Origin of the sequence: Pseudoalteromonas sp. OF5H-5 (genome assembly GCF_021530695.1) — a bacterium.
Taxonomy (GTDB): Bacteria; Pseudomonadota; Gammaproteobacteria; order Enterobacterales; family Alteromonadaceae; genus Pseudoalteromonas.
In genome coordinates this window covers 230,686-288,356 of the sequence record NZ_JAKGBF010000004.1, presented here as the reverse complement: position 1 = coordinate 288,356, position 57,671 = coordinate 230,686, and the positions used below count along the sequence as shown (strand labels likewise).

At 41.9% G+C, this 57,671-nt stretch carries 57 protein-coding genes and 1 pseudogene (2 of these 58 only partly in view); 43 read left to right on the top strand and 15 right to left on the bottom strand.

Annotated features, from left to right (window positions below):
• From L1271_RS08055 to L1271_RS08020, 8 genes are all read left to right on the top strand, one after another.
• Positions 1-38 carry the end of a M23/M56 family metallopeptidase gene (locus L1271_RS08055; RefSeq protein ID WP_211868743.1) on the top strand. The gene continues 1,291 nt to the left of window position 1, outside the view, so the window shows 38 of its 1,329 coding nt (coding positions 1,292-1,329); the start codon falls outside the window, past its left edge; it ends in the stop codon at positions 36-38.
• 1 nt (position 39) lies between these two features.
• On the top strand, positions 40-1,389 hold the full coding sequence (locus L1271_RS08050) for a M23 family metallopeptidase (protein WP_235367530.1): 1,350 nt from the start codon (positions 40-42) through the stop codon (positions 1,387-1,389).
• Positions 1,382-2,605 carry a DUF418 domain-containing protein gene (locus L1271_RS08045; protein WP_235367529.1) on the top strand — a complete coding sequence of 408 codons (1,224 nt, stop codon included), beginning with the start codon at positions 1,382-1,384 and terminating at the stop codon, positions 2,603-2,605. Before L1271_RS08050 ends, L1271_RS08045 begins: the two co-directional genes overlap by 8 nt.
• Before the next feature lie 88 nt (positions 2,606-2,693).
• Positions 2,694-3,278 carry a GNAT family N-acetyltransferase gene (locus L1271_RS08040; RefSeq protein WP_235367528.1) on the top strand — a complete coding sequence of 195 codons (585 nt, stop codon included), beginning with the start codon at positions 2,694-2,696 and terminating at the stop codon, positions 3,276-3,278.
• 116 nt (positions 3,279-3,394) lie between these two features.
• Positions 3,395-4,327, top strand: coding sequence for a class I SAM-dependent methyltransferase (locus tag L1271_RS08035; RefSeq protein ID WP_235367527.1), 933 nt, complete (start codon positions 3,395-3,397; stop codon positions 4,325-4,327).
• A gap of 150 nt (positions 4,328-4,477) precedes the next feature.
• Positions 4,478-5,500 carry a sensor histidine kinase gene (locus L1271_RS08030; protein WP_235367526.1) on the top strand — a complete coding sequence of 341 codons (1,023 nt, stop codon included), beginning with the start codon at positions 4,478-4,480 and terminating at the stop codon, positions 5,498-5,500.
• A complete protein-coding gene (locus L1271_RS08025) occupies positions 5,494-6,204 on the top strand; it encodes a LytR/AlgR family response regulator transcription factor (protein ID WP_010604559.1) in 711 nt (236 codons plus the stop codon). Before L1271_RS08030 ends, L1271_RS08025 begins: the two co-directional genes overlap by 7 nt.
• A gap of 18 nt (positions 6,205-6,222) precedes the next feature.
• Complete coding sequence (locus L1271_RS08020; RefSeq protein WP_235367525.1) at positions 6,223-7,074, top strand: acyl-CoA thioester hydrolase/BAAT C-terminal domain-containing protein; 852 nt, start codon at positions 6,223-6,225, stop codon at positions 7,072-7,074.
• A gap of 47 nt (positions 7,075-7,121) precedes the next feature.
• Here the strand turns inward: L1271_RS08020 and L1271_RS08015 are convergent, their stop codons facing one another.
• Positions 7,122-7,889: an AraC family transcriptional regulator gene (locus tag L1271_RS08015; RefSeq protein ID WP_235367524.1), complete on the bottom strand. Its 768-nt coding sequence runs from the start codon at positions 7,887-7,889 to the stop codon at positions 7,122-7,124.
• Positions 7,867-8,328, bottom strand: coding sequence for a carboxymuconolactone decarboxylase family protein (locus L1271_RS08010; RefSeq protein ID WP_102056662.1), 462 nt, complete (start codon positions 8,326-8,328; stop codon positions 7,867-7,869). The genes L1271_RS08015 and L1271_RS08010 overlap by 23 nt, the downstream gene beginning before the upstream one ends.
• 133 nt (positions 8,329-8,461) lie before the next feature.
• Between L1271_RS08010 and L1271_RS08005 the strand changes: the two genes are divergently transcribed.
• From L1271_RS08005 to L1271_RS07995, 3 genes are all read left to right on the top strand, one after another.
• A complete protein-coding gene (locus L1271_RS08005) occupies positions 8,462-9,469 on the top strand; it encodes a phytanoyl-CoA dioxygenase family protein (protein ID WP_102056663.1) in 1,008 nt (335 codons plus the stop codon).
• Between the two features lie 115 nt (positions 9,470-9,584).
• Positions 9,585-10,055 (top strand): DUF3291 domain-containing protein, encoded by a 471-nt coding sequence (locus tag L1271_RS08000; protein ID WP_010604564.1) that lies wholly within the window; start codon positions 9,585-9,587, stop codon positions 10,053-10,055.
• A 119-nt stretch (positions 10,056-10,174) separates the two neighbouring features.
• The gene (locus L1271_RS07995; RefSeq protein ID WP_095727837.1) at positions 10,175-10,393 is read left to right on the top strand and encodes a DUF6500 family protein; all 219 of its coding nucleotides are present in this window, start codon (positions 10,175-10,177) and stop codon (positions 10,391-10,393) included.
• Between the two features lie 51 nt (positions 10,394-10,444).
• Here L1271_RS07995 and L1271_RS07990 read toward each other — a convergent pair whose 3' ends face one another.
• On the bottom strand, positions 10,445-10,630 hold the full coding sequence (locus L1271_RS07990; protein ID WP_235367523.1) for a hypothetical protein: 186 nt from the start codon (positions 10,628-10,630) through the stop codon (positions 10,445-10,447).
• A 146-nt stretch (positions 10,631-10,776) separates the two neighbouring features.
• On the opposite strand from L1271_RS07990, the gene L1271_RS07985 reads away from it, so the two are divergent.
• The 8 genes from L1271_RS07985 to L1271_RS07950 all read left to right on the top strand — a co-directional run bounded on the left by L1271_RS07985 (position 10,777) and on the right by L1271_RS07950 (position 15,833).
• Entirely contained in the window at positions 10,777-11,574 is a 798-nt protein-coding gene (locus L1271_RS07985; RefSeq protein WP_010604567.1) for a PhzF family phenazine biosynthesis protein, read from the top strand.
• Entirely contained in the window at positions 11,561-12,007 is a 447-nt protein-coding gene (locus tag L1271_RS07980; RefSeq protein WP_235367522.1) for a GNAT family N-acetyltransferase, read from the top strand. The genes L1271_RS07985 and L1271_RS07980 overlap by 14 nt, the downstream gene beginning before the upstream one ends.
• 35 nt (positions 12,008-12,042) lie before the next feature.
• Positions 12,043-12,501, top strand: coding sequence for a YaiI/YqxD family protein (locus L1271_RS07975; RefSeq protein ID WP_010371749.1), 459 nt, complete (start codon positions 12,043-12,045; stop codon positions 12,499-12,501).
• Positions 12,502-12,503: 2 nt separating this feature from the next.
• Positions 12,504-12,941: a GFA family protein gene (locus L1271_RS07970; protein WP_235367521.1), complete on the top strand. Its 438-nt coding sequence runs from the start codon at positions 12,504-12,506 to the stop codon at positions 12,939-12,941.
• Positions 12,938-13,333 (top strand): ACT domain-containing protein, encoded by a 396-nt coding sequence (locus L1271_RS07965; RefSeq protein WP_102056668.1) that lies wholly within the window; start codon positions 12,938-12,940, stop codon positions 13,331-13,333. The genes L1271_RS07970 and L1271_RS07965 overlap by 4 nt, the downstream gene beginning before the upstream one ends.
• A 31-nt stretch (positions 13,334-13,364) precedes the next feature.
• Entirely contained in the window at positions 13,365-13,913 is a 549-nt protein-coding gene (locus L1271_RS07960; protein WP_039495654.1) for an HPP family protein, read from the top strand.
• Positions 13,914-13,944: 31 nt separating this feature from the next.
• Positions 13,945-14,478, top strand: coding sequence for a GrpB family protein (locus L1271_RS07955; RefSeq protein ID WP_102056669.1), 534 nt, complete (start codon positions 13,945-13,947; stop codon positions 14,476-14,478).
• Positions 14,479-14,858: 380 nt separating this feature from the next.
• Positions 14,859-15,833 (top strand): transposase, encoded by a 975-nt coding sequence (locus L1271_RS07950; RefSeq protein WP_235367520.1) that lies wholly within the window; start codon positions 14,859-14,861, stop codon positions 15,831-15,833.
• A 166-nt stretch (positions 15,834-15,999) separates the two neighbouring features.
• Here the strand turns inward: L1271_RS07950 and L1271_RS07945 are convergent, their stop codons facing one another.
• Positions 16,000-18,414 carry a hypothetical protein gene (locus L1271_RS07945; RefSeq protein WP_235367519.1) on the bottom strand — a complete coding sequence of 805 codons (2,415 nt, stop codon included), beginning with the start codon at positions 18,412-18,414 and terminating at the stop codon, positions 16,000-16,002.
• 74 nt (positions 18,415-18,488) lie between these two features.
• Between L1271_RS07945 and L1271_RS07940 the strand changes: the two genes are divergently transcribed.
• Both L1271_RS07940 and L1271_RS07935 read left to right on the top strand, forming a co-directional pair.
• The gene (locus tag L1271_RS07940; RefSeq protein ID WP_442960420.1) at positions 18,489-20,234 is read left to right on the top strand and encodes an MFS transporter; all 1,746 of its coding nucleotides are present in this window, start codon (positions 18,489-18,491) and stop codon (positions 20,232-20,234) included.
• A 90-nt stretch (positions 20,235-20,324) separates the two neighbouring features.
• Positions 20,325-21,590: a Xaa-Pro dipeptidase gene (locus L1271_RS07935; RefSeq protein WP_235367517.1), complete on the top strand. Its 1,266-nt coding sequence runs from the start codon at positions 20,325-20,327 to the stop codon at positions 21,588-21,590.
• Positions 21,591-21,779: 189 nt separating this feature from the next.
• Here L1271_RS07935 and L1271_RS07930 read toward each other — a convergent pair whose 3' ends face one another.
• Entirely contained in the window at positions 21,780-22,043 is a 264-nt protein-coding gene (locus L1271_RS07930; RefSeq protein WP_174168991.1) for a RebB family R body protein, read from the bottom strand.
• Positions 22,044-22,443: 400 nt separating this feature from the next.
• On the opposite strand from L1271_RS07930, the gene L1271_RS07925 reads away from it, so the two are divergent.
• Both L1271_RS07925 and L1271_RS24920 read left to right on the top strand, forming a co-directional pair.
• Positions 22,444-23,748 (top strand): NAD(P)/FAD-dependent oxidoreductase, encoded by a 1,305-nt coding sequence (locus L1271_RS07925; RefSeq protein WP_235367516.1) that lies wholly within the window; start codon positions 22,444-22,446, stop codon positions 23,746-23,748.
• A 335-nt stretch (positions 23,749-24,083) separates the two neighbouring features.
• Positions 24,084-24,300: pseudogene (locus tag L1271_RS24920) on the top strand (IS982 family transposase); the annotation flags it as partial.
• Between the two features lie 101 nt (positions 24,301-24,401).
• Here the strand turns inward: L1271_RS24920 and L1271_RS07920 are convergent.
• The 3 genes from L1271_RS07920 to L1271_RS07910 all read right to left on the bottom strand — a co-directional run bounded on the left by L1271_RS07920 (position 24,402) and on the right by L1271_RS07910 (position 27,175).
• Complete coding sequence (locus L1271_RS07920) at positions 24,402-25,706, bottom strand: hypothetical protein (protein WP_235367515.1); 1,305 nt, start codon at positions 25,704-25,706, stop codon at positions 24,402-24,404.
• Entirely contained in the window at positions 25,703-26,923 is a 1,221-nt protein-coding gene (locus L1271_RS07915; RefSeq protein WP_235367514.1) for a radical SAM protein, read from the bottom strand. The genes L1271_RS07920 and L1271_RS07915 overlap by 4 nt, the downstream gene beginning before the upstream one ends.
• Before the next feature lie 72 nt (positions 26,924-26,995).
• Positions 26,996-27,175, bottom strand: a complete 180-nt coding sequence (locus tag L1271_RS07910; protein ID WP_235367513.1) for a hypothetical protein — start codon at positions 27,173-27,175, stop codon at positions 26,996-26,998.
• 529 nt (positions 27,176-27,704) lie between these two features.
• On the opposite strand from L1271_RS07910, the gene L1271_RS07905 reads away from it, so the two are divergent.
• The 7 genes from L1271_RS07905 (at position 27,705) to L1271_RS07875 (ending at position 33,606) form a co-directional block, all read left to right on the top strand.
• A complete protein-coding gene (locus tag L1271_RS07905) occupies positions 27,705-28,352 on the top strand; it encodes a TetR/AcrR family transcriptional regulator (RefSeq protein ID WP_211859720.1) in 648 nt (215 codons plus the stop codon).
• Positions 28,349-29,290, top strand: coding sequence for an HlyD family secretion protein (locus L1271_RS07900; RefSeq protein WP_235367512.1), 942 nt, complete (start codon positions 28,349-28,351; stop codon positions 29,288-29,290). Before L1271_RS07905 ends, L1271_RS07900 begins: the two co-directional genes overlap by 4 nt.
• 2 nt (positions 29,291-29,292) lie before the next feature.
• Positions 29,293-30,225, top strand: a complete 933-nt coding sequence (locus tag L1271_RS07895) for an ABC transporter ATP-binding protein (RefSeq protein ID WP_102056677.1) — start codon at positions 29,293-29,295, stop codon at positions 30,223-30,225.
• Positions 30,209-31,351: an ABC transporter permease gene (locus L1271_RS07890; RefSeq protein ID WP_102056678.1), complete on the top strand. Its 1,143-nt coding sequence runs from the start codon at positions 30,209-30,211 to the stop codon at positions 31,349-31,351. Before L1271_RS07895 ends, L1271_RS07890 begins: the two co-directional genes overlap by 17 nt.
• Positions 31,352-31,413: 62 nt before the next feature.
• Entirely contained in the window at positions 31,414-32,040 is a 627-nt protein-coding gene (locus tag L1271_RS07885; protein WP_235367511.1) for a LysE family translocator, read from the top strand.
• A gap of 49 nt (positions 32,041-32,089) precedes the next feature.
• Positions 32,090-32,890: an AraC family transcriptional regulator gene (locus L1271_RS24835; protein WP_235367510.1), complete on the top strand. Its 801-nt coding sequence runs from the start codon at positions 32,090-32,092 to the stop codon at positions 32,888-32,890.
• A gap of 92 nt (positions 32,891-32,982) precedes the next feature.
• Complete coding sequence (locus tag L1271_RS07875) at positions 32,983-33,606, top strand: LysE family translocator (RefSeq protein ID WP_235367509.1); 624 nt, start codon at positions 32,983-32,985, stop codon at positions 33,604-33,606.
• 56 nt (positions 33,607-33,662) lie between these two features.
• Here L1271_RS07875 and metG read toward each other — a convergent pair whose 3' ends face one another.
• On the bottom strand, positions 33,663-35,699 hold the full coding sequence (gene metG, locus L1271_RS07870) for a methionine--tRNA ligase (RefSeq protein WP_235367508.1): 2,037 nt from the start codon (positions 35,697-35,699) through the stop codon (positions 33,663-33,665).
• A gap of 202 nt (positions 35,700-35,901) precedes the next feature.
• On the opposite strand from metG, the gene apbC reads away from it, so the two are divergent.
• The 4 genes from apbC to L1271_RS07850 all read left to right on the top strand — a co-directional run bounded on the left by apbC (position 35,902) and on the right by L1271_RS07850 (position 40,517).
• Positions 35,902-37,005, top strand: coding sequence for an iron-sulfur cluster carrier protein ApbC (gene apbC, locus L1271_RS07865; RefSeq protein WP_102056680.1), 1,104 nt, complete (start codon positions 35,902-35,904; stop codon positions 37,003-37,005).
• Positions 37,006-37,007: 2 nt separating this feature from the next.
• Entirely contained in the window at positions 37,008-37,592 is a 585-nt protein-coding gene (gene dcd / locus L1271_RS07860) for a dCTP deaminase (protein ID WP_010371648.1), read from the top strand.
• Between the two features lie 460 nt (positions 37,593-38,052).
• Entirely contained in the window at positions 38,053-38,433 is a 381-nt protein-coding gene (locus L1271_RS07855) for a hypothetical protein (RefSeq protein WP_235367507.1), read from the top strand.
• Between the two features lie 68 nt (positions 38,434-38,501).
• Positions 38,502-40,517: a bifunctional diguanylate cyclase/phosphodiesterase gene (locus L1271_RS07850; protein ID WP_235367506.1), complete on the top strand. Its 2,016-nt coding sequence runs from the start codon at positions 38,502-38,504 to the stop codon at positions 40,515-40,517.
• Here L1271_RS07850 and L1271_RS07845 read toward each other — a convergent pair.
• On the bottom strand, positions 40,477-41,265 hold the full coding sequence (locus L1271_RS07845) for a CLCA_X family protein (RefSeq protein ID WP_102056682.1): 789 nt from the start codon (positions 41,263-41,265) through the stop codon (positions 40,477-40,479). The genes L1271_RS07850 and L1271_RS07845 overlap by 41 nt on opposite strands.
• A gap of 9 nt (positions 41,266-41,274) precedes the next feature.
• A complete protein-coding gene (locus tag L1271_RS07840) occupies positions 41,275-41,865 on the bottom strand; it encodes a tRNA-uridine aminocarboxypropyltransferase (protein ID WP_102056683.1) in 591 nt (196 codons plus the stop codon).
• A 119-nt stretch (positions 41,866-41,984) separates the two neighbouring features.
• Between L1271_RS07840 and L1271_RS07835 the strand changes: the two genes are divergently transcribed.
• Positions 41,985-42,329 carry an Hpt domain-containing protein gene (locus L1271_RS07835; RefSeq protein WP_102056684.1) on the top strand — a complete coding sequence of 115 codons (345 nt, stop codon included), beginning with the start codon at positions 41,985-41,987 and terminating at the stop codon, positions 42,327-42,329.
• A gap of 198 nt (positions 42,330-42,527) precedes the next feature.
• Entirely contained in the window at positions 42,528-43,742 is a 1,215-nt protein-coding gene (locus tag L1271_RS07830) for a pyridoxal phosphate-dependent aminotransferase (RefSeq protein ID WP_102056685.1), read from the top strand.
• A 58-nt stretch (positions 43,743-43,800) separates the two neighbouring features.
• Here the strand turns inward: L1271_RS07830 and L1271_RS07825 are convergent, their stop codons facing one another.
• Positions 43,801-46,971 carry an efflux RND transporter permease subunit gene (locus L1271_RS07825; protein WP_102056686.1) on the bottom strand — a complete coding sequence of 1,057 codons (3,171 nt, stop codon included), beginning with the start codon at positions 46,969-46,971 and terminating at the stop codon, positions 43,801-43,803.
• A 5-nt stretch (positions 46,972-46,976) separates the two neighbouring features.
• Positions 46,977-48,152 carry an efflux RND transporter periplasmic adaptor subunit gene (locus tag L1271_RS07820; RefSeq protein ID WP_010604595.1) on the bottom strand — a complete coding sequence of 392 codons (1,176 nt, stop codon included), beginning with the start codon at positions 48,150-48,152 and terminating at the stop codon, positions 46,977-46,979.
• 236 nt (positions 48,153-48,388) lie between these two features.
• On the opposite strand from L1271_RS07820, the gene L1271_RS07815 reads away from it, so the two are divergent.
• Positions 48,389-48,637: a YkgJ family cysteine cluster protein gene (locus L1271_RS07815; RefSeq protein WP_235367505.1), complete on the top strand. Its 249-nt coding sequence runs from the start codon at positions 48,389-48,391 to the stop codon at positions 48,635-48,637.
• A gap of 261 nt (positions 48,638-48,898) precedes the next feature.
• Here the strand turns inward: L1271_RS07815 and rsmF are convergent, their stop codons facing one another.
• Positions 48,899-50,338 (bottom strand): 16S rRNA (cytosine(1407)-C(5))-methyltransferase RsmF, encoded by a 1,440-nt coding sequence (gene rsmF / locus L1271_RS07810; RefSeq protein ID WP_235367504.1) that lies wholly within the window; start codon positions 50,336-50,338, stop codon positions 48,899-48,901.
• Positions 50,339-50,693: 355 nt separating this feature from the next.
• Here rsmF and L1271_RS07805 point away from each other — a divergent pair, with 355 nt between their 5' ends.
• From L1271_RS07805 to L1271_RS07790, 4 genes are all read left to right on the top strand, one after another.
• Positions 50,694-52,121 (top strand): sigma-54 interaction domain-containing protein, encoded by a 1,428-nt coding sequence (locus tag L1271_RS07805; protein WP_235367503.1) that lies wholly within the window; start codon positions 50,694-50,696, stop codon positions 52,119-52,121.
• Between the two features lie 141 nt (positions 52,122-52,262).
• On the top strand, positions 52,263-53,645 hold the full coding sequence (ccoG, locus tag L1271_RS07800; protein ID WP_010371615.1) for a cytochrome c oxidase accessory protein CcoG: 1,383 nt from the start codon (positions 52,263-52,265) through the stop codon (positions 53,643-53,645).
• 153 nt (positions 53,646-53,798) lie between these two features.
• The gene (locus L1271_RS07795) at positions 53,799-54,374 is read left to right on the top strand and encodes a cytochrome b (RefSeq protein WP_235367502.1); all 576 of its coding nucleotides are present in this window, start codon (positions 53,799-53,801) and stop codon (positions 54,372-54,374) included.
• Between the two features lie 3 nt (positions 54,375-54,377).
• Positions 54,378-54,950 (top strand): YceI family protein, encoded by a 573-nt coding sequence (locus tag L1271_RS07790; RefSeq protein ID WP_235367501.1) that lies wholly within the window; start codon positions 54,378-54,380, stop codon positions 54,948-54,950.
• Positions 54,951-55,044: 94 nt separating this feature from the next.
• Here the strand turns inward: L1271_RS07790 and L1271_RS07785 are convergent, their stop codons facing one another.
• Entirely contained in the window at positions 55,045-55,875 is an 831-nt protein-coding gene (locus tag L1271_RS07785) for a transporter substrate-binding domain-containing protein (protein ID WP_235367500.1), read from the bottom strand.
• A gap of 283 nt (positions 55,876-56,158) precedes the next feature.
• Here L1271_RS07785 and L1271_RS07780 point away from each other — a divergent pair, with 283 nt between their 5' ends.
• Both L1271_RS07780 and L1271_RS07775 read left to right on the top strand, forming a co-directional pair.
• On the top strand, positions 56,159-56,746 hold the full coding sequence (locus L1271_RS07780; RefSeq protein WP_102056692.1) for a dienelactone hydrolase family protein: 588 nt from the start codon (positions 56,159-56,161) through the stop codon (positions 56,744-56,746).
• 69 nt (positions 56,747-56,815) lie between these two features.
• Positions 56,816-57,671: the 5' portion of an acetoacetate decarboxylase family protein gene (locus L1271_RS07775; protein WP_235367499.1), read on the top strand. Its footprint extends 122 nt past the window's final position; 856 of the gene's 978 nt are visible here — the first part of the coding sequence; its start codon is at positions 56,816-56,818; its stop codon lies beyond the right edge, outside the window.

Below are 57,671 nucleotides of genomic sequence, written 5' to 3'. Positions count from 1 at the left end.
ACACGCGCATTGATCCGCTGACCTTATTGGAAAATTAACATGATTAAAAAGCTTTTTATTGCCATTGTAATGATGGCAACTTTTGGCTGCTCGAAACAGCCCGAGCAGACTCATTCTGTCAATAAAGCGCAAGAGAATACGCTTGTGTCGGTACAAGCAGAACAAGGTCAAGTTGTTGTACTCAATAGATCCGCTGAAGACTCAGTCACGGCCCAAATCCAAATCACAGAGGAGCTAAAGCCAGTTCAAGATATTCGTTTACTTGAACTTAAATCGGGTGAGAGTTTAGCTAATCTTTTAAGTGAGTTTGCATTCAGTGACCGCGATAGTTGGCTGGTGGAACAAGCCGTGAGTACGTGGACATCACTGACTAAGCTCAAGGCTGGACAGTTAATAGAAGCAGAGCTTGTAGACGGACAAGTACAGCTGATCCGCTTTGAATATGCATTTGCACAGGTTATTGAGATTAAAAGAGCGGATGAACAGTGGCATGCATCGCTAAGTGAGCTTGAAACCGTCACGCAAACAAAGCGTTTATCGACAAGCATAGATTCTAGTTTTTTTGTGGACGCCAGCAAAATCGGGGTGCCCAATGATATTATCAATCAAAGTATTGTGGCCTTATCTCACCTTGTTGATTTTCAAAGAGAAGTATATGCCGGCGATCAAATTTATTTTGTATTTCAAGAACAGCAGCTTGTGGTTGCCGAAGAGTTACTCAAGCAAATCTCCAAACCTTTAGCATTACAACATGTTGCGCTACTTTCAGGAAAAGAAAAATACCGCTTATACCGGTTTACTGATAATGGCGGAACGACCGCTTTTTACCACTCAGATGGTACCCTCGCGCAAAGCTTTCTAATGAAAACTCCGCTTAACGGTGCTCGATTATCGTCAAACTTCGGTAAACGTCATCACCCAGTATTGGGCTATACCCGAATGCACAAAGGGATAGATTTTGGTGCGCCTGTTGGTACGCCTATTATGGCTGCGGGTTCTGGAAAAGTACTCAAAGCTGGGTGGGGCGGCAGCTTTGGTAATCGCGTAGTGTTAGATCACGGTAAAGGCTATCAAACACTTTATGCTCACTTAAATGGCTTTGCGAACGGTCTCAAGGCAGGGACGCGAGTAAAACAAGGAGACGTGATTGGCTACCTTGGTAATACCGGCCTGTCGCAGGCGCGTCACTTACATTATGAAGTGCATAAAGACGGAAAAGCCATCAATCCACTCACCCTAAAACAACCAAAAAACACTAAGCTAAGTGACACGCAATTTGATGAATTTAGCGCGCAGGTTGCACAAATTACCACACTGCTCGATAGCGAAAACACAAAGCTAGCTCACCATGATGGACAGTCGGGCCGCATAGGTAATGCCGATGACTAGTCCTGAAAGAAATCGCATTAACAGCCTCGACTTTATTCGCGGGATAGCAATCCTATGTATTTTACTTATCAACATCGAAAGCTTTGCCTATCCCAATCCATGGGGCAGTTACCAATATGGCTTTATGACGGATATAGACAGTGAGGTAAGATACTGGGTTTATGTATTTGCTCAGGGCAAGTTTTACGGACTGTTGGCGATGTTATTTGGCGCAGGTCTCACCATTATTCTTCAAAAACAGCCATTTGAATTTGCTATTAAATTAAGTGCGGCAAGGCTAGTGGCTTTATTTATACTCGGCCTTGTTCATGCTTATTGTATTTGGAGTGGCGACATTCTTTATCACTATGCCGTGATAGGAATGATTGTCACCACCGTCATATTACTTGGCACCCGGGCCATCAAAGTCAGCATAGTAATTTGTTTGGCGTTTATGTTAGTTGCAGGTTTTGGCAGAGCAGAGCGCACCATCGCCCAATATGATGCTTACCAAGCAGCACTCAATGTGGACGAAGCGTCTCGCACACGAGACCAGCAAAAAGCGATTAATCGGTGGCAGAATAAAACCGAACCACGGACACCCACCCATCGTACTTTGGAAGAAACGCCAAGCTTAACTGAGTATTGGCAGGAAAACTTTGACAGTCCGCAAGTCCACAAAGGTAAGCTGTTTTATTCAAGTATTTTTTGGTCCACGCTAATGATGATGCTGATAGGCTCGCAGCTGTTTCAATGGGGATTGTTCTCAAAGACTAAACTTAGCCCATTTGCGGTAGTGGCACTGCTTTGCTTGATTGCGGTGTCGTGTTATGCCACTCAAGCTCGTTATTTTCATTGGCTGCAAAGTTCACATATCCCAGTGTTGTCTTACGCTAAACAAATGGTCATCGTACTTAACCGGGAGCTGCAAGCGATTGTTTACTTGGTTTTGTTATCTTTGCTATATAACCGTTGGTTGCATCGGTTCAAACCCCTGGAGGCGATAAATCAAGTGGGTCGATTTGCACTGAGCAATTACATTGGACAGTCACTGTTATTGGTGGTGATATTTTATGGCTTTGGATTACATAATACGCTAAGTCGCAGTGAGCTCTTGTTCTTATGGCTTGTTATTATGGCAGGGCAGCTGCTATTAAATGTGATTTACGGGCGATTCTTTAAAGTGGGACCCGTTGAACGTGTATGGCGCAAACTAACAATTAAGTTACATGCATAATCGACTCGAATTTTTTACAAATTCGAACTTCATACCTAAGCTAATTTTGACCTAATATTGAAGTCGATACGTTAGCTTGAGGTAAAGTATGGAAATAGAAATAACACAAGGATGGGACATTGAGTATGCACAAGCGGCTGCTGAGCTTTATGTTGACGCGTTTGGTAGCAAATTCAACGCTGCAGTGCCGGATCGCAATAAGCTGATCACTATTATCGCGAAGAGCTTCATCTCAGAATACTCTTTTGCTGCCTTTGCAGACGGCAAGTTAGTGGGGGTTGCGGGCTTTCAATATGGCAAAGGCGGTTTTACATCGAATATGGGCTTTACTGGACTCATTGATGAATTAGGCTTGCTAGGCGGGGTTAAAGCCGCAGCGGTGTTTACCCTATTTGAGCGAAAGCCTGCGCCCAATGAAGTAGTGATGGACGGCATCGCTGTTGCAAAATCGGTCAGAGGACAAGGTGTTGGCACTGCGCTTTTAGTGGCACTGCAGCGCTATACCAAACAAAGCGGGTTTCACGCTTTACGACTTGATGTAATTGATTCTAACCCCCAAGCAAAAAAGCTTTATATGAGAATGGGTTTTGTTGCCTCCCATCATGAAGATTTTTCTTATCTAAATTGGTTAATCGGTTTTAGCGGGGCAACAACGATGTTGTGGCGTCCATAGGACCGGTTTTCTGTGCTGCAAAAAATAAACGTGAAAGATAAGCAGACCTTAGGCATTTGCTTTTGCTATGAAGTAACAAGTAAAATGCCGAACTTTACGCATAACCAGACACCGACATGACAGCAATAAACCCTGTATCGACCCTCCTTAATCATCTGCAAACCCAAGCAGTACCAAACGAGCTTAGGCGTCTATTTCATGGACGTGGTCGTTGCTATGAAGGGCTTGAACAAATCACAGTAGATTGGTTACAAGGTCAGCTCTTAGTCTCTTTATTCAAGGAGCACGACGTTGACTTGATAACGTCGTTAAAGCAGGCATTATTATCACTTGTGGAGACTGAAGCATTTAACGGACAACTCTCTGCTATTTTGCTGCAACATCGTTATTTGCCTGACTCAGATCTTGAGGTTTTGTATGGTGAATTAACTGCTATGCCTATCGTTGAAGAAAATGGACTTAAATATGGCTTAAAGCTTGGCGTAAAGCAGAACATGGGACTGTTTTTAGATATGCGTTTGGGTCGTGAGTTTGTTAAAGCTCAGTCTGCGGGGGCTCGGGTACTTAATCTGTTTTCTTATACTTGTGGGTTTTCTGTTGCGGCAATTGCGGGCGGAGCTGCCCATGTTGTGAATCTAGATATGGCAAAAGCGGCGCTCAAGCAAGGCCGAGTCAACCACCAACTCAATGAACACGACCTCAGCAAGGTGTCTTTTTTAGGCCATGATTTGTTTAAATCTTGGGGGAAAGTACGTAAATATGGGCCGTACGACCTAATCGTAATTGATCCGCCAAGCTTTCAAAAAGGCAGCTTTGCATTGACCAAAGACTATCAACGTATTTTAAGAAAGCTTCCTGAGTTACTTACGCCAAATGCCCAAGTGTTGGCGTGTGTGAATTCTCCCGATGTTTCAAGTCAATTCCTCATTGATGAAATGACCAGAGAGGCACCAACGCTTACGTTTGTTGAACGTTTACAAAACCCACCTGAATTTAAAGACATTGATGAGCAAAGCAGCCTCAAGTGTTTACGGTTTAAAGCAAGTTAATCTATTTTTTAGCACTTTGACTGGATGTAAAAGTGTGGACTAATACAGATAACCATTTAGCATTGAAAAGCGACCATTCAGCAACATTCAGAGTGCTTTTCGACGCTAAATGCGTACCATGAACGTATTCAGTCACTATTTGTATTGATTATGGTCAATCTCACATTGCAGCGAAATGAACAATTCGCAATTTTAGCCATCGTTGCCGCAATAAGTTTTGCTATCAGTCTTACCGATTGGGTGCAGCGGGGCATGTTGTTGTCAGCAAATATCGCGCTTTCTTCTATTTTGGCGGTTGTGTTCCTCTACTGGTTACCTATGGTGATAAGTTACGTACTCATCATCCGTTTCAAGATAGGCAATTGGCCGCTGCAATATATCGGCTTTTACGGACTGATGGTAATGGGCTGTTTATGTTGGGGTGTACTCAGAAGTGGAATGTTAAATACCCATGCATTTTCACTGTTTGAGGCGCTAACCATCGCACTGCCTTGGTCTAGCGGTATTTTTGTGGTGATTAAGTTCTACCTTTCCCAAAAGTTGTTAAAACAAGAAAAACAGCTTCGCCAACTAGCTGAAATTAAGTTATTACACAGTCAGTTAAACCCGCACTTTATGTTCAATAGCCTCAACACAATTGCAGCCTTTGTACCAAACCAACCAGAAGCAGCACGGTCTTTGGTTCATAATCTCGCTGCGGTATTAAGATATTCATTAACGCATTCTGTGACAAGCGGAAAAATACCGAGCAAAGTATCCGTTGCCGATGAGCTAATTGCACTAAATCAATGGTGCGAGATAGAGCAAAGCCGGTTTGGGGATGCGCTTATCATCGACTTTGATATCGACGATGCATTATTGAGCGAAGTAATACCGCCAATGATTTTACAGCCACTTTTGGAAAATGCAGTAAAACATGGCAACAGTAGGCCGCTTCACATTGATGTATTAATCAAAAAGTTAGCGAACCAGTTAGTGTTTAAAATCAGTGACAACGGGGTGGGCTTTAAGGAGCAGGACATATTGAGTTCGTCAGATGCGGGACTCGGTCTTTCGATCACGCGCTCACGGTTAAAGTTAGAAGAAAATGCTGAACTTAGGCTTGGTAACGACATGCACACAGGTGGTGCTGTTGTCAGCTTTTCACTCACACGAGGAGCAAAGGAATGTTGAACATTGCCATTGTGGAAGATGAGCAACCAGCCATTGATAAATTAACTGAACAACTTAGCCAGATCACCAAGCACAACTTGGTACTGACTTGTAACACGCCATTAGTATTTCTTGATACATATCGAGAACTTGCGATAGATATTGTCTTTGTCGATATTAACTTGCCAGAATGCAATGGTGTTACTTTGGTCGAGAAACTTCAAGGAACGGGGTTTGCAGGTGCGATAATTTTTACCACGGCCTACAGTGAGTTTGCGGTTGAGGCCTTTACGCTCGGCGCGGTTGATTATTTGCTCAAACCGTATAGTACTGAACGCTTAGCGTTGGCGCTATCAAGAGTCAATCGTGTTATCGCGACAGGATTCGCCGCTACTTTAACGAGTAAGGTGGCGGGGAAAACCTCACTAATTGATGTCAGCAGTATCGAACTTATCAAGCTAGAATACGGTCAAGCCATTGCGTTTAGTAATGGACAGCAATATCCCATTGATGGCTCCCTTGAGGAGATCCAACAGCAATTGCCAACACATTTCTTAAGAGTTCACCGTAATGCCATTGTAAACCAAAGCGCGATAACGGCGTTTGAACGCTGGGTTACAGGGGGTTACCTTGTCAAGTTGCGAGATAGCAATTTACAAGTTGTGACCAGCCGGGGCGGTGCAAAACTACTCAAACAACAACTGAGCAACATAGGGCTCAGCTAACTCAAAAAAGGTAATAAAATGATGAAAACTATAATGCCATTTTCTTTGGTAGGGCTTCTTGCGGCCTGCTCAAACACGACTATACCAGATGTTAAACGTCAGTTTATCGATGATGGTCAGACTCATCCATTGGTTGTGGTGTTAGGTGGCAGCGAAGGGGGGAATACACTCGCTAATCCTCAGTGGAAACCATTTTTAGATGGATTTAATGATATTGGTGTCTCAGTAGCTGCACTTGGTTATTATGGCACTGAAAATACATCGAGCAGTGCAGCTGAATTATCTTTGGATGATATAGCCAAACGGATAAAAGCATTGAGTGCAGACCCAAAGATAAATCCAAATTGCGTAGCGGTGTATGGTTTTTCTAAAGGAGCGGAGCTTGCGTTATTACTCGGTGCGCACTTTGATGAGATAAACCATGTAGTGTCCGTTATGCCTAGTCACGTAAGCTGGAATGCTGTTAAGACTTTGTCTTCTCGCTCGAGTTGGACGCTTAGCGGCAATGCTCTGGACTACATTGATGCACCCCTGTTGTCATGGAAAATGCAAAAGGGGAACGTAACGGGAGAGTTTACACCTGCCTTTGAGGCTGCATTGGCAGAGGCAACACCTGAAGCAATTGCAGCCGCTCGCATCCCGGTTGAAAACACCAATGGGCCAGTGCTGCTGGTCTCTGCCAAACACGATGAAATTTGGCCATCGTACAAAATGGCCGGATATATAGAAGCTGGTTTACGCGAGGCTAGTTTTTCTCATCCATTTAAACATATCGCACTTAACTCGGGTCACTATAGCTTTAACAAAAAAGTGCAAACCGAGGTAAATCAATTTTTAAGCGAAACCTTGGTAGCACGTTGCGCGAATTAAGTAGCAATGAATTCACCTTGCTTTTATATTCTTGGTCGTTGAAAAATTTACCGAGCTGTAGGTAACGTTGTGTCTGCAGCTTTTAGTCGCTTTGTGTATTTTGCCGGTGTGATCTGAAAGATAGTTTTAAATTCGCGAATAAGATGAGATTGATCAGCGTAGCCGCAATCTAGCGCGAGTTGAGCGATGTTAATGTCAGGTGTTTCTCTCAGTTTTTGTTTAGCCAATCGAACTCTATAAATGCGAGCTAAATGTTTAGGGGTAATCCCACAATGTGTTTTAACTTGTCTCTCTAATTGCCGTTTTCCGATCGGAGTTTGAGCATATGCTTGCTCTAAAGGAGTCATTGAAACAATATGCTCAAGGAGTGTTTGGGTATGTAGGATAGAATTGTGTCGAGGAATTGGCATATTCAATATTGGTTCTAGGAGTTGAAGTAATGCTGTCAGGTTGGCACTATTTTTTTGTAGCGTGTTCAACAAGGGCAATATATTTTTGGGATTTGCTATAGGATGTTGCAGCGTTTTCAGAAATGCCAGTCCCGCGGGTTTAAAGCGGATCCCGAAAAAACATGCCTGTTCAGAATAGCTGACTTTGCTAGACTGAATGGCAATTGGTTGTAGATAAAAGGGGGCTGTGAGCTGATTGTCGTTGAAACTAACGAGCCCACAAAGAGGGAAGATAAATCCAGTTGCCCCGTCGCTTGGAAGCCAAGTTTCTCCGTGCTTGTGTGATTGTGCAAACCAGATAGCTTGCACATAGTTAGCGATTTCACCTGTTGGGTTTATTAATTCAAGCGTTAGATCTGTGCTCATTGAACTCTACATTCGGCTTAAACATTTTCACGATCCGATTCCAGCTGTTGATGGCATTAATAGCGATAGTTAACGTAGTCAATTCTTTATCATCAAATTCTACATTGAGTGTTTGATAAAAAGCGTCGTCAATCATTTGTGCGTTTGTCAGCTTTTCACAAAGCGCTAATGCCAGTTTTTCTTTATTGGTGTATAACGGCATGTCTTGCCATGCACTTAATCCAATAATTCGATTAGTGGTTTCACCATACTCTAGTGCCTGTTTAGTGTGCATTGCAATACAAAAAGCGCATTGATTGATTTGTGATGCTCTAAGTTTAACGAGCTCCCAGATTGTGACTCCAAAAGTTGTATGTACCTGCTGTTTTAATAATTCCTCTTGTCCCAATAAGTGCTGAATAAGCTCAGGTGCCTGATTGAAGTAGTCTGCTCTTTTCATTTCTGAATCCTCATGTTTAGTGATACGTATAGTGTAATGAGGTGTAAGCGGTAAAAATTGAAAAAAAACGTCTTTGTAATAAAATTTTAAGGAAGGAACACACAACTCTAATTTAAAGGATGGTTGTCAAATAATGTGCGATGTAAACCTTGCTCTAGCGCTTTATCATTTATCCACACTCAAAAAAATCTGGCTTCAGGCCAACGGCACTTTTACAAATAAACAGCAGCAGGTAGAGCCAGTTAGTTTCGAATTATATAAAGCGACTTTTGACATACTGGGCTTAAGTTTATCTCAAGCACATCAGTTACAGTTTCAATATGCTCATGATTACGATAGCTTTATTGATGCAATTGTAACAATTGCTCAGCCAAGTAGTGAAAAAATAGCACTGCTAAAACATGTCACCTGTCATATGCCTTGCCCCGGCAGTTATCAAGAAAAAATAGCAGCTGTTCAAAATATGCCGGATGTACTCACTGAGGACGACCTGAAATGCTGGCAGGACAACGGCTATGTCATCGTTAAGAATGCAGTGAGTGCTGAAGGCTGTGCTAATGCGAGAAACGCCATCCAAGACTATTTGGAGATTGAATTAGCAGAACCAAAGACTTGGTATAAGGTTAACCAAGAAAAAATGAGTCGCAGTATGGTGCATTTGGTACAACATAAAGCACTGGAAGACAATCGGAATTCAATAAGAATTCATAAGGCCTTTAGCCAGTTATGGCAAAGCGAACAACTGATAGTTTCAGCCGATCAGTGTGGGTTCAACCCGCCTGAAACTGCACAATCTAGCTTTCAAGGTCCTGATCTACATTGGGATTTAGATTTCTCTAAGCAACTCACGTTTGGCACGCAAGGAATTTTGTATCTATCAGACACTGAAGAAAAACAAGGTGCAACAACGGTTGTACCAGGATTTCATACAAAGCTAGAGTCATGGCTTGCAACGGCTCCATGGGATCCATGTGTTCCAAACACAGAATACTTACATCAACTGGGTTCCAAAGCAATTGCAGCCAATGCAGGAGATATGGTGATTTGGCATCAATTTTTACCCCATGGTGGCAGCGCGAACACAGCAAACGCACCTCGTATAGTGCAATACATCAATATGCATCCATTTCCAGAAATGTAGAAGGTGAAAAAATCTCTATTTGGTTAAATTTTGTCTTAACTTGGCGGCGAGCAAACAGTAGTATGATTGTTAAGTTTGGGAGAATGTAGCAACTCACCACAAGGAAAAGCCGTCGATGCAATTAGCACAACTCAATATAGCCACCGCTAAATACCAAATGGATGCGCCAGAAATCCAATACTTTGTAGAAAGTTTAGACCGAATTAATTCACTCGCAGAGCAAAGCCCTGGCTTTATTTGGCGCTTAAAAGATGAAACCGGTAATGCAACAGAGATTAAGGCGTTTGATGATCCAAATATTATCGTGAATATGTCTGTATGGCAGTCGGAGCAAGCGCTCAAAGATTTTATGTTTAAAACCGCGCATAAGGAATTTTTGGCGCGTAAAAAAGAATGGTTTCACCGCGCTGAACAGGAAACCTACGTGTTATGGTGGGTTGAAGAGGGTCATATCCCGACGCTAGATGAGGCCAAAGAAAGGCTCGATTACCTGCGTCGTTTTGGAGATTCGGCTTATGCCTTTACGTTTAGAAATAGTTTCACCGAACTAGACGTAAGGGAGAGGGAAGCTTGTGAAGAAGATTAATCTTGTGCACCGATGAAATGATAATCAACCGTAAAGGTGTAGAGCCGCGTGGAGTGGTGAATACTGATGATGTTGGTGGTACACTAATCGTAGATCATGATGTATGGATTTAACCAAAAATGCGCGCGGCACTAAGAAGCAAGATAATAGAAGTATGTGATAAAAAAATCGCACAAAAAGGGGATAACGTTGGCGTATCATTTTACGCTTTTTTTGCCAATAAAAACACGGACCCTGCACTACTTATGGAAGCGGCGACTTGGTGGATACAAACTCACGAATTAGACCACTTCGAAAAGGCGTTAAAGATAAAAACAATGGTTGAAAGTGGAAAATAGGTCTTAAAGGATATTGCCATGGGCCATCAATCGAGATGACCCAGCTGGCAGTTACAGCGTGTAAAACGAGACAAAAAATACTGCAACAGATGCAAGTGCAAACATAGTGTACTCGGTGATAGTTTGTTTGCGTTTCTCACCATCAGTTTTAGGGGCTGTCGCTATCATTAGCAGGCTAGTGACAAACATTGCTAATGAATATAAACATAGGATTGATAAAGTAGCATCTGTAAACATATAAGCCTCGACTTGGTTCTACTCATTTTAACTACGTGCATCATGGTCATACAGATCAACCTCTATACACGTTTATTTAAGTTGTATTCGCTTCTAATTACAGTAAATTATACTGTGTTTTTAGGTGTTTCTGAAAGGAGTAAAAGATGCAAGTTGAATATTTTGTGGTTGACGCATTTACGCGTAAACGTTTTGGTGGTAACAACGCTGCAATCGTTGAGGTTGAAAACTGGCTTAGCGACGGCCTAATGCAGCAGATAGCCATCGAAAATAACCTTTCCGAAACCGCCTTTTTGAAGCCAGTTGATAACAATCATTATGAGATCCGGTGGTTTTCTCCAATTACTGAAATTGACTTTTGTGGTCATGCCACGCTTGGTGCTGCGTATGTACTTTTTAATCACAAGGGAAAGTCAGGTGAAATAAAATTTCAAACTCAAGAAGTCGGAACACTCACTGTTAAGCAAGTGGCTGATGGTCGCATTGTGATGGAATTTCCGAACTTAGCCCCTGAGTTAACTGAAGCCCCCGACGCACTGCTGGAAGGGCTGAACGTAACACCGACGCGGGTACTTAAAAATCGCCAAGCGTACTTTGTGATTGTTGAGACTGAGCAACAAGTACGCAGCTGTGAGTACGACAGCGATAAATTGAAAACCCTTGCGCCTTTTGATGTTGTGGTAACAGCAAAAGGCAATGACGTTGATTTTGTGTCGCGTTACTTTTGGCCTGCAAATGGGGGCGATGAAGATCCGGTTACCGGTTCAATTCATGCCGGGTTAGCGCCATATTGGGCAAAGGCGCTAAACAAACAGAAACTTCATGCACATCAGGCTTCAAAACGTGGCGGTGAGCTATTTTGTGAAGTGACGGATACGAATGTCATCGTATCTGGGTTTGGTGTACTTTACGCAAAAGGAATATTCGAAATTGAGGACGAATAAGATTCACTTCATACAGGCAAAAGAAAGTGACTTTGACTACCTAGTGGCGCTGCGTAAAGCGACCATGGTGCCGCACTTAGAAAATGCCGGACTGTTTTTGACTGACGCTGAACATAAAGCCAGAGTATTATACGAATACCCAAGCTCACATTTGATTTATATAAATGAAAAGTGTGTTGGCTTGGCTAAGTTTAAGCAACGTGAACATGACTATTACCTCTTTCAGCTGCAAATAGAGCCCCAGCAACAAGGAAAGGGGCTCGGTGCACAAGTCATTAAAAGCTTGATAGAAACCCACTCAACATTGCCTTGGGTATTGACGGTGCTTAAAGCGAATCCCGCGAAGCGTTTATACGAAAAGTTGGGATTTGTGCAGTTTGCTGACGATGAATATGAGTTTCATTTTAGGCGTGAACCTAATCCCCAAATTTAGTATTCTCTAGCCAATTTAAATTTAAAAGAGTTGTTATGGCAAAACAAATATGGGTAGATGCCGATGCCTGTCCCGTGGTGATAAAAGAAATGCTGTTTCGCGCTGCAGTGCGTACTTCTACCACGGTTACATTGGTTGCAAATCAATATCTAAAAACGCCTCCGTCTCCTTTTATTCAAAAGCTTCAAGTCCCAAAGGGATTTGATATTGCGGATAACGAAATCGTGAAGCGCGTGAATGAAGGTGATTTGGTTATTACTGGCGACATTCCACTTGCAGACGAAGTCATTGAGAAAAAGTGCACCGCACTCAACACGCGCGGTGAATTGCTGACGAAAGAAAACATAAAATCTCGCTTAAATATTCGTGACTTTATGGACACGATGCGTGCCAGCGGCGTGCAAACTCAAGGGCCACCGCCTTTGTCTCAAGCTGATAAGCAAAATTTCGCCAATCAATTGGATACTTGGATCACCAGAAACACAAAGGGGTAGGTATGGCTTATAAGGCGAGTTGTTTGTGTAAAGCGGTTCAAGTTGAGATCCGTGGACCAATCAGCGATATCATTCACTGTCATTGCTCTTTATGTCGCAAGTCTACAGGCACAGCTTATGCGACTAATGGCTTTGTGCTGTGGAGCGATTTTGTGATTCTTAGTGGCGAAGAGGCACTAAACATCTTCGAGTTTAAACCTGGAAGAAAGCGCCATTTTTGCAAACATTGTGCAAGTCCAATTTTTAGTTCGAATGAAAACGATCCAAAGCGGGTGAGGTTAAGACTTGGCATTTTGGACTCGGATATCAAAGAGCGGCCAATATCACATAATTTTGTCTCTTCAAAAGCCAATTGGGACGACTTAGACGCGCCGCTTCCTCGTTATGATGCATTTGAGCCTAGCCGCGATCTATCAACAACATCGGGAGGTAATTTGTGACGGGTATTAGTGATTTATCTCAATTATTAAAAGACATTTCCCCGACGCTTGATGAAACACCTTTTGTATTTTGTACAGTGCAAAAAAGCCTTGCTGAGTGCGTAATTTTCAATCCAATTGCGACCTTTATGGAGCGCGAGGGGTTAACGCTGGTAGTCACCAAGCAAATGGCAGATGAACATGGATTGGATTACAGCTGTGTGATGAATAAAATTACTTTGCAAGTGCATTCGAGCCTAGAAGCCGTAGGGTTAACTGCTGCATTTTCCAATGCGTTAAAAGGTGCTGATATTAGCGCGAATGTAATTGCGGGCTTCTATCATGATCATATTTTTGTGCCCGTAAATGATGCTAAGCGGGCGGTACTCGCGATACAAACGTTGGCAAAATGACATTGATAAATCTCGAAGGTTATTAGGTAGCATGAAAGTTTACTTTAAAAGAATGGCCTCCAAAGGTGTGTGTCCTCCGAGAAAACCGCTTAAGAAAATCCTTTGGTCATGGGTTGGCGCAATGGTGGGGATCTTGTTGATTACGGTGATTTCTAACCTCGCTTTACCATATGGTGTTGGCAGCGCATTGCTCATTGGCTCTTTTGGTGCAACTGCTGTTTTACTCTATGGCGCTCCTATGGCAGAGTTCTCTCAACCGAGGAACTTACTGGGCGGGCATTTCTTTTCAGCTTTACTCGGCGTCAGTATCTTTATTTTGCTTGGAGAAGAGAGTCTGTTTGCAGCACCGCTTGCGGTATCGCTCTCAATTGTTGTGATGCACTTTACTCGAACCTTGCATCCACCCGGTGGAGCGACCGCGCTAATCGCCATTATTGGTGGTGAGTCTGTTCATAACTTGGGATATATGTATGCATTTTATCCCGTGTTGATGGGGGCTCTGCTGATGTTATTGGTCGCGCTGTCTGTGAACAATATGTCGCGCAACCCCAAGCGGCATTACCCAGTTTATTGGTTCTAACTATTTTATATAAAAATTTAAAAGGACAGGCATGTCAAAAATTGAATTCGTCCCTTACCAATTAGTCCCAGCTAGCTTTAATCCATGGCGCGAAATATTTGTTGAAGTGGCAGAAGAAGTGATGATGGCATTAGCACACCCTGAACTTGAATTTCTACACTTTGGTTCAAGCTCTTTTAAGGTTGCCGGCAAAGGGATCATCGATATCTCTGTGTTATACAAACCCGGGCAATTAACGCAAGCAGTTGAACATCTTAAAAATGTAGGCTTTAAAGATCAGCACAGCGATAATCCATTTCCTGATACTCGTCCTAGAAAAGACATCGCGGTGATGTATCAAGGTGAGTTGTTTCAAGTGCATGCTCATGCTATTGAAAAAGGGAGTGAAGAACATATCAAGCAAGAAAAGTTTAAAGCTTATATGCTCAGTAATCCTGACGCGCGTGCGGAGTATGAAACTCAGAAGCAATTAGTAATAGCGCAAGGTATAGCCTCCCAAGATGAGTATGGAAAAGCTAAAGCGCCATTTGTAAAGCGCACTTTAAAGGACATCCACTTTAATTAACTAAAGTTCGAATAACTAATATTTTGCTTGAAGTTAGTGATAAAATTAACTGCTGGTATCCAATCCCAATCGCTCATGGTGATCGCATAAATTATTCATAGTGGAGCACGGTTTGATGTTGCTCCTAAAACTTGCTAACTAGGCAAGGGGGAAAAGTAAAGATTTGCGTTAAGACAGGAACCTCGCTCACTCTCCGAACAAGCATAAGGAGGTTAGCGTTTACTGTATTTAAGTATCAAAGAGTAGGTGATAACTGGTAGCATGTAACTAAAAGCATGCAACTAAGGACAGGCATGAACAGATGCAAATGTTTACAAATTTGCGACATGGTCTAAGCTTTAATTTCTTCGATTAGCATTGATACGTTCAAGGAGAGAACAATGGGCTTAGCTAGGAAGTATCAAATCAACTTGTCAAATACGCGTTACTATCATTGTGTGTCACGTTGCGTCCGCCGTGCTTTTTTGTGTGGTGAAGATATGTTGACAGGAAAGTCTTATGAGCATCGGAGGGGCTGGGTTGAAACGCGTTTACTCTCTCTAGCCAAAATATTTTGCTTGGATGTTTGTGCTTACGCGGTAATGCCTAATCACACCCATGTGGTGTTGTATATCGATGATAAAAAAGCACAAAGGCTCAATGATAAAGCTATTTTACTACGCTGGAGCAAGCTTTATAAGGTATCTTCACACGCTCGGCAATTTTTACAAGGTGAATGCTTAAACGAAGGGCAAAAAAGTGAATTAAGCAAAGAAATCAATGAATATAGAAGCCGCTTAGCGAGTATTAGCTGGTTTATGAGAGGGCTCAATGAGCACATTGCTCGACGTGCTAATCAAGAGGATGAATGTACCGGACACTTTTGGGAAGGGAGATTTAAATCTCAGGCCTTGCTTGATGCTTCAGCCTTGTTAGCATGCATGGCTTACGTAGACTTAAACCCCATTCGTGCAAAATTGGCTAGTAACCTAGAAGATTCAGAACACACTAGTATAAAACTTAGGTGTGAGTTTGCAAAAAGATGCAAACAGCCGAATTATCTAGCGCGGTTTTTAGGAAATACCAAAAGACATGTACACAAAGGAATTCCTTTTGAATTACGGTCATATCTAGACTTAGTTGATTCAACAGGGAGGTGTATTCGTGCTGGTAAACCCGGGTTTATCGAACCGCGTCAAAAATCTATTTTGGAACAATTAGGTCTAGAAGCACGTAATTGGCTGAAACTTACTACCCAGCTTGAGCAAACTTTTCACGGTGCGATTGGTAGAGCAGATTCGATTGAGTCTTATTGTGAGCATCGCAATTTACGGCGACGAAGTAATATTTCGCAAAGCCAGCGACTTTTTATGTAATATGAACTTACGTAGACGGCCAATTTAATCCGGTTGTAAGTGTCTAACTGCTCGCTCAGGTTGAGGGAGCAGTTAGTCGTGCACGTTGTATGATACACTCAATCTTATTTGCACAAAGCCATCGGTCCTACTTTATTTGGCTTTTCAGACTTCCAATTAATTGTTTCTACAAATTGATTATTTTAACCAGCCTAATCGGTTCACCATCAACGTCAAACTCACCCGTGATCTCAAGTAATCCATTTTTTAATCCTTGTAACTTATCTATTTTAATTACTTGTGTTTGATAAGGTAAGAAAGTAACAGGCTGCTGCCAAAGTGACCCTTCATTTTTAAATGATTGATATGGGGTAAAATCGACGTGTAATGTGCCACTCGATGCACCTGAATAGGGACCGATTAGCGTAATGGTTATATTGTCACGAATAGTTACTTCCATTTTTACCCCATCAAAAGGTTTCTCCGGCGTTAGAAGAGATTTTTGTCTTGTTAATCCATTCCAATTAATTACCAAGGTCTGAGAGACTTGTTTTGGCAATAGAACACGGTGTTCACCTGAAGCTAGCATTTTTTTGTAGTTACCGTAAGTTAGCGCAACTGCATGCTTACTGGGGTTGTTGACGTAAAGATAGTGCATTCCGTCAGAAAAGTAGTCCTGGATGTTGATACCACTTAGCGTAAAGAGCGCATCGTCGCCAAGTGTTGTTTGCCAATTTTGCATCAAGTGGTTGAGGGTTTTATTCTCAGTTTCAGTGACTGTCCTTGATTTCTGCTTGTTAAATATTTCGCGAAGTGGGGTCATACAGTCATTTAACTGAGCGCTATATTCCACACAGGTGTTAAAGGCTCTGCGCAGTAGCGATGCACCTTTAAAGTGCCAGGGATTAGTGGTTTGTTCATTCGTGATCAAGTAATCATGCGCGGCAAAGTAGGGCGCTATTCTATGATTATTATTTCGGCCAAGAAGACTTATTTTTTGCAAGCTAAGCGCTGAAATGTCGATTTGGCTCAATTGTAACCTAGCCAGTTGCTCATGGTGTAGTGTTTTCATTTTAATAACTAGCGCATCGTTCTGTTTTGAAAGCGTGAGCGCAAGTTGATGATATTGCATGATATCCATGCGTAATTGCGGCAGCAGTGCGATAGACTTTGCGGGAAATAATGCTTGATTGCTTGAGACCGTTAACTTTACACCTTCTTGAAGGGTAAATTGCAGCAAGTTATCTTTACTAAAGTCAACTTCTTCAACTTTAGTGCGTCCAAGACGCGCATCTAAGCTTTGACTTGTTAAGTCAGCGATTAACGCAAAGCCAATTTCTCCACGTTTTATCTGCTCCGGCTCGAAGTCGATTAGTGCTGCAACATTATTCTTATCAAGTGAGTTGATTAGAGGTGTTTTATCTGATGCGGGAAAATCCATCACGACATGTGTAGAAGAAAAGTTTGGATGAATGTCAAGACGATTAAGTGCTTTGCTTTCGGTATTTCTGAGCCAATATGCAGCACCGTTTTGCTCCCAAGGCCCATCGACAATATAAAAACTTGGCGTGGCAGAGCGCACAAACGCCGCAAACTGCTGTTCAAGCAGGGGCCAATTGGGGAAGGTCTGTTTTAAGAGTGCATTGGCAGTTGGCAAGGTGTCTTCAGAGTGAGGATTTGCGTCCATTAATTTAGCAATAAAGCGTTTAAAATATTGATAGCGTTCAGGATCGCTCAATAAAAAATGTACGATAAAAAAGTTGAGCCCGCGTTTGAGTGATGGGTCATCGTTGATTGCTTCAAAAGATGGCTGTCCACTTTGGTGATACTGCTGTAAACCCAAGTGCAGATAGTTCATTGGAGCACGGTCAAAAACCATTACAGTTAACTGTTTTTTATTTGGATCATATACGTGGCTTGCAATGGCATCTGCCATCCCCTCAGTGATCCAATTGGGTGCCCAAGTTGAGTGACCGTTCAGAGCCATATGAAACGCATGCATGGTTTCATGGATCACGATGTAGCGCTGGTGATGCTGACGATGACTCGGAAAGTTGTACCCTGCGCGGTTATAAAACATGGTTTCGCCACCAGCCGTTTTATGTACGCCTCGCAAAAAACCGTCGTCCAGCATGGCTTCTTTTGTACGTTGGCGTGAACTGCCATACACGACAGCAATTCTCTTTTTATCAATCGCTGCGGGCGCCATACCAAACAATTCAACATAGTGAGGGTAAGACATTTCTAATAATTCTAAATAGAGTTTTACTTTGTCCTCAGGAAAGTCACTTTTTAGCGCAAAATGTTTACTCACCCACCAGTCATATCCCCGCGAGTTAGCTATTTTTCCATCGCTATAAGTCAGCGGAATTTGTTTACCAACATGTTGGATATCAATGTGTCTCAACGTGCTGACTCGACCATTAACGCTTATTTCAGAGCGCATATCAGCGGGGCTCGGAATAGCGGCAATATCGCTTCGCGTAGTTTTACATCCGCTGAGTAAGGCAAGTATTGCAATTAGAGGAGTAAACCCTAGCCGCGGCTTTTGCATAGAGGGTATTCGCCAATAAAAGGTATGGAATAGATAAAATAAAGACATGATACTTTTCTCTCGTTATTATTTGTGTATATTGTATGCAATATAAAATAACAAAGATAACAGGTATTGTCATTATGCAAAATCAGCAGCAGTGGTGTGAACCAGATCTCAATGAGGCAAATCGGTCAAAGTCGTCTTCTGGGTTTGGTCGAACTTTTTACATTGCAAATATCATGGAAATATTTGAGCGGCTCGCTTGGTATGGCTTTTTCGCCGTGTCATCAATTTATATGACAACACCGAAGTCGCAAGGTGGTATTGGCTTTACTGATATAGAGCGTGGCGCGGTACAGGGGATTATTCCCTTCTTTTTATATCTTTTGCCTGTTGTAACTGGTGCGCTAGGAGATCGCGTTGGGTATAAAAAGATGTTCTTTTTTGCATTTTTGATCATGACGCCAAGCTATTATTTATTGGGACAGGCACAGAGTTTTTGGCCGTTTTTTGCTGCGCTGAGCTTTGTTGCCCTAGGTGCCGCTTGCTTTAAACCTGTGGTCGTTGGCACCGTAAGCCACAGTACAAACGATGGTAATCGTGGTCTTGGATTTGGGATCTTTTATACCATGGTGAATATTGGTGGATTTTTAGGTCCATTGGTTGCGGGATATATGCGCGCCATTAGTTGGGATGCGGTATTTATGATGTCGGCGATTTGGATTGCCATAAACTTTATTCCCTTGATGTTATTTTACAAAGACCCGCAAACATTACCTAAAACCAAGCAATCTCTTACTCAAGTATTAAAAACTGCACAGTCGGTGCTGGGTAATACACGTTTAGCACTTACGCTGTTTGTCGCACTGGCGCTATTGATGTCAGCAGGCGTTGGGTTTTCTAACTACAGTCAAGCGTTTACTTGGATTGCAATATGGTTAGTAGCTAACTGGGTGTGGGACAGAGTGCTTATAAATCGAGCGCCGACTAAAGCATGGTGGCAACAACCGATGAAGGTGAGTAACCTGCCGTTTGCGTTATATTTGCTGATCCTTGCAGGCTTTTGGACTGTATATAATCAGCTTTTTTATACTTTACCTGTGTATATCCGTGATTATGCAGATACCCGAGATATATTGGCGTGGTTTGGCGATTCTGGCGTCGCGTTTTTAGCACATGTTGATATTGATAAGTTAACTGCTGCCATTTTTACGCTGTTCAACGAGCTTAAGGAAAGCGGCGCGGTATCCATTGAAACCATTAGGCTTGAATGGGTTCACCTCAAAGTGAATGTCCCGCATGAGCAAATACAGTTGATACTACAAACGCTAAATGCGCTTCACGATAATGGACAGGCACTTTCACAGCTCCAAGCGCAAGCCCTTGCTGAACAACTCGTACAATATCGTCAAATTAATCCTGAGTATCTCATTAATTTAGACTTTGCAGCGATTGTGGTCGCACAAATTTTGGTGAGCTTTCTCTGTCAGCGATTTAGACCATTTTATGTGTTAGTCACGGGCTTACTGGTGATGACGGTTGCGTTTATCGCATTACTTAGCGATAGCGGCTGGTTAAGTGGTCAGCTCATTGTCACTGTCATATTGCTTATCGCGCTTGGTGAAATGCTTGCCTCTCCTAAAAGCCAAGAATATGTCGCGAGTATCGCGCCTCAATCTCAAGCTGCGTTGTATATGGGGTACTACTTTGTTTCTATGGCGTTGGGCTTCTTATTTGCTGGATTTTTATCTGGTTGGAGCTATAAAGTGTTGGTGCAAGAAATGGCGGCACCAGAGTTAATGTGGGGGCTATTTGCCGCTATCGCATTTATAACCGCCATTGCATTATTCTGGTTTAACACAGTGATAATAGACAGAAAAACATAGCACTATTGAAATGGGAACAGTTATTGGTCGCGATCAGTTTGTTTGCAAGCCATATTCTTTCTACACTCAAGCAAAAAATGAGGAAGTAACATGAATAAAAAAATATGGATGAGCACGGCACTCTTTGTTTCAAGTAGCGTGTACGCGCAAACGTATGTTTTAAATGCCGACTCTGCGATTGATGTGGTGTCAGGCAAGCTTATCTCACCTGCAACTGTGGTCGTTGAAGACAATAAAATTATCTCAGTCGGAAAATCAAATCGTAAAGCCTATCCAAAAGGCGCAGAGGTGATAGACCTAAGTGGCCACACATTATTACCCGGTCTATTTGATATGCATGTCCACTTAACTTCAGACGCACATGTTCATGGCTACAAAAGACTGCAACGCACTGCACCGCGTGCGGCAATTACTGGCGTTAGAAACGCCAAGCGCACACTAGATGCGGGCTTTACGTCTGTTCGCAACCTCGGTGCTGCTGGCTATGCTGACATCGCGCTGCGCGATGCCATTATTGATGGTGACGTATCAGGCCCACGTGTAAACGCGGCAGGCCCTTCACTTGGGATCACTGGCGGCCATTGTGACAACAACCTCCTAACCCATGAGCATAAAGTATTTTCAGAAGGGGTGGCTGATGGACCTTGGGCAGTAAGGCAAAAGGTACGTGAAAATATTAAATATGGCGCTAACTTAATCAAGTTCTGTGCAACGGGTGGCGTACTATCTAAAGGCACTAAAGTGGGTGCTCAGCAATATTCCCAAGAGGAAATGACAGCGATTGTGACCGAAGCACACTTACGCGGTTTAACGGTTGCTGCCCACGCGCACGGCACTGACGGTATCAAGTCTGCAATTAAAGCAGGTGTGAACTCAGTAGAGCATGTAAGTTTTGTGGATGATGAAGCCATTCAGCTAGCCAAAGACAAAGGCACGTACTTCTCTATGGATATCTACAATACGGAATATATTCTTGGCGAGGGAGAAAAGGCAGGTATTTTGCCTGAAAGCTTGGATAAAGAACGTAAGGTGGGTGCTACTCAGCGTGCTAGTTTTACAAAAGCGGTAAAAGCAGGCGTGAATATGGTGTTTGGCTCTGACGCTGGTGTTTATCCTCACGGTGACAATGGTAAGCAGTTTAGCCGCATGGTGAAATTTGGTATGACTGAACTACAAGCTTTACAGGCTGCCACTATTAACTCGGCGACGTTACTCAAGCAATATACACAATTAGGCTCGCTTGAGGCGGGGAAACTTGCTGATATTATTGCGGTTAAAGGCAACCCACTAAAAGACATTAGTGTAATGGAAAACGTCACCTTTGTGATGAAAGACGGCCAAATAGAAAAGCAATAATCTAGCGACTAGCGCAGAGCTTGTTCTAAGTTCTGCGCAGACGCTATGAAACTGTTGGAATTCTTTTTTAGCCTCACTCTCGCTTGCTAGGCTGCCTTAGAGGTTATAAGGAGGCTTTCCTGCACTGCCCATAGTTTTACCTTACTTTGTATGTTATTTACATTGACTCGGGGAATAGGGTATTTCTTACTATCTGTAAATTTTTATAACAGCCATTGATGCTGCGATATCCACATTCATTAGGGTATTCACTCCCTGCGTCAAAGCCGCTTGAGCAGTGACATTGTTATTTTGTTGCGCATTGATAGCGTTATGTGCAGCGTTTGACAATGCTTGGCTCACGGCAAGCATGAGCTTACTCGTTGCTAATGCTGGTGAGTCTCCAAGCACTTTGGTGTTTGTTTGAGACACTGAATCGGTAACTTGACTATTCACCGCAGTTGGAAATGCCATGTTTATCTCCTTTAAATAGCTGATACAAAAAGACACATAACCCCGTGGAGTGCAGAGATACTATTCTCGGCTCAGAGTATGCTTACATTCAGTCTAGTCTCTATATTAAAAAGTGCATTCAACCAATATGGTTAGTACAACAATTATCTAGAACTGAATGTAAAATTGACCGGCAGGGGGGTTACCTTAGCCGATATACGAACCGCATTTTTTGGCTCTGAGCGTCCTTAGACTTGGGAAAACTGTTGAATAATTTTGACGTTATTCGCTGACAAATGAACTAAAAAGGCGCACAATAGTAGGCGTTGCCAGACAAGGTATTTCATGATGGATTTGAAATACCTAAGTGCTTTTCCAAGACCCTAGAGTACTTAAGTATTATACTTTTAAGGGCAACGTGATGAATACGCAACTTCCTAAAATCGTGATCGTCGGTGGTGGTGCTGGTGGCTTAGAGCTGGCAACACAATTAGGGCATAAACTCGGAAAAAAACGCCAAGCAGAAATCTTATTAATTGATAAAAATCGCAGTCATATTTGGAAACCGTTGCTTCATGAAGTCGCGACAGGGTCTATAGACGCTGACTTAGATGGAGTGGTTTATTCTGCTCATGCAGCAAAGCATTATTATCAGTTTCAGCTCGGCAGTTTTAGCCACGTAGACTCAATCAATAACACCATCACGCTGAGCGAGCTAAAAGACGAACTCGGCCATCGTATTCTCCCAGAGCGACAAGTCAGCTATGACTATTTAGTGCTCGCTATTGGTAGTATTAGCAATGATTTTAATACGCCGGGGGTCAAGGAGCATTGCTTCTTCCTCGATTCAAATCAGCAAGCTGAGCGATTTCAACATGCACTCCTCGACAACTTTACACGCTTACACCAAGACGATGATCCAAAGCACTCGTTAACTATCGGTATTGTAGGTGGTGGCGCTACTGGCGTTGAGCTTTCTGCCGAGCTGTATCATGTATCAGACATGTTGAAAATGTACGGGCTGAGTAAAATGACTGCCAAACGCCTTCGTATTGATTTAATAGAAGCTGGTCCTCGAATATTACCAGCACTACCTGAGCGTATTGCTAATTCAGCTAAACGGGAGCTTGTGAAGCTCGGTGTCACGGTGCGAGAAGGCACCCAAGTAAAGCAGGCAACTGAAGACAGTTTTATTACTAAAGAAGATGAACAGTTAAAGGCAGACATCAAGGTGTGGGCTGCGGGGGTAAAAGCCCCTGACTTTATTAAAGAGATTGGACTGTTCGAGCTTACTCGTAATAATCAAATTAAGGTAAATCAATACTTACAAAGCAGTGTAGATGAGCATATTTATGTCATCGGTGATTGCTGTGCATTTACCCAAGCGGATGGTACTCAAGTGCCGCCGCGTGCTCAGTCGGCCCATCAAATGGCGCAATGTGTAGAGAAAAATCTAATCGCCACACTAAAAAATCAACCTTTACAAGAGTTTACCTATAGTGATCACGGCTCTTTAGTGAATTTATCTCGTTATAGCACCGTTGGTAGTTTAATGGGGAACCTAACCAGCAATAGCTTTTTTATTGAAGGCAAGATAGCGCGATTCATGTACATCTCATTGTATAGAATGCATCAGCGCGCAATCCATGGTATCGCAAAAACCTTTGCACTATGGATAAGCGAAAAGGTGCTAAGAGTGGTACGGCCAAAAATGAAACTGCACTAAGTTAACCTGAACTTCAGATAATTAATGTCTTTCTAGCAGCCAGTTTTAGCGCTAACCGTAACCTTGCCTACAAAGGGTCTTTGTGGGAGTGGGACGCGAGAGCGTTGCTATCCGTAAAGCCTTTTCTCTAGACAAGGGGGAACATTAATGTAATTTTAAAACAATGTGTTAGCTCACTCTTTTTCCAACCCCGATTGAGTAGCATTTGGTGTATCTAAAACCAAAGACAATTGATTTTTTGTTTTGCTGTTCATATTCCAATTTTCAAAAACTTTTACGTGGCTGTCCACGATATCTATCAATAGTTAAAGTGCCTGTCCATGATAACGGTCTTTCTGTTTCGTATGTCACATCAGCGTGATTTTGAAATTTTTATAAAGGCTACCTTACTCGATTTCACAAAAAGACTTCCCACCATTACTCAGCTATACAAAGCTTCTAGAGGTTATGTCTCGTGTGGTTACTTTGCTTTCAAGTTGTTTTAAAACCCTAAAACCTACCGATCGCGACAGTTGCTTCATCGACTTAACGAGCAGCAATGTTTGCCATAATTAGAGGGTACTAAGGACCAAAATGTAATTGTCCCCCTTTGGTTATCCTTATCATATGATTCAAAAAAGTAAAATTGTCTTCAGTATGAATGAATTAACTAACTAACCTGAACTCTTTGTGGATAATAAACTTTTGAAGTTTTCATGAGACTCAATTTTTGAAGATAATATCTTGTCTAATTTAACTCCTAACGAAGCAGTGCTATCATTTTGTTTTAATAGCTTGTATAAAGAGTTAAATGAATAACCACCTGCAGAGTGCGTGAAAAGCTCTTTGAGAAGTTTATATTTATCATCTTTATCGAACTTAACGCTGAGGACATCAAAAATCACATGACCACAAGCGTAAGCAGCAAAGACTGAAGGGGTGTTATCAATACTTCCTAAAGCTTCTGTCTCAAGCACGCTAGAACACTTTTCTATGTCACTTTTATAAAAATAATCATGATAATCTTTAGATATCATGCCTAAGGACAGTAACAGTTGGTAGGATAAATATTCAGCACTACCTTCATATAGCCATGTAGGTGAATCTCCCTTATTTGGAAAAAGATAACCATTCCAAAGATGAACAGCTTCGTGCGCGATTATTAGTAAAATTTCACGTTCATATCTCAAAGGGTTTAAAATAAGATCATCTCCACTTAGAGTTAACACAATTTGACCTGGTAAAGCACCACCTTCAAAGCCTAGATAGTCTCTACTTTTATCATAATAAATTAAAACTTCAATGCTGCCAGGGTGGTTGTGATCTAAAGCCTTTCCTAATAGGTTTATAATTTTTGTTGTATTCTCAATAACTGAATTAGTTAGTCTAATATCTATCTCTGAGCTGGTTTTGAAATTTACACCCTTAAATTCTTGTGTTTCAATAGGTGCTAAAAAGTAATAACTTTTAAAATCACCACCTCTAATTTTAAGGTGGTTTCCACTGGTTGTCTGATTGTTGTCTTTCTCTTTACTTATAATTTCGAATTCTATTTCTTCATTTTTTTCCTTGCCCATCTTTGTGTAATTTATTTCATTAGGTAAGAAATAGTCTAGAAAAATACCAGTCCCACTTTTGAAAAATAGATATGGAGAATAAGCTCGAATTTCAGATGTGTCGAACCCCTTATCTATTGTTATAGATAAACTTTTTTTGGGGGTGGAAAACTCTATTTTTCCATTGGGTGATATAGTGGGTGGGTGGTTATCTTTAAACCTCCAATAATTCATTATGAAGTTTTCAGGTGCGTTTTTTATCGTTATTGATCTTACGCTTTCTCTAAAAACATACTCTATCTCAAAGTTTTTCTTACTTGTTTCTTTTGTTATTTTTATTTCCACATTGCTTGCAGTGCTTAAAAAGGTGGAAAAAAGAATGCTTAAAAAAAATATTGCCTTGTAAATTTTTATTTCTTTCATTGTAAATTTACCGAGTTAATTACTTCCTGACTTTGTATGATAAGAGAGTCACCTAAAAAATCTAAGTTTCTTTCAATTTCAACCACACTAAAGCCACTTGCTATTAAATAGTTCACGATATGAGCGAATAGAGCTCTAAAAGAGTCACATAAAATCGATTTATTCTTAAATTGATGAAGTTTGCTGTGTCGCGTTATGCCTGCACCTAACCCTACGCCTCCTTTGCATAACCCTTTCCATACACACGGGGCACATTCATAAGGCAAAGTCTCAAGTTGTTTTTCAATCTTTACAAACGCCTCTGAACTTATGTATTGGGACAAAGAATGATTTTTTATATTTTGATTATTCGATATTCCATTTAACCCTCTAAGCTCGTCAAAAATAATTTCACCATCAGACGATATCCCTATCATTAAAGAATTATCTAACTTTGAACTCACTTGCTCAAGATGTTTTAGATCTTTAGTTAGAGTGTTAATTATTTCCGAGAAAATACGTATGGTGATATTATTGTTTTCAAACTCCTCTACCCAGGAATCAAATAGGTTTATTAGGTAGTTAGATAGTTTATCTACATCTTTTTTATTATAAGTGTCATGAGTGTCCATAGGCAATAGAAAACTAACGCTATTAGCGGACAACTCTCGAGTAAAAAATTTAAGAATATCACTTGGGCTTTCGTAGGGATCAATCACACATAATAACCCGAAGCTTCTAATTCTTTTCTGCGATTCGGCATCTTTTAACTTTTCAATACCTTTAATTACTTTATCAAAACTTCCTTTTTCATTATGGTCTACTCTATGTTTATCGTTTATTTCTTGAGGTCCATCTAAGCTTACTCCCAGGGCGATGTCGTATTTTTCAAATATAGAGACCCAGCTTTCATCAATAAGAGTTGCATTTGTTTGTAGAGCTAGATTTACTTGAATCGAATTAAAGGATTTTAATTTCTCACAAATTTCGATAAAGTGATTTCTGGGCATTAGTAGAGGTTCTCCACCATGCAAAATGACATCTAAGACTTCAATTCCATAGTCAGAAATAGCTTGCGAAGTGAATGTGACTAAGCTTTCAATTGTATCTAAATTTATTCTAGCACTTCTTTCTTTATAGCTAGAATCATGAAGGTTGAAAACATAGCAATAATCACAGTTTATGTTGCATCTTTCTGTTGTTTTTAAAATTATTTCAAGGTGCTTTATTGATTTCATTTTGTTTTTTAAAATTAATTTTATGATTTCTTAAAAAGAGCACCTAGAAAGGTGCTCTGAAAATTTTTGACTCTATGGTTTTAGAGTTTTTGGAACTTCATCTGGCTTTACGTATTTTGTGTGGTTTTTGTAGAATGCACCACCGCCAGCTGAGCTAGATACTAGCTCTAACAACTCTTTCTTTAACAAGTTGATTTTTTTATTTTTAGAAGGCGAGCTAAAGTTTTTGAGCTCAGATTGTAGTTTAGACATTGAAATTTCCTTAATTTTAATTTAAAAGCATGAAATTAAAATTCATGCTTTTAAAACTTAACATATTTTAAGTTTTTGTTCTACTTTTGTTGGTGAATATAATTTAAGGGTTATGGTGAGCATCTTCTGAGGGAGCGGGTTTTACATTATATAATTACGTGTCTGGCTATAGAGGGTTGTACATCAATGGCTTTTTCTTATGCTGACTATGCTATATTATCCATTCAAACAGGTTACTGTCATGATTTGCTGAGCTGCAATTGATATTTCTCGTTCTGTGCCGTTAATTATAGCGAATTTCCCTATTAATAGTTAAGTTAGGTATTCTGTAGTGCGCCAAATGGGCTTTCAACCCAGACATCGCTATAAGGGTAAAGTAAAGTGCCTGTCCACAAAAAGGCCAGATAACCAATGAAAGCTTGATGTAGATTAGTGATTAATCATTTCCTCTTTTTTGATTAACAAAAGCTGTCGTGAAGCTTGCGCATTTGTCCTAGTATATTAATCAAGTGATTAATGGAGCTGAAACATGACAAATAAGCTAACGGAAGCCGCTGTTACCCCGAGAGAAAAGCTTATCACCGCTGGTAAATGTTTGTTTATTAACCGCGGATATAATCGAGTCACGACCAGAGCAATTGCGGACCTTGCAGAGGTAAACATTGCTTTGATTAAGTACTACTTCGGCGATAAAGCGGGGCTGTTTGAAGCGGTATTTCGCGAAGTTGCAGCACCTCTACTGAGCTTGCTTGAAGGGATTAAAAAATCACAGTTACGCGAACTTTCACCGCCCATTTTAACTCAGTTTATAGAGCGCTACTTTCAGGTGATGAGCCAATACCCAACGTTACCTAAGATCATTTTTATGGCGCTACATGATACGCACTCTAAAGAGCATGAAATCATAAAAAAGATTTTCTTTGAGCATGTAGAAAACGGTGTCAGTACTTTAAATTCGACCTTTCAAACGCTTTCGCCTGCAGAGCCCATTCGAGCTGAATGGTTACTTTTAACCTGTCTTGGCTTGTCGGCATTTCCTTTTTTGGTGCCACCTGTGATGCAGCCGCTACTTGGTATCGAAAACTCGGATACTGAGCAGTGGCGCTCCCTTGGCAAACATCAGCAAGCTATTTTTAACGTGTTTCTATCCCAGCATATTGAACGGAAAACATCATGAAAACACCGTTTTACATCATTAGTTTTGTGTTACTGACGCTTTTGGTTGGTTGCTCTAAACCCGAGCGTAAAATCTTCGGCATTATCGAACGACCGCAGGTGCAGGTCAGCAGCCCAACCGGAGAGTTATTAGTTGAGTTGCTGGTCGAGCGCGGCGATAAAGTGGTAAAAGGACAGCCACTGGCGAAAATCGATGACGTAGTGCAGCAACAACAGGTTAATGCTATTGAACAGCAAATCGCGCGCTTGCAAGCGCAATATAGATTGTTGCTCTCTGGCACCCGAGTTGAACAAGTCAAACAAGCCAAAGCAAGGGTCCATGCAGCACAGGCCGCTTGGGAAGAAGCTCAGCGGCAACTTGTTCGACAGAGGCAGTTAATCAAAGACAAGTTGACCTCTCAAGATAGGGTCGATGCCGCCTCTGCTAATGTCGAGTCGACACTTGGTATTTTGCAAGAGGCCCAAGCGCGTTTGAAAGAGCTTGAAAATGGCACGAGAGAGGAGACAATCGAACAAGCAAAAATCGCAATTGCAGAAGCACAAACACAGCTAATTATTGCCAACAAACAGCTCGCTGATCTTACCCTTAAAGCACCCACTTCCGGCATTGTCGAAGATTTACCTTGGCTTGTTGGTGAGCGTCCCATTAAAGGCGCACCGATTATTTTGCTGGCTGCCGATGACCAAACATTCGCACGGCTTTACCTACCGCAAACCCAGCTTGCTAAAGTCTCTTTGGGAAGTGTGCTAAATGTGCATTTCGATGGCAGTGATAAAAGTCTACAAGGCACCGTCAGCTACATTAGCCAAAGCGCGAGCTTCACGCCTTATTTTGCACTTTCACAAGAAGAAAGAGCACGTTTAATGTATGTGGTGGAAGTGGTGCTCACTGATAAAGTGACTGTCCCGTCAGGCACGCCAGTTTGGGTGGAGCTGTAAGAATGACCAAGGAAATCGTGATCCAAAGTGAAGGTTTGGGTAAGCAGTTTAACGACTATTGGGCGGTTTCAGACCTAGACCTTACCGTAAAACAGGGCGAAATTTATGGCTTTCTAGGGCCAAATGGCTGCGGAAAATCAACTACAATCCGAATGTTGACTGGACTGTTAACACCAACCACAGGTCATATCAGTATTATGGGAAAGGATGTGCAGGCACATGGTGAAAGCTTGCGTAATCGATTAGGCTACATGACGCAAAAATTCTCCCTATACGAGTCGCTAAGTGTGCTGGAGAATCTCGAGTTTGTGGCGAAAATTTATGGTTTATCACGCAATGATGTTAAGCGTAGAGTGGCTGAGCTGCTACAGGAATACCAATTAGAAGATAAAAAATCGGTGCAGTCCGGTGCATTGAGTGGTGGACAAAAACAACGCCTCGCGCTTGCCGCCGCTGTTATTCATAAACCAGAGTTGCTCTTTTTAGATGAGCCGACGTCAGCGGTTGACCCGGAAAATCGTCGTGCATTTTGGGAGCAGTTATTTAGTTTAAGTGCGCAGGGCACGACCATTTTAGTGTCTACCCATTATATGGACGAGGCAGAGCGTTGTCACCGCCTTGCTATCTTAGAGCAAGGTGTAAAGCGTGCGGATGATAGTCCCATCGCGCTGATGGAACAGTTAAAGGTTTCGGTGTGCGAAGTTGTGGGTGACGACGTTGCGGCATTAAAAACACGTTTAGCTTCATTACCGAGTGTGATTTCCGTCTCCCAAATAGGTGCTCGCCTAAGGGTGTTGATAAACAAAAAAGAATCACAACCTCTGGCATTATTGCGAGCTGAATCTGGAGGTGGTTACGAAGTGGATTTCACTCGCGCTAACCTCGAGGATGTGTTTGTAACGAGCACAGGGAGGGGCTATGCTGAGCTTGCGTAGGTTAAATGCCATCGTCAGTAAAGAGTTTATGCAGCTGGCACGCGACCGTATTACCTTTGCGATGATTGTGATGTTGCCATTGGCGCAGCTGTTGCTATTTGGTTATGCAATTAATACTGATGTGAGACATGTTTCCGCAGGTATTGTAGATTTTAGTCAGACTTATCAATCCAGACAGTTGATCCAAACCGCAGCCAACACTCAAGTTGTTGACTTTATCGGCTATTACGATTCAATTGCGGCGGCTGAGCAGGCCATTACCAGAGGAAAGGTGAATACCGTGTTGGTTATTCCTGCTGATTTTGTGCGTCGGCAGCTCAATCGTGATTATCAACTAAGTGGCTATAAAGTGGGTAATAGTACGGCGCAACATAGCGTTGCACAGTGGTTGATTGATGGTTCCGATCCGTTATTGAGTGGTGCCGTGGCGGGACTCAGCAAGTTGCCAACTAGCATCAAAAGGTTACCTATGCCTGCACTGCCAGACCCAGCTTTTGCGCTGCAAAATTACTTTAACCCAGAGAAACGTTCGTCGGTTAATATTATTCCCGGTTTGATTGCTATTATATTAACGATGACGATGATCCTATTTACCTCATCAGCGCTGGTTAGAGAGCGTGAGCAGGGTAATATGGAATTTCTTATCACCACACCGGTTCGGCCAACCGAACTAATGTTAGGTAAAATTCTACCTTACATTCTTGTTGGCTTTATTCAAATGGCGATAATACTATTTTTAGGACATTGGCTATTTGATGTACCGCTCAATTTTGATATGCCAAGTTTACTTATCGTGACGTTGTTGTTTATCACCGCGAGCCTTACCTTAGGACTGTTGATCTCCACCAAAGCCAAGAACCAATTACAAGCAATGCAAATGACGGTTTTTGTGTTACTGCCTGCGATATTGCTATCAGGATTTATGTTCCCATTTGCCGCGATGCCAAGAGCGGCGCAATACCTTGCAGAGATCTTACCTGCCACACATTATGTAAGGTCGATCCGAGCTGTAGTTCTTCGCGGCGCGCACTTTAGCGATTTGTATTTTGATTTACTCTGTTTGGTCGCCTTTAGTGTGATTGGCTTTATGATTGCGACGATGCGCTTTAAAAAGCGATTAGATTAGTTGTGTAAATATTCAGGTACTGATAGCTTACAGCGAAGTGTTGTTTTAAAAGGAACATTTTGATGGACTTGCAATCTCTCGCCGTGTTTGCTGTGGCGTGTCTCGCGATTAACCTCATCCCTGATCCCGATGTGATCTATATTGTGTCCAACACAATGAAAGGCAAAATGTCAGCAGGGCTAAAGGCTGCGCTGGGTTTAGGCACTGGTTATTTCGTTCATACAATTGCCGCTTGTTTAGGATTATCAGCGATTATTTTGAGCTCAGCTTTCGCGTTTAGTGTGGTGAAATGGCTCGGCGCTGTTTACCTTGTTTATTTGGGGGTTCAGTCGTTATTATCAATGTGGCGTGGCGATAGCCAACTGCAGGTAAAGCAAACCGAGGTTGCAGCAGGCAACGTCTTTATGCAGGGGGTATTAGTAAGTGTTTTAAACCCTAAAGTGGCGCTGTTTTTCCTATCTTTTTTACCACAATTTGTTGACCTTTCAGCACAGTCCACCTCGCTGCGAATTTTAATGCTCGGCATGTTGTTTAGTGCCTTGGCGACACTTTGTAACTTGATCTACGCGATAGCCGGAAGCTGGCTATTCAATCGTCCTAATGCTAAGCGGTACTCTCGTGCACTTGAAGGTATCTCGGGCGTATTGCTGCTGGGATTGGCTGGAAAAGTTATCGCGAGCGAGAAGTAGAGTAGTCAAGGGTGACCAAACAAGGTAAACCAATGTAGTAGAGTTACACGTGGAAAAGTCTAAAATCTGGAAAGACAAGTCTGTTGAGGGTGTCGAGCTTTTATCAGCACAATATACTAAGTTTGAGTTTGCCAAACATTGGCATGATGAATTGGCCATTGGCGTGATAGAAGAAGGTGCTGAAGGTATTCTCTATGGCGGGCAAAAGTTGATTGTGCCTAAACATCACGTTGTTGCTATCAACCCTTCTGAAGTGCACACCGGATTCCCAGGTGTGCCAAGTGGTTGGCGCTATCGAATGTTTTATTTTGATCTCGCATTTCTACAGCGACTTTTTGATAATATGAGTGTGCACTTAGAGCCCGTTGTTAATCGCACCATCATTGATGATAATCGTCTATTTTTAGGTTTATTGCAGCTTCATCAAGCCATGGAGCAAGCCAGTTTCACACTGACAAAAGAGTCGTTGTTGCTGATGACTTTAGAAAAGGTGTTTACTCAGTATGGCTCAGTGACAAACCCCGAAAACACTGCTTTTATTGATACTCACAGCGTGTTTCGTGCAAGAGATTATCTTTTTGATAACTGGCAAGAGAACATTTCACTCAATGACTTAGAGTGTTTAACGGACAGCACTCGGTTTCAATTAATTAAAGGTTTTAATTCTGCATTTGGCCTGACTCCACACCAATTCCTCCTGCAAATTAAAATCCAAAAGGCCAAGCTGCTGCTTGCTAAGGGCATGACGTGTGTAGACACGGCGCTAACCTGTGGCTTTTATGATCAAAGCCACTTTAGTCGCAACTTTAAGCGGGCATATGGGGTATCACCGTCTAATTACAGGTGCTGATATATAGGCCTTTGGCTTATTTCAATTTTGTACAAGAACATGCCTTGTGATTTCTGTACTTTGTGTGCTTTCACAAAGGAGAAGTTTCAACCATGAGTTTGTTTATCATTTGGTTTAGTGCCATGTTCCCGTTAGTTTTTAGTCCAGGACCTGCAAATATCGTATTTGCTGCATCAGGTGCCAATGTCGGAGTGAGGCGATCATTAGGACTCTTGGCCGGAGTTGACATTGTGTATATTCTAAAGTCGCTGCTGGTGGGGTATGGTCTTGGCAAAGTCGTTGAGTCTCACCCCATGGCTTTGAATATTATGCAATTGATAGGTGCAATTTACCTTATATATCTGGCAACGAAGTTTTTTGCCGCGACTAAGAACATCTCAGCAAATGATAGTAAAAAATTAGGTTTTATAGATGGGGCGTTGCTGCAAATATTGAATAGCAAAGGATGGATATTAGTCTTTATTATGTTTACGCTTTTTAGTGAGCAAGCAAATGATACCTTCGGCGCGTTGGGCAATTTAATTCTGGTGTTATGGCTTGCGATACTTAACATTTCGGTGCATTTGGTGTGGATTAAAGCTGGCGATTTGTTGGCACGAGTGTCGAATAACCCAAATTATAATAAATGGTTGAATCGGTTTTACGGCGGCTGTTTGTATCTGGTCGCGGCTTGGTTAATTTTCGATAATGAAATTTGGCGCGAAGGTTTGATCTGAGCAAAAATAAAGGCTTCTAAATTGAAGCCTTTATTTGTATACAAGTAATAGGGTGATTACATCACTCGCATGCCAGGCTGTGAACCTTCGTCTGGATTTAAGATGTAAATTTCTTTACCACCAGGGCCTGCAGCCAACACCATGCCTTCTGACATACCAAAACGCATCTTGCGAGGTTTTAGATTTGCAACCATTACTGTTAACTTGCCGATAAGATCTTCAGGTGAATAAGCCGACTTAATGCCAGCAAACACCTGGCGCGTTTCACCACCTAAATCAAGCGTAAGTTTAAGCAGTTTATCTGCACCTTCAACATGCTCTGCGTTGGCAATTTTTGCGACACGCAGATCAACTTTGGCAAAATCATCGAATTCGATTTCCGCAGCGATTGGCTCTTTGGCAAGTGGGCTATTCGGATCTGCTGCTATAGATTGACCGCCCACTTTCTTTTCAAGACTTTCTTTAGACGACTCGATCATCGCATTCACTTTATCAAGTTCAACACGCTGCATAAGTGCCTTAAACTTATTGATTTCATGATCAACAAGGGCGTTGTCAACGCTTTCCCAACTTAGCTCAGTGTTTAAGAAAGCTTCTACATTTTTCGCCATACCTGGAAGGATAGGTTTTAAATAAGTCAGTAGTACGCGGAATAGGTTAAGACCCATAGAGCACACTTGATGTGCACGCTCAAGTGTCTCTTCATTCTTTGCAAGCACCCAAGGCGCTTCGGCATCAATAAACTGGTTTGCTTTGTCAGCAAGGGTCATGATTTCACGCACTGCGCGGCTGTATTCGCGGTTTTCAAAATGTGTCGCGATTGAATCCTTTGCAGCAACAAAGCTAGTTAGTAGCGCTTCGTCCATAATAGAGCCGCTTAGCTTGCCGTCAAATTTCTTAGTAATAAAGCCTGCGCAGCGACTCGCGATGTTTACCACTTTGCCCACTAAGTCTGAGTTTACGCGTGCCGCGAAATCTTCTAAGTTGAGGTCTAAATCCGTAACGCCGCTGTTTAGTTTAGCCGCGTAGTAATAACGTAAATATTCTGGATCTAAGTGTTCAAGGTAGGTACGAGCCTTTACAAAAGTGCCTTTTGACTTAGACATCTTAGCGCCATTTACGGTGACAAAACCGTGAGCGAATACGTTATTTGGTTTACGGAAATTAGCGCCATCAAGCATTGCAGGCCAAAATAGGCTGTGGAAGTAGATGATGTCTTTACCGATAAAGTGATAAAGCTCGGCGTCAGAGCCTTCACCCCAAAACTCGTCAAAGTTTAGGCCTTGTTTCTCGCAAAGGTTTTTGAAGCTTGCCATGTAACCGATTGGTGCATCCAACCAAACATAGAAATATTTGCCAGGCGCGCCCGGGATTTCAAAACCAAAATAGGGGGCGTCACGGCTGATATCCCACTGCTGCAAGCCGTCTGCAAACCATTCGTCTAGCTTGTTCGCCATTTCAGATTGCAGACTACCTGAGCGTAGCCATGTTTTTAGCATGTCTTCGAATGCTGGTAAGTCAAAGAAGTAATGCTCTGAATCTTTCAAGATAGGTGTCGCACCAGACATCACCGATTTTGGCTCAATCAACTCTGTTGGGCTGTAGGTTGCACCGCAGGCATCACAGCTATCGCCATTTTGATCTTCAGACTTACAAGTCGGGCAAGTACCAGTAACAAAACGATCTGGTAGGAAAATGCCTTTCTCTGGATCAAATAACTGTGAAATCGTGCGCTTTTTGATATAACCTTTTTCGTCTAAACGAGTGTAGATAAGCTCGCTTAGTTCACGGTTTTCGTCACTATGTGTGCTGTGATAGTTATCAAACTCGATATTGAAGTCTGCAAAGTCACGCTGACGCTCAATACTTACCTGCTTAACCATTTCTTCAGGTGTGATACCTTGCTTCTGTGCATTTAGCATGATTGGCGTGCCGTGCGCATCGTCTGCACATACATAATAGGCTTCATGGCCTTGTAACTTTTGGAAGCGAGCCCAAATATCGGTTTGAATATATTCCAGCAAGTGGCCTAAGTGAGTGGGGCCATTTGCGTATGGTAATGCACTGGTAATGAGAATTTTTCTCTTCGTCATAACGATTCCATGAATTTAGCGCGATCTTTCTAATTGATGGTGTTGAATTGGTTGATTATTCACCGAGTTAACACTTGAATGGACAAGTGTGCTTAGTGACTCACCTTCGTTCAGACCATGAACCGCGAATTGACTGGTTTTAATGAGTTGAATGTTACATAATTCCGTGGCTATTTTCATCACCCAGAGGAGTTTAATTTGTATGTTTGGACTGGAAAAATGGTTTGCCAAGGGGAAAAACACCAAACAGGCAATCATTGAGCTTTTAAATGGCTATCGTAGTGCGGCATTACCAGTAGGTATTGATGCCAATTGGGTCATCAAAACGCAAGAGTCAAAAACGCAAATCCAAGTACATATTAATTTCCCGTTTGCTATTCAATGTGATCAAGAAATTGCCAGTTATCTGCAGCAACACTTAGGTAAGCCCGTTGAGGTGACATCGAAAGTCGTCGTAGTCGGCAGACCAAAATTTAAAGCCATTAAACATATTATTCTTGTTGCCTCGGGTAAGGGCGGGGTTGGTAAGTCTACCACTGCGATTAATTTGGCGTATGCGCTACGTGCTCAAGGTGCGAAAGTTGGTGTGCTAGATGCTGATATTTATGGCCCTTCGCTACCTAGTTTACTGGCTCTTGAGGATGAAAAACCTCAGGCGAAAGATGATAAAACCTTACTACCAATTGAAAAGTCGGGTATTAAAGCCATGTCTATCGGCTTTTTGGTCCCAGCAGAGGACGCCACTGTTTGGCGAGGACCAATGGCTTCTCAAGCGCTTACTCAATTGTTAAATGAAACGGATTGGGGTGAGCTGGATTATCTGATTGTTGATATGCCGCCAGGCACAGGAGATATCCAACTTACCATGACGCAAAAAGTGCCAGCCAGTGGTGCGGTGATTGTCACTACACCGCAGACCTTAGCGCTTGCAGATGCACAGAAGGGCATCGCGATGTTTGAAAAAGTGCAGCTCCCTATTTTAGGTTTGGTCGAAAATATGAGTTACTTCAATTGTGAGCAATGTGGTAGTCGCAACCATATTTTTGGTCACTCTGGTGGCACCACGCTGGCGAGTCGCTATGGTGTGCCTCTGCTCGCGGAAGTACCGCTTAACGAACAGATCAGAACAGCAACAGAGCAGGGCGAAGATATCATTGCCACAGTCCGTGAGCCTAATTCAGAAAGTAAGACTGACAATCATGGTATAGCAGATCACTATGTTGATTGTGCCCAACTGGTTGCCAGTATGTTATATTACCAATCAGACTCAACATCGGGTGTTGAGATTGTGATGACGGAAGACTAAGAATGAGATTATCGGATACCCATATTCGAGAAGCGATTGAACAACAACGCATAATCATCGAACCTACACCTAAGCCAGATATGATTTCAGGCGTTACCGTGGATTTAAGACTGGGTAACAAGTTTAGAGTGTTTCAGGACCATGCCGCGCCTTACGTTGATCTCAGTGGTCCTAAAGATCAGATCAATGCCGCGATGGAATCCATCATGAGTGACGAAATTGTGTTAGAAGATGGCCAAGCGTTTTTCTTGCACCCTGGTGAGCTGGCGCTGGCAATGACGTATGAAAAAGTAACCCTACCTGCCGACCTTGTTGGTTGGTTAGATGGCCGCTCGTCGCTGGCAAGGCTAGGTTTAATGGTTCATGTTACTGCGCATCGTATTGATCCCGGTTGGTCTGGAAACATCGTATTAGAATTCTATAACTCAGGTAAGTTGCCTTTGGCACTTAGGCCAAACATGAAAATAGGTGCGATGAGCTTTGAAACGATGACAAGTGCTGCGCAATTCCCTTATAACGAGCGTAAAGACGCCAAATATAAGGATCAAAATAGTGCGGTTGCTTCGCGTATTAGTGACGACAGTTAATTGAATAGGTAGGCGAGAGGATTTGTGTGTAAATAGTTGGCCTATTACAAACAAATCTGACGCTTAGCTTGGGAATAACAGCGGCTGGAGAACAAGTTGTTGTTCCAATCTTATAATTAAATATTTAACCCCCTATAACGGCATGCCATCTTTACATTTTTGATCCCCCATCAAATAACCATAACGATTTAAATTCAATAATATTTTTGCATTTGCTTTGATCCAAACCATACTTATTGTAATGCGTTTTTTATGTTGTCGGCGAAAGCGTCATGCGAATGACTGCAGTAGACAAAGTGAAATAGGTATTAGTGCGCGAATGGCGTTGCCTACTGATTTGCAAAGAGAAGCTCATAGCCAATGTTTTCAGGTTGGTGTTTTTCTTGAACGTTAACGCTTGGTTCTTTGCATAACGAATAGGCTGATAAATCACCGTCAAAGTGACTCAAGGAGAATGGGTATGTGGCTTAGCGCTGCTAGGTATGCCACACTGATGTTTACGATAATTGTGTGTTGCATCTTTGCGATGTTGGCTACTGCTGAAACGCAGCTGGCCGCAGAAACTATAGAAGCAAGACCTTTAATTTCAGTAGGCTATGGTGACTTTTCCGAGGCCCAGTTTAATGTATCGCAAGAAACGGTAATTATTCCAAAGGGTGTTGCGGTTTGGCTTCGAATCACAAACCTCGTTCGCGATGATCTGTCAGACCAAGTGCTAACAGTTGCACGTCCATCCATGGGCAGTGTTGAGTTTTTTACCACGGACCCTATTGGAAAATTAACTCAAATCCCCGCAAGTAATAATCATACATCGTTATCCCACTTTTCCCCCATTTGGTAATTGATGCAAATAGCCATATTGAGCCGATCGTTGTTAAAGTTCAATCACCCTATGTTTCCTTGTCTAGAGTGAGTATTGAACCTTATGAAGTTTATATAGAAGATACCAATGCTCATCTATTTTTAACAGGGTTGTTTCTAGGGGTGATGTTTTTATTGAGTATTTTCATGCTCAGTACCGGTATTATTTCGAAACGCGCAAGCCTGCTTTCGGTTGGTGGCTATTTGCTGTCATTAGCCTGCCTTTACGTCACCCATAAAGGACTCGCTGATATCTTTTTCAGCTACCAAAATAGCATTCATTTTTTACATTACAGTGGCAGCTTTGTGTGTTTTGCACTCGGCTTCAGCCTTTTGTTTTTTCATCATTTCCTTACTAAAAATAGGCTTGATAGAAAGATAAAGCTAACCATCAAGACGACCGCATATATCTACTTACTAAGCGGTGTCATTGTGGCGTTTGCGAAAGTGGATTTACCGTTTGCACTTCAGTCAATTATGGTTATTGGTGCAATTGTATTAAGTACGATGATTTTGGTAAGTCAAGATAAAGACAGCCGTAAAGAAGTCTATTTTTGCTGCGCAATTTGGTCTCCTATGGTGGCGGTATTAATTGGTTTTGCTGGGAGTCAATTAATACAACCAAGTGAGCAAATATCAATCGTAAACCATGTGTTGATCAGCCTACATTTAATGCTCTTACTACTGTTTGTGGTTTGGCATGATGCGGAAAAGCGGCGTATGTATATTCATTATGCTGAGTTTGATAAAGAGACTGCACTTCCCAATAAATTCGCCCTGTTTGGTTCGCTCGCTAAGCTTGAGGAGCAAAATAAAGCGCATACATTGTTGCTTTTTAAACCACTGATCCTGCCATCAATAAGACTGAGTTTTGGCTTAACCTTTGCAAATCAGCACATCAATAAGTTATTCAAAGAGGTCTCTGAGCAAATCAATACTTATGGTAGCGCTGCCGTTGCAAATAAAGGAAACACACCTATTTACCGTCTAGAAGACCAAGTGTTTGCCATCGTGCTTGATGGTAAAATAGAGGTCAGTCAAGTTGAGCAATATGTATGTATTTTATCAGCTGTATTCGAAGAAGGGGTTGGCTATAAAGACACGCAGATTGTCGATAGTTTAGAGGTTGGGGTTGCGAATTATCCAATGCATGCAAAATCCACTGAGAAACTTATCCAGCGCGCGCTGCAGGCTCTTAATACTAAGTCACACAATGGTCAACGTTGGCATCTATTTGATGTTGAAAGCTCTATTTCGACTGAGCGACAATTAAAGCTCACCTCGTTTCTTAAAAGTGCGATAGAACATGAACAGTTCAGTTTATTCTTTCAGCCGCAGGTAGACCTCAGGACTGGCAGGGTATTTGGCTCGGAAGTGCTACTGCGCTGGCTTCACCCTGAACTTGGTTACATACCACCTGACGAATTTATTCCGATTGCGGAGTCTTCAGGGCAAATTTATGAGATCACCGAATGGGTGATTGAGCATGCGCTTCATTATCAAGCTGAGATAACCAAGTTATTGCCTGAGCACGTTATTTCAATCAACGTATCTGGTCGTGACTTGAGTAGAAGAGAGTTGTCGGTACAGCTTATTACGCTTATCAATGAATTATCACTCGCACCTTCTCAAATAATGATAGAGATCACGGAATCTGTAACGATAGGAAAAGAAGCAGAGCTTAAAGGGGTGTTAGATGATTATCGTTCAATCGGCGTAAAGGTGGCGATAGACGATTTTGGTACTGGATATTCCTCACTTGCATATTTGAGTAAACTTGGATTTGATGAACTTAAAATTGATAAAAGTTTTGTGATGGATATTGAGACATCTAAGAGCAACCAAACAATTTGTAAAGCGACGTGTGATATGGCGCACAGTTTAGGATCAAGGGTGGTGGCAGAAGGGGTTGAGGATATCAATAGCTACATTCGTTTGCAGGCCTATGGCTGCGACTTTGCGCAGGGCTATTTTATTTCACGTCCGTTGCCGTTCACGGAGTTTAAGAGTTGGCTTGGTAAAGTCACCTATGCTGGTGATATAAAATCTTTCCTAGTTCGCTGAAGTAGTGAAAAATGGGCTCAGCGCATCGTTTTCTATGTTCATGCTTTGGGTAAATCCCCAGTTTTTCTTGTTCTGAACCTTTAATTCCCGCGGCCAAAAATGAATTTGATATATCGCTGTGATAGGCAATAATGGCCTCGAACATCCGAGCTGTTAGCTCCTCGGGCAGGGCGTAATATATTTGTTTGTTTGCGCTATCAGCAATCTTGGCGGTATGAAAATACCGATTTGGTTGTTGATGTTGTTCATCTAAAAAGGTATGCGCAAAAAACGTTGCTAAAGCATTGTTCAGAGGGTGTAATACGGTTTCAGTAGAAAGTAACCAAGCTGACGATGCAAAAGGCTTTTTTGGCTGTGTTATTAAATGCTGGCAAATATAGTGATCAAATGCATGCCACCATTCGTGGGCAAGTGCGCCACCGCCGGCATTTTTTGCTAACGCGAGTGTTCTCGTATTTGCCGCGTAATGCGCTTGAATACCTTGTTGCCCGCCTGTACCAAAAGCAAAATTAAGTGTTCCCCGAAGGCCAATGACTTCTGGTGGTACCTGTAATATTTGGGCTAGATCTGCGAGGGCATCATAAATGAAATTGGCGGATAAACGGGTTTCTTCGGGCGTAACCCAATGACCAATGGTCATGGTTTTAAAGCCAAAGGTCTGTTTAATTTCACTGAAATCAACTTGATCGCCGAATCGATAATCGGGTCCTCGGCGAGTGTATCCGCGCTGTAGTCTCGAGCTTGGCATTTTCTTCCTTTAATATCGAGCTTTAACATCATCAGGCATTCGTTTCATCTGCTCTTTCACCATACCAGCTTGAAGTTTATAGAGATCCGAAGTTTCGCATTGATCTACAATTTCGAGAAATTGAGCGGCCGCTTCAAGAGTTGATAAACTGTATTCATGTTTAGATTTACGAATAGTATATTCACTTGCATTGACCGAATCGAACTGAAAACTGGGCAACTGGCTTAGCCACGGGTTGAGCTTATAAAGCTTAGTGGCTTTCTTCCAAGTACCATCCAATAAGATGATGGCATCAAGCTTTTGAGCGTGATTATGTTCTGTAGTTAAGGTCTTAGCGTGGCTGTTTGGGTAGAGTAGTGCAACATGGTTTCCGTTGCAGAAGTTAATCAACTCTTCAAAGTCAGTGGTATTTTCTCCAACATACAGCGCAAAACTGTCTAACTGCAAGGCGAGGAGCTTTGCGGTATTCTTGGCGACTTTTACTTCGCTTGGGTGCTGCATGATAATAACTTGAGTCGCATTTGGTATCACGTTACCAATATAGGAGCATACGCAAGTTTTTGTGGGAAACTGACAGACTGGACAGGTATTACGTTTCATGTTTGATGAGGTGTTTCTTAATATAAGTCATATTTTATCATATCTTGCCCGCATTTACTTTGCACAAGAAACCAGATTTGGCTAGCATAAGTAATAGAATATTAAATTTAAGGAAAATTATGAGCATCGTAATAGATGAAGGTGCCCTAGAAAACATGCAAATGTTGCTGGGCGAGCAATTCGAAGATACGGTTCATTTTTGTTGTTCTGAATTCGAGCGGTTAGAATCGGAGTTGATGCTGAATTTGAATCAGGATCAAGAAGCTGCCATTCGTCATGCTCACAGTTTGAAATCTAACGCTGCTCAGTTTGGGGCCGCTAGTTTGAGCGATTTAGCAAAGATGATAGAGCATGCCCTTATTCAAGGGGAGCAGGATATTGTTGATGATTCTATTGAGAAGCTGGCAGCACAAGTTGCAGGTTCAAAAGCGAAACTGCAGCAGTGGGTGAGTACACAGTCTTAAATCCAGCATAAGCCAAAGAGCGGAAATGAGGTCGTTTATACGGCCTTTTTTATTTTCTGAAACCTAATATTGCGCTTATTTATTCCACCCTAATCACTTCATTTTATAAGTTGCTTTTTTGAAGCATAAAAAGTTATCACAAGCATAGAATTTAGACGGCATTGTGATATATGCTTGAGCAAAATGAGGGGGTTATAGATGCTACAAATAACAAAAAGTAATAAGCTCAATGGTGTGAGTTACGATATTCGTGGTCCAGTATTGGATCAAGCAAGAAAAATGGAAGACGAGGGCATGAAAGTCCTCAAATTAAATATTGGTAATCCGGCGGCATTTGGCTTTGATATGCCAGAAGATATGCACCGAGATATCATAAAAAACTTATATTCTGCACAGGGCTATTGCGACTCAAAAGGATTGTATTCTGCCCGAGTTGCCGTGTATCAATATTATCAGCAAAAAAGCTTTCCCAATATTAGTGTCGATAACATCTTCATTGGCAATGGCGTCAGTGAATTGATCCAAATGACCGCACAAGCCTTACTCAACGACGGTGACGAAGTGTTGATCCCCGCACCGGATTATCCGTTATGGACTGCCGCAGTTAAATTATCAGGCGGTAACCCAGTGCATTATCTTTGTGATGAAGAGCAAGACTGGTTTCCAGATATCGAAGATATCAAGCGTAAAATCACGAGTCGTACAAAGGCATTGGTGCTGATCAACCCAAATAATCCGACCGGTGCTGTATATGACAAAGCATTGCTTGAGGCATTAATTGACGTTGCCAGAGAACACAAGCTATTAATACTGAGTGATGAGATCTACGAAAAGATTTTATATGATGATGCGGAGCATTTTTCACTTGCGAGTCTTTGTGATGATATCCCAGTTATCACTTTCAACGGCTTAGCAAAAACCTATCGTGCGGCCGGGATCCGCATGGGCTGGATGGTGATCAGTGGTAAGCATTCAGTGATGCGGGACTTGATCACAGGCTTAGAAATGCTCGCGTCTATGCGATTATGCGCCAATGTTCCTGCACAGTTTGCCATTCAACAAGCGCTCGGAGGCATACAGTCCATCGACCAACTCATTGAACCGGGTGGGCGTTTGTATGAGCAGCGTGATATTGCGTTTAAAGGCTTAAACGATATCGAAGGGATAAGCTGTGTAAAGCCAAAGGGCGCGCTTTATGCGTTTCCAAAAGTCGACGTGAAGCGGTTTAATATTAAGAATGATGAGCGCATGGTGCTGGACTTGCTCAAAGAAGAAAAAATTCTACTTGTCCACGGACGTGCTTTTAACTGGCCCAGTGCGGATCATTTTAGATTAGTGTTTTTACCACATAAAGATGATTTACAGCCTGCAATGGATAGAGTAAAGCGCTTTTTTGCGCATTACAGTCAGTAATACCTTGTAAAAAAGCTCGGAAATCTCCGAGCTTTTTTGTGGGCTAGTAATTTGTTACTTAGGGAGTATTAGAATTTAGCTCCGGTGTCGTTTGTTGGCTATCAGCCGAGCTTTTACCTTTAAACCATTTGCGGCCAACGCGTTTAACATCTTCAAGTGCCACATATTGACAAGGGATAAGTACTAGGGTGATCACCGTGGCAAACAACACACCAAATGCAAGCGAAACCGCCATTGGAATAACAATTTTAGCTTGTAGGCTCGTTTCCATAATGATTGGTACAAGTCCGATAAAGGTGGTCAACGAAGTGAGCAAGATTGCTCTAAAGCGTTTACATCCGGCCTCGACGGCTGCGGCTTTTAAATCGATACCTTCTTCGCGTGCTTTATTGACAAAATCAACCATAACCAAAGAGTCGTTCACCACAACCCCAGCTACGGCAATAATACCAAAGAAAGACAAGCTACTCATTGTCATTCCCAATACCATATGACCGAATACCGCGCCGACCACACCAAATGGGATCACAGACATGATGATGACAGGCTGAGAATAAGAACGTAGTGGAATTGCCAGTAGTGCGAAAATAATCATTAATGATAGGGCAAAGTCACGAATTTGCTCAGCGACACTCTCCATTTCTTCTTGTACGCGACCTGCCACTGCACTTTGAACGCTAGGATAATTCTTTAATAGACTAGGAAGATATTCGTCACGAACTTGCTTTGCTATCTCAAAAGGTTGTGCGATTTCTGTATCAACTGATGCCCAAACATTAATAGTGCGTTTGGCGTTTTCTCGGCGAATTCGGTTAACACCGTCTACCAATTTCACGTCAGCCACTTCTACCAACGGCACTTCTGCACCTTGAGGCGTTAAGATACGCACGTCCTGAATGTCACTAATGGCATCACGGTGTTCTTTAGGATAACGGATCATTACTTTGATCTCTTCACCATCACGTAAAATACGCTGTGCTTCAAGGCCGTAATAACTGAAGTTCACTTGGGATGCAACATCCGCCAACGTGAGTCCAAGGCTGTACGCTAATGGTTTAAGCTCAAGCTGCACTTCATCGGTTGCTGATTGCATAGAGTCATTGATATCACCAACACCTTCAATAGTTGCTAGCTTGTCTTTTAGTTTCTGTGCGACTTCACGAAGCTCTTCTTTGTGTTTACCTTCTAACCTAAAGCTAATGTCTCCGTCATCACGGCCACCATTCATAATGCTATCTTGAATGTTTAGCGATTTAACACCAGGCAGTGCAGGCATTGTATCACGCCAGCGGGCGCTGAGTGCAAAGGTATCGATTGGGCGTGCATCTGGTTCAACCAAGATCACCATAATATTTGCGCTTGTGCGGCCGTTCATATTCACCATGTAATCACGGATCATTTTCTTGCCATACTCAGCCTCAATTTCTTTGTCGACATTCAGTACCATTTGCTCAATTTTTTGAATTGACTCAAGCGTCGCGTTTTCTGACGAAGATAAGTTCATATCAATCGAGATACGTGGAAAATCATGTGGGATTTTTGGATTAGCAACAAACTTCACTAAGCCACCAGCAAACATCCCGGCGCTAACAATTAAAATGGTTAAAAATCCAACAATGACGGTATAGCGGTAGTGAATACAGCGGACAATGAATGGGCGGTACGTGTTTTCAATGAAAGATTGAAGGCCGCTATCCATTTTTTCTCTGAGGCGGTGGAACGGATTTTTAGGGTTGCTTGGTTTTTCTTTCATCGCTGCTAAATGCGCAGGTAAAACCAGCTTAGATTCAACCAAAGAGAATAGTAAGCAAAGAATTATTACGCCACCAATTGCTTTAGAAAATGCTGCAGTTGGGCCAGTTGCTAATGTTTGCGGCAAGAAAGCAGCAACAGTAGTAAGCACACCAAAAGTGGCTGGGATAGCAACACGTTTTACACCACGGACGACATTATCGAGGCTATGACCATGTTTTTCTATTTCAGCATGGGCGGATTCACCGACGACTATCGCGTCATCAACGACAATCCCCAACACCAAAATAAAGGCAAAGAGTGAGGCTAAGTTAATCGTTACGTCTAAATAACCCATTGGCATCATTAAAAATGCACCTAAGAAGCTAACTGGCAACCCCATCATTACCCAAAATGCTAAACGCACACGTAAAAATAGAGCAAGCATTAGCATAACTAATACGCCACCTAACGCCATATTTTCTAGCATCATGTTAAGGCGGCCATTGAGGTAATAGGTCAAGTCAATAAAAGGTTCAAGTTCTACGCCTTGTGGCAGTGAGCCTTTCTTTGCCTCAAGATAGTTCTTAATGATATCTGCAACTTTGGTGATGTCTTGGTCTTTTGACGCGCTAACTTCATACACCAGTGAGTTCTTACCATTGTATTTAGAGTATTGCAGTCCTTCTTCAAAGCCATCGTTAATGGTGGCGACATCGCCTAAGCTAACCTGTGCGCCGTCTGGTAGTGTTAGTAAGGGGAGTTTTCTAAACTCGTCACCGCGATAGGCTTGGTTTTCAACTCGCATTGAAATATAGCCATTTTCGGAGCGAATTTGGCCAGCAGACATGTTCGCTGAGAAGCTCTTTACTGCATCCGAAATTGCTCTAAAACTTAGGCCGTATTCGCGCATTTTATCAGGGCTTATCTCAATAGAGATTTCGTAGTTCAGGCCACCATCAAAGCGTACAAGGTTAACGCCAGGTAACGACAGCATTTCTTCATGAATGCGATTACCAAGCTCTTTAAGATCATGGGGACTCAAGTCGCCATTGAGTGACAACCACATCACTTCTTGGGTTGCTTTGTCGTGACGTACAATAGGGCGTTCCATTCCTGATGGGAAAGTTGAGACGGAGTCTACTTGCATCTTGACTTCGTCGAGTACCTCTTTGGTGTTGTACTGCTCGTCTACTTCTATCCAAGTTTGCGAGTAACCGCGATTAGAGTAGGTGATCAAGCGTTTGATCCCTTCGAGACCTTCCATGGATTCCTCGATCTTAATCGTGATCCCTTCCTCGACCTCTTGAGGTGCCGCGCCCGGATACACAGCTTGAACACTTATCCAGTTACTATCGTATTGTGGAAACATTTGCTTGCGGATCGAAAACGCGGTAAGCAAGCCGCCAACAATAATAAATATCATCAATAAGTTTGCTGCGACTGGGTTACGTGCAAACCAAGCAATTAAGCCTTTTTCTGTACTTTGACTATGCATAAACCTTACTCCTCTTTGAGCGCCAATTGGGTGTTTGCGCTTTGCGAAGGAGTATCGTCTGTACGTAGTTGCATCCCTTCAGACGGATAGTCCAGCGCTGAAGTAATGATCTGTTGGCCTGACTCAACGCCGTTATCAACGACGACCATGCCATTGTACTCTCTAATAATATTGACCTTTTTGTAACTGAGCTTGTTATCGTCATCCAATGTTGCAACGCGACCTTCTTTCACTAAGTGATGAGGAAGCATAGTGGCATTTTGCACTAACAAACCTTGAATATCAGCGTTGATATAAGCGCCAAAACGTAGTGGTTTTACGTTGTTGTGATAAGGCTGTTCGACTTGAGCAACAAGGTAGGTCATGCGACTTTTGTTATCGATAACGCCTTCACTGCGGACTATTTCACCTTTCCAACTCATCGGTTGACCAGCGACTTCTGCTGTGATCACGACATCGGTGCCAACACCTTGTTGCGGTAGGTATTTCAATTCATTATCGGCAACAGGGAGGCGTACTTCCGCAACAGATGTCGCATTGAGTTTACCAAAGCCATTACCGGGATTGACTACACTACCAAGGCTTACGGTGCGAGATTCTATAATCGCATCGTAAGGCGCTTTGATATAAGTACGCTCTAAATTTCGGTTCGCTCTTTTCACCGCTGCCTGCGCAGCTTTAAAGCTTGCTAACTTTTCAGCGAGCTGAGGTTTTCTTAAATAAAGTTCGGAAGGTATTTTTTCGTTAGCGTTTGCTTTAATCCTTTGCCATTCTGCTTTTGCTACTTGCACCTGAGCTTGCTCTATTTCTAGCGCTGAGCTGGCTTGTGCTAAAGCCGCTTCGGCTTCAATCAGCGACGCTTCATAGTCATTCGGGTCGATGCGAGCAAGCACGTCGCCTTCTTTGACAAAGCCACCTTTGACAAACTTGTCAGACAATGAAATGACTTGACCGCTGACCTGAGCAACAAGCTCAGTACTGTATTTTGGCATCACGATACCGTATGACGATACGTTCAGCCTAATTTGGTCAATATGAATAGGTTGAACCTGTACGAGAGGATGTACTATTTCTTCTTTCTTCTCTTCTGGAGGTTGTTTCATTGCAGACATGGCAACAGCCGCTGCAATTCCCACCGCAAGAACGGCAATTGGTAGAATTATTTGTTTTTTACTAGCCACGTTAAAATCCTTCCTGTTGAATGATTCTTGATGACCCAGATTAACGGCTCTAGATCATCGATAAGCTTAAGAATACGCGAATAGTTATGTCGAGGTGTTTAAATCCAGACTGAATATGTAACAAAGCTTTGCGTACCTAAATTTATCGTTACATTCTTAAAAGCGATTGATGCTTTTACGTGTAGTCGATTTTTCGATAAAATGCACCACTTATTGTCAAAATTGCGAGAAACAGAATGGATTGTAGGCTTGGTTGTGGCGCTTGTTGTATAGCACCAAGTATTTCAACACCCATTCCCGGTATGCCAAATGGTAAACCTGCGGGGGATCGGTGTATTCAACTAGATGAAAATAATCTGTGTAAACTGTTTAACCAGCCAGAGCGCCCACAAGTGTGTTTGCAATTTAAGGCCATGGAAGATGTGTGCGGTGACAGTAATGAAGCAGCGATGCAGATCATCACAGAACTCGAAATGTTGACCTAACTAGCCTCTGGTTAACTGATAAAAAAACGCCCAGAAACTTACCTGCTAAGTTCTGGGCCTAGGGAAAGGCTCAAGATTGAGCCGTGCGCTAACTAAAAACACCTTCTAAGACTGTAGGGAGAAGTAGAAAGTACTGTTAAGTTTAGTTAACCTTTCATTCTTTTTACAAATAAATGAATCATTTATTAAGTTTATATAAAACAAAGAGTTGTTCTTTATATTCATAATCGGTCTTAAAAATATCAAAAGGGTATATTCAGGTTATACCCAAGTTATCAACAGGCCGTCTTTAATTAAATCCCGAGGCAAACTGTTTTTAACTTTGTTTTTTTGCCATTTCCCTAACCCGATGGCACTGCCACATAGCGTGAGGATCACCTCTCCCGTTAGTTTTGTCACCTCATCTAGGCGTATATCCTTGCCATTAAAGTAATCTTTAGCTTGCTCTTTTGTTAGCCCTAAAGTGTTTTTAGACGCTAAGTGGCCGAAAGTAGTGGCAAACTCATGCTCTAGTCTTACCCCATTTTTATGGGTAGTACCGATTAAAATCCCTATGCGAGAATATTTGATCTTATCTTGGATTGCTTCAAAGTTGTCAGGAAATAGCCATACCTCTTTATCGCGCTGCATCAACTTACCGTCAAGTTGGGCAATACCAAACTGTTTGTTTAGTACAGATAACAATAGTTGAGTGGTTTTCTTGTCCAGCGCTTCAAAAGGGAAAGTGCCTTTTTTCCGCTTTGGATTTTTAACGGCAACAGAGTGTAACTTCTTAAATCGAGCAATGAAAAACCCTTCGCTATCATATAGCTGAGGCCACACATGCAAGTATCCTTCGGACGTTGTTGCTTTTTCAGCACCCTCAAATAAAGTTGATAGGTTTTCGACTGCTACTGCTTGAGGGTAATTATCAATGAGGTGTTGGCATACTTGCTGATTTTCCAATGGTGTTAATGTGCAAGTTGAATACACTAAGGTACCACCTGGCTTTAAGGCTTGAAATGCACTGTCTATCAGTTGCTTCTGCACTTGTGCTATTTCAACATTAGACTCAATGGACCAGTTTTTAAGGGCATTTGGATCCTTTCTAACAGTGCCTTCTCCAGAGCATGGTGCATCAAGCAAGATGTTATCAAAACATTCATGCATATAATCGCCAAAGATACAGCCGTCAAAATGAGATAACGCAACATTTCGTATGCCCATACGTTTCATATTTGCCGCAAGCGCTTTGAGTCGAGATGAAGATAGCTCATTAGCGATTAGTACGCCGCGTCCATCCATGTAAGCTGCGAGTTGCGAAGTTTTCGAACCCGGTGCTGACGCCATATCCAAATTAATATCATCACTGCAGATAGTCGACTTCAATGCTGTTGGCGGCAACATAGAACTTGCTTCTTGGACATAGATGCAGCCACCTAAATGGATATCTGTGTTGCCTATAGCAAGATTAGCTTCTTCTTGTTCACTTCTTGATATCCAAAACCCTTCCTCACACCAAGGGATCGGTTCTGCCTGCCAATCACTTTTTTCGCAGTAGGCTAAGAATTCAGTGATAGACATTTTTAGGGTGTTGACTCTGACTGCTCGGCGTAAAGGAGACTGGCACTTATCTATAAAGTCTTCGATGCTAAGGTGATCAGGTAAGTAGGTTTTTATGTCGTCTAGAAACGCGCTGGGAATATAAGTTGATTTGTCCACGCAGTTACTCAATTTGAAAGCTTTACCACATTTTACACTTTCATGAGTGAAAAATGCATATTTGTTGTGACGATGCTGATTATTCAACCTGAACTCGGGATAACAACTTGTTCTCTAGCAGTTGTTATTCCTTACTACTGCGTTAAATTTGCTTGCAATAGGCCAGCTATTGACGCACAAATTTGCCTTGTATTAAGAAATAACTTCTGGCTAGAGTGATATTACACTTTTGAACTTGGATATTTTAGTGGATTAACTCACTTCTTATCCCGGGTTCAGGTTATTAAGCAAAACTCATGGCTGACAGTAAAAGACTATAGTTATATAATGCTCGCGAAATATCGCGAGGATTGCTATGTCTATTATCAAACACTTTTTGGCGGACCCTAAATTATTATTGAATGCGGTTGGAGAGGGGATCTATGGTTTTGACCTTTCTGGTAACGCTGTTTTTGTAAACCCGGCCGCAGAGCGTATGACTGGGTGGCAAAGTGATGAGCTTTTGGGGAAAAAAATACATCAGTACCATCATCATAGTCATGCAGATGGGAGTGATTATCCTGCTGATGAATGTAACATCTACAAAACGATGTTTGATGGTAAAACACGACAGGTAACCAATGAGGTGTTCTGGCGTAAAGATGGAAGTTGCTTTCCTGTGGAATATACCTCAACCCCAATCTTTAAAGATCAGCAAATTATTGGTGCAGTCGCGATATTTCGCGATGTGTCGCAACAGCACAAAACTGAAAATGCACTAAGAGAGGCGCTGAATAAAGTTCAAGTACTGACTGAGCAACTTAAAGATGAAAATGCCTACCTGCTAGAAACATTAAATGAAAATTGGCAAGACTCGGGTTTGGTGGGTAGTAGCGCAATATTTCAGGCTATGTTGGCGCAGCTAGAACTGGTTAGTCAGACTGACAGTACGGTATTGGTTTTAGGAGAAAACGGCACGGGTAAAGAGCTTGTTGCTAGAAATCTGCATCGTCTTAGTGAGCGCTCATCGCAACCTTTCGTTAAAGTAAATTGCGCTGCTTTTTCACCAACCTTGATTGAATCTGAATTGTTTGGACATGAAAAAGGATCATTCACTGGAGCGAATGAAAGACGTAAAGGACGTTTTGAGTTGGCGGATAAAGGGACCATATTTTTAGATGAAATTGGTGAGTTACCGCTAGAAGCGCAAAGCAAGTTATTACGTGTATTACAAGAGCGAGAGTTTGAGCGTGTAGGGGGAAGTAAGTCGATTCAAGTAGATATACGGATAGTCGCAGCGACCAACAGAGATTTATGGAAAATGGTCGAGGGTGGGGAGTTTAGAATGGATTTATATTATCGTTTAAACGTTTTTCCTATTCGAGTGCCTGCACTAAGGGAGCGTATAGAGGATATACCCGTATTGGCCAACAATCTCATCGTGCAGCTCAACAAAAAGCTGGGCAAGCAACTACGCGGGATCTCTAAAAAGGCTATTCATGCGTTACAGCGTTATGATTGGCCAGGCAATATTCGAGAACTCCAAAACGTGTTGGAGCGCGAAGCGATATTATCTAAAGGTCGTTTAATTGATTTATCTCAGGCACTTAACGCTACTGAGCAGCATAAATCTGAAAACGGTGAACTGACTTTAGCGCAGGCGGAAGCTGAACACATATTAAGAGTGCTAGAAATAAGTAACTGGAAGATCGCTGGCAGCAACGGGGCGGCTGATAAGTTAGGACTACCCGAAAGTACGCTAAGGTCGAAAATGAAAAAACTAAAAATTGCTAAGCTTTCGTGATATTTCGCGCCTATTCGTGATATTTCGCGATGTTGAAAATATAAGAAAAATAAATACAATAAAAATCAAAATGTTATAAACTTTCAGATTGGTCTGAAAGTTGCAATATCAAACTTGTGTATTACCAATGTAGCAAATAACATGAAGTTTGATATCAAAGAAGAAGACATGATCATTAAGCCCTATAAACAAGAAGGGCCTATTTACGTCAGAGAGCAAAAAGGTTTTTTCCAAAAAATAAGAAGAAACCTTGGCTGGTTTTTAATGTTAACTTTCGTTCTCATTCCTTGGATCCCGTACAACGAGCAGCAGGCCATCTTGCTTGATTTTGGTAAGCAGCAATTTAGGATATTTGGTGCCACCTTTCTCCCTCAAGACTTTATGATTCTAGCCTGGATTTTCATGGTGGGTGCCTTTGCTTTATTCTTTGTCACGACTTGGCTGGGTCGCGTGTGGTGTGGTTATACTTGCCCACAAACAATTTGGATGCTGATGTTCACTTGGGTTGAGCACCGAGTGGAGGGGACTCGCAACCAAAGAATAAAGTTGGACAAATCAAACTGGGATAGCAAAAAAGTCGCGAAGAAAACGGCCAAACACGCTATTTGGTTGATAATTTCGGTGTTTACTGCCACTTCATTTATGGCCTATTTTATACCTGCAAAAGAGCTGTATCTAGACATGTTTACGCTTGAGTGGACTGGCCTTACTTCCTTCTGGGTATTTTTGTTCGCACTTTGTACCTATGGAAACGCGGGCTTTCTACGAGAGAAAATGTGTACTGTGGCATGTCCATATTCTCGTTTCCAATCGGTGATGTTTGACAAAGATACGTTAGTCGTCACTTATGATAGCGAACGTGGTGAAAATAGGGGTCGTCGTAAACGCAAAGAAGACCCAAAACAGCTGGGGCTCGGCGACTGTGTAGACTGTAATTTATGTGTTGAAGTGTGCCCCGCTGGTATTGATATTCGTAATGGCTTGCAATACGAATGCATTAACTGTGGTTTATGTATTGATGCGTGCAACGAAACGATGAATAAATTCGGCTATCAGCCAGATTTGATTAAGTATCAAAGTGAGCATCAGCAAGCGGGTAAAAAATCCAATCCGTTTAGGTTAAAAATAGTAGGCTATGGTGCTATTACCGTATTGATAGTAGTCACTATGGTGATTTGGGCATTCAATCGAACACCAATAGAAGCTTCTGTCATTCGCGACCGTAATGCGCTTTATCGTGTTAATTATGAGGGGTTAGTCGAGAACCCATACACCTTAAGTGTAATAAACAAAACACAGCACGATTTAACTTACACCGTGAGCTTAAAGGGACTGCCAGATGCGAAACTTACAGCTCCAATCACAACGCATATCGCTGGCGGCGACATGGCGTTAATCCCAGTAACAGTGACCGCTGATGGCTATGAGCTTAAAGGTAAGCGCACTCCAATCCAATTCACTATAGAGTCGCAACAAGATGCCAATATTAGCATAACGAAGGACAGCTACTTCTATAAAAATTAGTTTACACTCCCCCCGACTCAAGGCGCTTGTATTATGAAGCGCCTTTTTTGTGTGCATATATGCACAATTTGACGCTAAATTTATGGCTTTCTCTCTGAACTTTTAGCGTATAAGCTTACTCTTATTGAGAATGAGTTTTATTAGCTGAATATTATGTTTAAAAATACATCACAACACTATGGTTTGTTAGCCATCATCTTTCACTGGGTTAGCGCGCTTGCGGTATTTGGCATGTTTGGTCTCGGGTTGTACATGGTTGAACTCAGTTATTACGATCCTTTCTACCGTGATGGCTTACATATTCACAAAAGCATAGGAATACTGCTAGCAGCTTTGATAGTACTTAGACTGATTTGGAAGGTTGCCAACCCTAGCGTGAAACCCGAAAGCGAAGCCACTCCCATGGACAAATTGCAAAACATAATAGCACATGTCGTTCACGTCGTTTTGTATTTAGGTTTGTTTGGGCTGTTTGTCACAGGTTACTTAATTTCTACCTCAGATGGTAGAGCAATAGAGGTGTTCAACTGGTTTTCTGTTCCAGGTATTGGGGAGCTGTTTGATGAACAAAGTGATATTGCAGGCACTGTGCATTTATATATTGCTTGGGGGCTCATTGGATTAGTGACGCTGCACATTGTGGGAGCGCTAAAACACCACTTTATTAATAAAGATCGTACCTTAGTTCGAATGCTCAAGGTACCAAACGCTACAAAAGTTGAGGATTAAAACATGAAAAAAACAATCATTGCATTAAGCATGGCAGCTATGACCTTATCGGCCGGAGTAAATGCTGCGGATTATGTAATTGATACTAAAGGTGCACATGCCTTTGTAAACTTTAAAATTAAACATTTAGGATACAGCTGGTTGCATGGTCGATTTAATAGCTTTGAAGGCGACTTCAGCTATGATGCAAAAAATCCAAATGCATCGAAAATCAATGTAGTGATCGATACTGATTCTATTGACTCGAATCATGCAGAGCGTGATAAACATTTGCGCGGTAATGATTTTTTAAACGTAAAAGCAAACCCAAAGGCGACTTTTAAGAGTAACTCGATTACTTTTAGCGATGATACAAATGCGAAGGTGAAAGGAAGCTTTACACTCAATGGGGTAACAAAGCATATCGAGTTTGATATTAAAAAAGTGGGTGAAGGTAAAGATCCATGGGGCGGCTACCGAGTTGGCTTTGAAGGTGAAACTCAGTTAAAACTTGCTGATTATGACATCGACTATGATCTAGGCCCTGCATCAACACACGTTACCATTGGTTTGCACTTAGAAGGTATTCGTAAATAATCTCTGCTAGCACCACGTGTTTCTAAATACGTGGTGCTGCGCTTTATATTCTAAGAGGAGTCCACTTTTCAAATGCAATATTAGTTTTAGAAAGTTAGTTTTTAAAGATACTAGCTAGCTGTGGCTGAAACTGCTCTGGTAACCAACGAGACATAGCCAGTCTAAACTGTTCGTTTTTATGGGCTTGTTTTAACGCTTCGCTAATTGCAGCTATCTGTTCCTTACCAATCGCATTGTTATTACAGCCCGCATATCCAGCTGTTATCTGCGAGGCAATACTCAATCTAACTTGTGTCAATTCATCTTGCTTATCAACATGCAATTTGTGGTAGTGGTGTTCGCTTGGGTATCCAAGTATCACATCGACTCTTTTTTTAAGTAGCATGATAGTCAAACTCTCTAACGTATCTCTTCCTGGTCTTATGAGCACTTGCTTGGAAGGCAAACCCGCCAATAACGCATCAATTTCATGGCCAAACGATCGATTTGCCGCGACACCTACAGTTAGTCCATGCTCAGTTACGAGTTTTTCCAAATCAATTGCGCTGTTGGTAATGCCAAGTGACTGTGCAACATCTTTCCTTAGTGCGGCAGAGGTTGATAATCCGATAGTGGAATACTCTTCACTAAAAGCGATATGTCTTTGCCGCTCGACTGTTTTATAGAGGGAGATCATACAATATTGGTTGTTGAAATTAGAGAGCTCATGTATGGCCCTAGATGCGGGGAATACTTTATAATTAAAAGTGTAATCGGGCATCTGTTGTTGAATGAGTTTTATCAATAACTCGTCTCGTCCTTGCCCTTCCAAATCGTCAGCAAGGATATAATAAGGCGCGAAATCTATCGCAATCCAAGTTATTTGTTTTGCAAATACAAAACTGGATTGAAAGGCAATGAAGAGGAGTAAGATGATTTTGATCAAATTGGGTCACTCTTGCTGAACTTACAATAAGCTTAGCATTGTTTGCGATGTTGATGATTAAATTAATGTTTATTTAATTTGTATTTAATGTTTACAGAGGTTGGCGGTATGCTAGCTTTAAAAGAAGTTTTAGTTTTGGGTAAAAGCATGCTAGCAAAGCTCAGTTAAGCGATTGAATATAGAGTTTGATTGCAGTGCGTTAATCCAAATATAAGTAGATAAGGCCACATGGCAAGGAAAGTCATAAAAGCCAATAACGATAAATTATTAATAAGGAAAACCTATGGCTATATTAATAGTTACCGATATTTTCGGTCATACGGATCATATTGATCGTTTTGCTAAATCGCTTGGAAGTGACGTGCAGGTGCTTTCACCATTTATAGAAGAACCAAATAGTGTCTCAGAGTCGGATTGTTATGAGCTGTTTTTGGCTCAGTGTGGTCATCGTTTATATGCTGATAAAATATCAGCAGCGATTTCTGAATACAAACCAAAACTTATTATTGGCTTTAGTGCAGGCGGAGCTGCTGCGTGGGTTGCATTGTCTGAACAAGGTGCATCTCACTCTGTCGAGCAACTTATTGCATTTTATCCCAGCCAAATACGTAACCATCTAAATATTAAGCCCAGCTGCGATGTGTCTATCTTCTTTGCTCAAGTTGAATCTCATTTTGACGTTGAGCCCGTCATTGAGCAGTTAAAAGATAAAAAAGGATTGAATTGTATCCGAACGCGGTATTTACACGGCTTTATGAACAAGCTTTCGGGTAACTATGACGAGTACGCATACTCGCATTATCAGTATTTTTGCCAGCGAGAAGCGCGTAACTATTTTGAGGTTGTGCAACAAGAAGCGGAGTTTTCATAACAACATACGCAAAAGCGGCTTGAGCGAACTACACTAAACACTAACTTATCATACTTTAAGGAGTGAAAGATGTATCCCGAGTTGCCTGATTATCAACATTTTTATAGTAATCCGATCGCCAAACCTCCATGCAGAATGCTAAATGCACAAATGTATGGCTTTTTTGTCAAAGGAAAAAAATCAACAATCCAAACCTATGTTGATAAAACGCTTAATTCGGTTTCTAGTAGTGAATTTGTATTCAGGGCCCTAACCGATTGGTGCTTATTGACATTTACAGATATAGAAAATATCGCGTCAAAAGTGCCGCCATTTAGTAACTATGGATATATGCAAGAAACCGATGTCATCATCTGGTTGCCAATTCTGCAAGTCAATCTCGAAACGTTAAAGGCAGAACATCTATATTGGTATCCAGCATTTATCTCGGTCAACAACATTAACGCACTGATAAATGGTCGAGAAATATGGGGCTACAACAAATATTTATGTCGCTACGAAATGCCTGATAACTTTGGTGACCCACTGAGCTTTTCCCTCTCTCTGGAGACCTTTAAGGAATTTGATCCCAACGTCAAAATGGCATGGCATGAATTGTTATCCATTGAACCTGAGGATGACGGGGAGTCATGGCTAAAAGAAGTGTTGGAAGTGGGTGAAGAAATTGCTGAGCTTTTCAAAGACTCGGTGTCTGATTTAAACGTCGATAGTCAATTTCTTAAGCAGTTCTTATCAGGGTTTACCCACCCGCAAATGGATCAAATATTATTTAAGCAGTTTCCAGATGGTCATGCCGAGAAGTCTGTATATTCGGCAGTGGTGCATTCCCCTTCAGAGGTGAAGAAAATCCACAAAATTGGCTTTATCAAAGATGACTTAAGCCTGAATCTACAACGAATGGATGCGTTTCCACTGGATAAAATGT

Coding starts and splice junctions, on each gene's coding strand:
- L1271_RS08030 (WP_235367526.1), top strand. CDS start 4,478: ATGGTCAATCTCACATTGCAGCGAAATGAACAATTCGCAATTTTAGCC.
- L1271_RS07855 (WP_235367507.1), top strand. CDS start 38,053: ATGTGGCTTAGCGCTGCTAGGTATGCCACACTGATGTTTACGATAATT.
- L1271_RS08035 (WP_235367527.1), top strand. CDS start 3,395: ATGACAGCAATAAACCCTGTATCGACCCTCCTTAATCATCTGCAAACC.
- L1271_RS07955 (WP_102056669.1), top strand. CDS start 13,945: ATGTCAAAAATTGAATTCGTCCCTTACCAATTAGTCCCAGCTAGCTTT.
- L1271_RS07985 (WP_010604567.1), top strand. CDS start 10,777: ATGCAAGTTGAATATTTTGTGGTTGACGCATTTACGCGTAAACGTTTT.
- metG (WP_235367508.1), bottom strand. CDS start 35,699: ATGACGAAGAGAAAAATTCTCATTACCAGTGCATTACCATACGCAAAT.
- L1271_RS07940 (WP_442960420.1), top strand. CDS start 18,489: ATGCAAAATCAGCAGCAGTGGTGTGAACCAGATCTCAATGAGGCAAAT.
- L1271_RS08025 (WP_010604559.1), top strand. CDS start 5,494: ATGTTGAACATTGCCATTGTGGAAGATGAGCAACCAGCCATTGATAAA.
- L1271_RS08010 (WP_102056662.1), bottom strand. CDS start 8,328: ATGAAAAGAGCAGACTACTTCAATCAGGCACCTGAGCTTATTCAGCAC.
- L1271_RS07960 (WP_039495654.1), top strand. CDS start 13,365: ATGAAAGTTTACTTTAAAAGAATGGCCTCCAAAGGTGTGTGTCCTCCG.
- L1271_RS07805 (WP_235367503.1), top strand. CDS start 50,694: ATGTCTATTATCAAACACTTTTTGGCGGACCCTAAATTATTATTGAAT.
- L1271_RS07930 (WP_174168991.1), bottom strand. CDS start 22,043: ATGGCATTTCCAACTGCGGTGAATAGTCAAGTTACCGATTCAGTGTCT.
- L1271_RS07790 (WP_235367501.1), top strand. CDS start 54,378: ATGAAAAAAACAATCATTGCATTAAGCATGGCAGCTATGACCTTATCG.
- L1271_RS07990 (WP_235367523.1), bottom strand. CDS start 10,630: ATGTTTACAGATGCTACTTTATCAATCCTATGTTTATATTCATTAGCA.
- L1271_RS07825 (WP_102056686.1), bottom strand. CDS start 46,971: ATGCATAGTCAAAGTACAGAAAAAGGCTTAATTGCTTGGTTTGCACGT.
- L1271_RS07780 (WP_102056692.1), top strand. CDS start 56,159: ATGGCTATATTAATAGTTACCGATATTTTCGGTCATACGGATCATATT.
- L1271_RS07890 (WP_102056678.1), top strand. CDS start 30,209: ATGCTGAGCTTGCGTAGGTTAAATGCCATCGTCAGTAAAGAGTTTATG.
- L1271_RS07995 (WP_095727837.1), top strand. CDS start 10,175: ATGCGCGCGGCACTAAGAAGCAAGATAATAGAAGTATGTGATAAAAAA.
- L1271_RS07970 (WP_235367521.1), top strand. CDS start 12,504: ATGGCTTATAAGGCGAGTTGTTTGTGTAAAGCGGTTCAAGTTGAGATC.
- L1271_RS07875 (WP_235367509.1), top strand. CDS start 32,983: ATGAGTTTGTTTATCATTTGGTTTAGTGCCATGTTCCCGTTAGTTTTT.
- L1271_RS08045 (WP_235367529.1), top strand. CDS start 1,382: ATGACTAGTCCTGAAAGAAATCGCATTAACAGCCTCGACTTTATTCGC.
- L1271_RS07895 (WP_102056677.1), top strand. CDS start 29,293: ATGACCAAGGAAATCGTGATCCAAAGTGAAGGTTTGGGTAAGCAGTTT.
- L1271_RS07950 (WP_235367520.1), top strand. CDS start 14,859: ATGGGCTTAGCTAGGAAGTATCAAATCAACTTGTCAAATACGCGTTAC.
- L1271_RS07900 (WP_235367512.1), top strand. CDS start 28,349: ATGAAAACACCGTTTTACATCATTAGTTTTGTGTTACTGACGCTTTTG.
- dcd (WP_010371648.1), top strand. CDS start 37,008: ATGAGATTATCGGATACCCATATTCGAGAAGCGATTGAACAACAACGC.
- L1271_RS08040 (WP_235367528.1), top strand. CDS start 2,694: ATGGAAATAGAAATAACACAAGGATGGGACATTGAGTATGCACAAGCG.
- L1271_RS07835 (WP_102056684.1), top strand. CDS start 41,985: ATGAGCATCGTAATAGATGAAGGTGCCCTAGAAAACATGCAAATGTTG.
- L1271_RS08020 (WP_235367525.1), top strand. CDS start 6,223: ATGATGAAAACTATAATGCCATTTTCTTTGGTAGGGCTTCTTGCGGCC.
- L1271_RS07910 (WP_235367513.1), bottom strand. CDS start 27,175: ATGTCTAAACTACAATCTGAGCTCAAAAACTTTAGCTCGCCTTCTAAA.
- apbC (WP_102056680.1), top strand. CDS start 35,902: ATGTTTGGACTGGAAAAATGGTTTGCCAAGGGGAAAAACACCAAACAG.
- L1271_RS07830 (WP_102056685.1), top strand. CDS start 42,528: ATGCTACAAATAACAAAAAGTAATAAGCTCAATGGTGTGAGTTACGAT.
- ccoG (WP_010371615.1), top strand. CDS start 52,263: ATGAAGTTTGATATCAAAGAAGAAGACATGATCATTAAGCCCTATAAA.
- L1271_RS07905 (WP_211859720.1), top strand. CDS start 27,705: ATGACAAATAAGCTAACGGAAGCCGCTGTTACCCCGAGAGAAAAGCTT.
- L1271_RS08000 (WP_010604564.1), top strand. CDS start 9,585: ATGCAATTAGCACAACTCAATATAGCCACCGCTAAATACCAAATGGAT.
- L1271_RS07845 (WP_102056682.1), bottom strand. CDS start 41,265: ATGCCAAGCTCGAGACTACAGCGCGGATACACTCGCCGAGGACCCGAT.
- L1271_RS07885 (WP_235367511.1), top strand. CDS start 31,414: ATGGACTTGCAATCTCTCGCCGTGTTTGCTGTGGCGTGTCTCGCGATT.
- L1271_RS08015 (WP_235367524.1), bottom strand. CDS start 7,889: ATGAGCACAGATCTAACGCTTGAATTAATAAACCCAACAGGTGAAATC.
- L1271_RS08050 (WP_235367530.1), top strand. CDS start 40: ATGATTAAAAAGCTTTTTATTGCCATTGTAATGATGGCAACTTTTGGC.
- L1271_RS07925 (WP_235367516.1), top strand. CDS start 22,444: ATGAATACGCAACTTCCTAAAATCGTGATCGTCGGTGGTGGTGCTGGT.
- L1271_RS07915 (WP_235367514.1), bottom strand. CDS start 26,923: ATGAAATCAATAAAGCACCTTGAAATAATTTTAAAAACAACAGAAAGA.
- L1271_RS07935 (WP_235367517.1), top strand. CDS start 20,325: ATGAATAAAAAAATATGGATGAGCACGGCACTCTTTGTTTCAAGTAGC.
- L1271_RS07945 (WP_235367519.1), bottom strand. CDS start 18,414: ATGTCTTTATTTTATCTATTCCATACCTTTTATTGGCGAATACCCTCT.
- L1271_RS07815 (WP_235367505.1), top strand. CDS start 48,389: ATGGATTGTAGGCTTGGTTGTGGCGCTTGTTGTATAGCACCAAGTATT.
- L1271_RS07975 (WP_010371749.1), top strand. CDS start 12,043: ATGGCAAAACAAATATGGGTAGATGCCGATGCCTGTCCCGTGGTGATA.
- L1271_RS07795 (WP_235367502.1), top strand. CDS start 53,799: ATGTTTAAAAATACATCACAACACTATGGTTTGTTAGCCATCATCTTT.
- L1271_RS07840 (WP_102056683.1), bottom strand. CDS start 41,865: ATGAAACGTAATACCTGTCCAGTCTGTCAGTTTCCCACAAAAACTTGC.
- L1271_RS07920 (WP_235367515.1), bottom strand. CDS start 25,706: ATGAAAGAAATAAAAATTTACAAGGCAATATTTTTTTTAAGCATTCTT.
- L1271_RS08005 (WP_102056663.1), top strand. CDS start 8,462: ATGTGCGATGTAAACCTTGCTCTAGCGCTTTATCATTTATCCACACTC.